This is a genomic window from Streptomyces achromogenes subsp. achromogenes (assembly GCF_000720835.1).
Classification (GTDB): Bacteria; Actinomycetota; Actinomycetes; order Streptomycetales; family Streptomycetaceae; genus Streptomyces; species Streptomyces achromogenes.
Genome location: NZ_JODT01000042.1, coordinates 1 through 57,671, shown reverse-complemented (window position 1 = coordinate 57,671; position 57,671 = coordinate 1). Strand labels below are relative to the sequence as shown.

Annotated in this window: 41 protein-coding genes and 5 pseudogenes (1 of these 46 running past the window's edge); 17 read left to right on the top strand and 29 right to left on the bottom strand. The window is 68.5% G+C overall.

Annotated features, from left to right (window positions below; translation table 11 throughout):
* From IH25_RS0132280 to IH25_RS0132270, 3 genes are all read right to left on the bottom strand, one after another.
* Nucleotides 1–342, bottom strand: partial view of a hypothetical protein gene (locus tag IH25_RS0132280; protein ID WP_030618863.1) — the 5' portion only. Its footprint begins 201 nt before the window's first position; 342 of the gene's 543 nt are visible here — the first part of the coding sequence; the start codon lies at nt 340–342; the stop codon falls past the left edge of the window.
* A 235-nt stretch (nt 343–577) separates the two neighbouring features.
* Nucleotides 578–1,111 carry a GNAT family N-acetyltransferase gene (locus IH25_RS0132275; RefSeq protein WP_342447391.1) on the bottom strand — a complete coding sequence of 178 codons (534 nt, stop codon included), beginning with the start codon at nt 1,109–1,111 and terminating at the stop codon, nt 578–580.
* Nucleotides 1,108–2,382, bottom strand: coding sequence for a hypothetical protein (locus IH25_RS0132270; RefSeq protein ID WP_245172949.1), 1,275 nt, complete (start codon nt 2,380–2,382; stop codon nt 1,108–1,110). Before IH25_RS0132270 ends, IH25_RS0132275 begins: the two co-directional genes overlap by 4 nt.
* A 237-nt stretch (nt 2,383–2,619) precedes the next feature.
* Here IH25_RS0132270 and IH25_RS0132265 point away from each other — a divergent pair, with 237 nt between their 5' ends.
* The 3 genes from IH25_RS0132265 (at nt 2,620) to IH25_RS42895 (ending at nt 3,228) form a co-directional block, all read left to right on the top strand.
* Entirely contained in the window at nt 2,620–2,850 is a 231-nt protein-coding gene (locus IH25_RS0132265) for a hypothetical protein (protein ID WP_157847058.1), read from the top strand.
* Nucleotides 2,847–3,023 (top strand): hypothetical protein, encoded by a 177-nt coding sequence (locus IH25_RS41420; protein WP_157847057.1) that lies wholly within the window; start codon nt 2,847–2,849, stop codon nt 3,021–3,023. The genes IH25_RS0132265 and IH25_RS41420 overlap by 4 nt, the downstream gene beginning before the upstream one ends.
* A gap of 73 nt (nt 3,024–3,096) precedes the next feature.
* Nucleotides 3,097–3,228, top strand: coding sequence for a hypothetical protein (locus IH25_RS42895; protein WP_280842553.1), 132 nt, complete (start codon nt 3,097–3,099; stop codon nt 3,226–3,228).
* Between the two features lie 134 nt (nt 3,229–3,362).
* Here the strand turns inward: IH25_RS42895 and IH25_RS0132250 are convergent, their stop codons facing one another.
* Nucleotides 3,363–3,755 carry a hypothetical protein gene (locus IH25_RS0132250; RefSeq protein WP_037656047.1) on the bottom strand — a complete coding sequence of 131 codons (393 nt, stop codon included), beginning with the start codon at nt 3,753–3,755 and terminating at the stop codon, nt 3,363–3,365.
* Between the two features lie 54 nt (nt 3,756–3,809).
* Between IH25_RS0132250 and IH25_RS0132245 the strand changes: the two genes are divergently transcribed.
* Nucleotides 3,810–4,097, top strand: a complete 288-nt coding sequence (locus tag IH25_RS0132245; protein WP_030618848.1) for a hypothetical protein — start codon at nt 3,810–3,812, stop codon at nt 4,095–4,097.
* A gap of 750 nt (nt 4,098–4,847) precedes the next feature.
* On the opposite strand, the gene IH25_RS41825 is transcribed toward IH25_RS0132245, so the two are convergent.
* Together IH25_RS41825 and IH25_RS0132235 are read right to left on the bottom strand one after the other, a co-directional pair.
* Entirely contained in the window at nt 4,848–5,243 is a 396-nt protein-coding gene (locus IH25_RS41825; RefSeq protein ID WP_167346061.1) for a hypothetical protein, read from the bottom strand.
* Nucleotides 5,244–5,296: 53 nt separating this feature from the next.
* A complete protein-coding gene (locus tag IH25_RS0132235) occupies nt 5,297–11,524 on the bottom strand; it encodes an RHS repeat domain-containing protein (RefSeq protein ID WP_157847056.1) in 6,228 nt (2,075 codons plus the stop codon).
* A 549-nt stretch (nt 11,525–12,073) separates the two neighbouring features.
* Between IH25_RS0132235 and IH25_RS0132230 the strand changes: the two genes are divergently transcribed.
* Nucleotides 12,074–13,360: a phospholipase D-like domain-containing protein gene (locus IH25_RS0132230; RefSeq protein WP_030618838.1), complete on the top strand. Its 1,287-nt coding sequence runs from the start codon at nt 12,074–12,076 to the stop codon at nt 13,358–13,360.
* A 185-nt stretch (nt 13,361–13,545) separates the two neighbouring features.
* Here IH25_RS0132230 and IH25_RS0132225 read toward each other — a convergent pair whose 3' ends face one another.
* From IH25_RS0132225 to IH25_RS0132215, 3 genes are all read right to left on the bottom strand, one after another.
* Nucleotides 13,546–14,919, bottom strand: a complete 1,374-nt coding sequence (locus IH25_RS0132225) for a hypothetical protein (RefSeq protein WP_030618834.1) — start codon at nt 14,917–14,919, stop codon at nt 13,546–13,548.
* Nucleotides 14,916–16,052 (bottom strand): tyrosine-type recombinase/integrase, encoded by a 1,137-nt coding sequence (locus IH25_RS0132220; protein WP_245172948.1) that lies wholly within the window; start codon nt 16,050–16,052, stop codon nt 14,916–14,918. The genes IH25_RS0132225 and IH25_RS0132220 overlap by 4 nt, the downstream gene beginning before the upstream one ends.
* A gap of 134 nt (nt 16,053–16,186) precedes the next feature.
* Entirely contained in the window at nt 16,187–16,714 is a 528-nt protein-coding gene (locus IH25_RS0132215) for a hypothetical protein (protein WP_209445402.1), read from the bottom strand.
* 323 nt (nt 16,715–17,037) lie between these two features.
* On the opposite strand from IH25_RS0132215, the gene IH25_RS0132210 reads away from it, so the two are divergent.
* Nucleotides 17,038–17,727 (top strand): hypothetical protein, encoded by a 690-nt coding sequence (locus IH25_RS0132210; RefSeq protein ID WP_030618824.1) that lies wholly within the window; start codon nt 17,038–17,040, stop codon nt 17,725–17,727.
* Between the two features lie 702 nt (nt 17,728–18,429).
* Here IH25_RS0132210 and IH25_RS0132205 read toward each other — a convergent pair.
* The 8 genes and pseudogenes from IH25_RS0132205 to IH25_RS0132165 form a co-directional block, all read right to left on the bottom strand.
* Nucleotides 18,430–19,647, bottom strand: a complete 1,218-nt coding sequence (locus IH25_RS0132205; RefSeq protein ID WP_030618820.1) for a hypothetical protein — start codon at nt 19,645–19,647, stop codon at nt 18,430–18,432.
* Entirely contained in the window at nt 19,644–20,186 is a 543-nt protein-coding gene (locus tag IH25_RS40955; protein WP_030618817.1) for a hypothetical protein, read from the bottom strand. The genes IH25_RS0132205 and IH25_RS40955 overlap by 4 nt, the downstream gene beginning before the upstream one ends.
* 107 nt (nt 20,187–20,293) lie before the next feature.
* Complete coding sequence (locus IH25_RS0132195; RefSeq protein WP_030618814.1) at nt 20,294–23,158, bottom strand: M48 family metalloprotease; 2,865 nt, start codon at nt 23,156–23,158, stop codon at nt 20,294–20,296.
* Entirely contained in the window at nt 23,158–23,769 is a 612-nt protein-coding gene (locus tag IH25_RS41995) for a hypothetical protein (protein ID WP_209445401.1), read from the bottom strand. Before IH25_RS41995 ends, IH25_RS0132195 begins: the two co-directional genes overlap by 1 nt.
* A gap of 1,166 nt (nt 23,770–24,935) precedes the next feature.
* Nucleotides 24,936–25,430 (bottom strand): annotated as a pseudogene (locus IH25_RS40145) (AMP-binding enzyme); the annotation flags it as partial.
* 18 nt (nt 25,431–25,448) lie between these two features.
* Nucleotides 25,449–25,538: pseudogene (locus IH25_RS43315) on the bottom strand (IS5 family transposase); the annotation flags it as partial.
* A 93-nt stretch (nt 25,539–25,631) separates the two neighbouring features.
* A complete protein-coding gene (gene ltrA, locus IH25_RS0132170; protein ID WP_037656045.1) occupies nt 25,632–27,395 on the bottom strand; it encodes a group II intron reverse transcriptase/maturase in 1,764 nt (587 codons plus the stop codon).
* Between the two features lie 595 nt (nt 27,396–27,990).
* Nucleotides 27,991–28,440 (bottom strand): annotated as a pseudogene (locus IH25_RS0132165) (transposase); the annotation flags it as partial.
* 297 nt (nt 28,441–28,737) lie between these two features.
* On the opposite strand from IH25_RS0132165, the gene IH25_RS0132160 reads away from it, so the two are divergent.
* Nucleotides 28,738–29,637 (top strand): esterase/lipase family protein, encoded by a 900-nt coding sequence (locus tag IH25_RS0132160; protein WP_078844530.1) that lies wholly within the window; start codon nt 28,738–28,740, stop codon nt 29,635–29,637.
* Between the two features lie 249 nt (nt 29,638–29,886).
* Here the strand turns inward: IH25_RS0132160 and IH25_RS0132155 are convergent, their stop codons facing one another.
* From IH25_RS0132155 to IH25_RS43040, 3 genes are all read right to left on the bottom strand, one after another.
* Nucleotides 29,887–30,141, bottom strand: coding sequence for a hypothetical protein (locus tag IH25_RS0132155; RefSeq protein ID WP_030618790.1), 255 nt, complete (start codon nt 30,139–30,141; stop codon nt 29,887–29,889).
* 171 nt (nt 30,142–30,312) lie between these two features.
* A complete protein-coding gene (locus IH25_RS43045; RefSeq protein ID WP_342447390.1) occupies nt 30,313–30,567 on the bottom strand; it encodes a hypothetical protein in 255 nt (84 codons plus the stop codon).
* Entirely contained in the window at nt 30,542–31,036 is a 495-nt protein-coding gene (locus IH25_RS43040; RefSeq protein ID WP_342447389.1) for a hypothetical protein, read from the bottom strand. The genes IH25_RS43045 and IH25_RS43040 overlap by 26 nt, the downstream gene beginning before the upstream one ends.
* A 128-nt stretch (nt 31,037–31,164) precedes the next feature.
* Between IH25_RS43040 and IH25_RS42645 the strand changes: the two genes are divergently transcribed.
* On the top strand, nt 31,165–31,623 hold the full coding sequence (locus tag IH25_RS42645) for a hypothetical protein (protein ID WP_245172947.1): 459 nt from the start codon (nt 31,165–31,167) through the stop codon (nt 31,621–31,623).
* Nucleotides 31,624–31,696: 73 nt separating this feature from the next.
* On the opposite strand, the gene IH25_RS0132145 is transcribed toward IH25_RS42645, so the two are convergent.
* Nucleotides 31,697–31,999, bottom strand: a complete 303-nt coding sequence (locus tag IH25_RS0132145) for a hypothetical protein (RefSeq protein ID WP_030618788.1) — start codon at nt 31,997–31,999, stop codon at nt 31,697–31,699.
* A 129-nt stretch (nt 32,000–32,128) separates the two neighbouring features.
* Nucleotides 32,129–32,593: a hypothetical protein gene (locus IH25_RS0132140; RefSeq protein WP_030618785.1), complete on the bottom strand. Its 465-nt coding sequence runs from the start codon at nt 32,591–32,593 to the stop codon at nt 32,129–32,131.
* A 497-nt stretch (nt 32,594–33,090) separates the two neighbouring features.
* Between IH25_RS0132140 and IH25_RS0132135 the strand changes: the two genes are divergently transcribed.
* The 4 genes and pseudogenes from IH25_RS0132135 to IH25_RS0132110 all read left to right on the top strand — a co-directional run bounded on the left by IH25_RS0132135 (nt 33,091) and on the right by IH25_RS0132110 (nt 36,441).
* Nucleotides 33,091–33,540: a hypothetical protein gene (locus tag IH25_RS0132135; protein WP_030618783.1), complete on the top strand. Its 450-nt coding sequence runs from the start codon at nt 33,091–33,093 to the stop codon at nt 33,538–33,540.
* A 982-nt stretch (nt 33,541–34,522) separates the two neighbouring features.
* A pseudogene (locus tag IH25_RS40130) lies at nt 34,523–35,068 on the top strand (DEAD/DEAH box helicase family protein); the annotation flags it as partial.
* Between the two features lie 166 nt (nt 35,069–35,234).
* A complete protein-coding gene (locus tag IH25_RS42640) occupies nt 35,235–35,675 on the top strand; it encodes a hypothetical protein (protein ID WP_245172946.1) in 441 nt (146 codons plus the stop codon).
* Nucleotides 35,676–35,964: 289 nt separating this feature from the next.
* The gene (locus tag IH25_RS0132110) at nt 35,965–36,441 is read left to right on the top strand and encodes a hypothetical protein (RefSeq protein WP_037656044.1); all 477 of its coding nucleotides are present in this window, start codon (nt 35,965–35,967) and stop codon (nt 36,439–36,441) included.
* Nucleotides 36,442–36,621: 180 nt separating this feature from the next.
* Here the strand turns inward: IH25_RS0132110 and IH25_RS40945 are convergent, their stop codons facing one another.
* From IH25_RS40945 to IH25_RS0132095, 3 genes are read right to left on the bottom strand one after another with little or no spacing between them, the layout of a single operon-like run.
* On the bottom strand, nt 36,622–37,452 hold the full coding sequence (locus IH25_RS40945; RefSeq protein ID WP_037656041.1) for a hypothetical protein: 831 nt from the start codon (nt 37,450–37,452) through the stop codon (nt 36,622–36,624).
* On the bottom strand, nt 37,449–38,339 hold the full coding sequence (locus IH25_RS0132100) for a sigma-70 family RNA polymerase sigma factor (protein ID WP_037656038.1): 891 nt from the start codon (nt 38,337–38,339) through the stop codon (nt 37,449–37,451). Before IH25_RS0132100 ends, IH25_RS40945 begins: the two co-directional genes overlap by 4 nt.
* Nucleotides 38,336–38,563, bottom strand: a complete 228-nt coding sequence (locus tag IH25_RS0132095) for a hypothetical protein (protein WP_030618882.1) — start codon at nt 38,561–38,563, stop codon at nt 38,336–38,338. The genes IH25_RS0132100 and IH25_RS0132095 overlap by 4 nt, the downstream gene beginning before the upstream one ends.
* Before the next feature lie 1,155 nt (nt 38,564–39,718).
* Here IH25_RS0132095 and IH25_RS0132090 point away from each other — a divergent pair.
* On the top strand, nt 39,719–40,714 hold the full coding sequence (locus tag IH25_RS0132090) for a NucA/NucB deoxyribonuclease domain-containing protein (RefSeq protein WP_245172945.1): 996 nt from the start codon (nt 39,719–39,721) through the stop codon (nt 40,712–40,714).
* Between the two features lie 70 nt (nt 40,715–40,784).
* Entirely contained in the window at nt 40,785–41,381 is a 597-nt protein-coding gene (locus tag IH25_RS0132085; RefSeq protein ID WP_245172944.1) for a hypothetical protein, read from the top strand.
* 32 nt (nt 41,382–41,413) lie between these two features.
* On the opposite strand, the gene IH25_RS0132080 is transcribed toward IH25_RS0132085, so the two are convergent.
* Complete coding sequence (locus IH25_RS0132080; RefSeq protein ID WP_030618761.1) at nt 41,414–42,094, bottom strand: HNH endonuclease family protein; 681 nt, start codon at nt 42,092–42,094, stop codon at nt 41,414–41,416.
* 622 nt (nt 42,095–42,716) lie between these two features.
* On the opposite strand from IH25_RS0132080, the gene IH25_RS41410 reads away from it, so the two are divergent.
* On the top strand, nt 42,717–43,358 hold the full coding sequence (locus tag IH25_RS41410) for a hypothetical protein (protein ID WP_157847054.1): 642 nt from the start codon (nt 42,717–42,719) through the stop codon (nt 43,356–43,358).
* 82 nt (nt 43,359–43,440) lie between these two features.
* Here the strand turns inward: IH25_RS41410 and IH25_RS0132070 are convergent, their stop codons facing one another.
* Entirely contained in the window at nt 43,441–49,863 is a 6,423-nt protein-coding gene (locus tag IH25_RS0132070; RefSeq protein ID WP_030618759.1) for an RHS repeat-associated core domain-containing protein, read from the bottom strand.
* A gap of 314 nt (nt 49,864–50,177) precedes the next feature.
* Nucleotides 50,178–52,907, bottom strand: a complete 2,730-nt coding sequence (locus IH25_RS0132065; protein WP_245172950.1) for a laminin G domain-containing protein — start codon at nt 52,905–52,907, stop codon at nt 50,178–50,180.
* Between the two features lie 1,889 nt (nt 52,908–54,796).
* Here IH25_RS0132065 and IH25_RS0132060 point away from each other — a divergent pair.
* Entirely contained in the window at nt 54,797–55,510 is a 714-nt protein-coding gene (locus IH25_RS0132060; RefSeq protein WP_157847053.1) for a glycerophosphodiester phosphodiesterase, read from the top strand.
* Between the two features lie 297 nt (nt 55,511–55,807).
* On the opposite strand, the pseudogene IH25_RS43240 reads toward IH25_RS0132060, so the two are convergent.
* Nucleotides 55,808–56,293: pseudogene (locus IH25_RS43240) on the bottom strand (HNH endonuclease family protein).
* 294 nt (nt 56,294–56,587) lie between these two features.
* On the opposite strand from IH25_RS43240, the gene IH25_RS42635 reads away from it, so the two are divergent.
* On the top strand, nt 56,588–57,613 hold the full coding sequence (locus IH25_RS42635) for a hypothetical protein (protein WP_245172941.1): 1,026 nt from the start codon (nt 56,588–56,590) through the stop codon (nt 57,611–57,613).
* Nucleotides 57,614–57,671 lie beyond the last annotated feature (58 nt).

Genomic DNA, 57,671 nt, shown 5'->3' with positions numbered 1-57,671 from the left:
GCAGCCGGCCACCGTTCCCGCGAAGTGCGGGACCAGCAGGACCAACCACCACGAGGAGCGGTCAAGGGTGAAGACGAGTGCGATGAGCACCGCGCCGAAGGCCGCCTGGCCGCGCCAGGACCATGTCACGATGCGCTCACTGCGTCTGCGCTCGGGTTCGGCCAGCCGCTCGGGGATCGTCTTCTCGAACTCCACCAGTTCACTGGTGACGTGCACCAGCTGGGCGTACTCCTCCGCGAACCGGTCGCCGTCGGAGTGCTTCAGCACCTCCGCATGGCGAGCGCCGACCTTCTGCTGAAGCTGCGCGAACTGCTCCTCGATCTCCTGCTCGGTGCTGCCCACCAAACCGCCCTTACCTGCGATGCGACGACACGCCGACCGGACGCTTCCCCGGCCGGCGGACACCGCCAGCCGTCAAACCGATCGACCGTATCCGCAGTTGTCCCGGGCCCGCCGGGCAATCAGATGCAGTGGCCGAAACCTTGCCGATCAAGGCCGTGCGTCGATGCCTGGCCAGGGGCTTCGGGCTGGCGACAGATCCGGAGAAGGCGTAGCAGCAGCTGGGCAGCGGCGGCCGTCAGGCCGCGCGCTTGCGGTGCAGCAGCATCACGGCATACAGCGGGGAGTCCGGGAACGGCTGGCTCTCGCCGATCTTCCGGTATCCCCAGCCCTCGTACATCGCCTGGAGCCGGGGCCGCTTGGTGTCCACCGTGAGCACGGCCAGGGCCTCCGGCCGGCCGGCGAGCAGCTCGTCGTGAAGCCGCCTCCCGAGGCTTTGCCCGCGCCACTGCGGCTTCAGCATCAGTTCCGAGACGGAGAACGTCGACGGGTTGGCCAGCTCTTCGCTCAGGTACTCACGCCACCATTCGCGGCCCGGCTCGCCCGGCGCCCCGTAGGTGAACCCGATCGGCTCGCCGTCGGCGTAGGCGACCACGCACGCGAATCCCTCACGTCCGCCCCAGTGCTCCACGAACCAGGGGAAGCGCTGGACGAACTCCTCGTGCCGCCGCTCGTAGTAGGCGCTGGCATGGACGTCGAGCAGGGTCTGCCGGATGCCGGGCAGGTCGGTGTGTCCGTAGCGGCGCAGGTCGATGACGGGTGCCGTGGTCACGCGGGGCTCCATTCGGATCGGTAGCGGTCAGCCCACTCGCGCGCCACTGTGGTGGAGGGCGCGAGTGTGAGGAGATCGCGGTAGAAGTCGCCGAGCAGGACGCGCAGCCGGCCCGGCAGCGGGCTGCCCGACATCAGGGCGAATGCTTCCTCGGTCGTGGCGCAGGCGTGTTCGGCGTCGCCCTGGTGGAGCTGGGCGATGGCGAGGTCCACGATGGTCATGGCGCGGTTGCGCCGGTAGGCGGCCGGCAGTGCGGACAGGGCCCGGTGGGAGGCGGCTTCCGCTTCCGCGGGCTGGCCCAGCCGGCTGCGGACCACCCCGCTCAGGGCGTGCAGTTCCGCGGGCCCGTAGAAGGCGATCCAGGACGGACGGGGGCGTGCCTCTGCTCGTACGAGGGCCTCTTCGGCGTATCCGATGGAACGGATGGCGGCCTGCCGGTCGCCCCGGTGGGCGTGCCCCACCGCGGCCCGGGCGTGCGCGAGGGATCCGAACAGCGGGTCGCGGCGCGTGATGGCGCAGGACTGGGCGGCCTGGGCTGCTGCCACGCCTTCGGCGTAGTGGCCGAGCTGGTGGGCGAGGATCGCGGTGGAGTTCCACACCCGCATCAGCGACACGGCATCCTGGGACAGCCCGGCCAGTCTCAGCGCCTCGTTCACGTGGCTGCGGGCCCGGTCGAGCTGGCGGGCGTCGATGCACGACCAGGCGGCGGTGGTGGTGTAGTCGGCGGCGACACCGAACAGCCGCTGCCGGATCCTCTGCGAGGCGGACCGGTCTTGCAGGCCCACGGCCTCGGCCGCGCCGGCGAGCGCGGCGCGTTCGAGAGCGGCGTGTCCGCCGTGTCTTTGGTCGAGCGCGGTGAGCCGGTCCAGTCCGTCCCGCAGGCGGAGCACGTCGGAGGTGCCCACGCTGGTGGGGCGGGTGCTGGGACGGGTGCCGGCGGCTGGCAGGGCGGTTGCTGCGACGGCGGACGTGGCGGCGGTGCAAAAGCGGCGGCGGAGCATGGCTGAGAGGTCCTCGTGGGGCGGGGCGGGCGTGCCCGGGGGGTAGAAACCGAGGCAGGCGGGGGTGCATCCGAATACTGCCGCCAGGGCGTCGCGCTGGCGCTGGTGCGGCCAACGGGTTTTTCCGGTCACCCAGTTGCGGACCGTGCGGTCACCGACGGTCCCCTTGTGACCGGCCGCCTTCAGCTCCTCGTTCACCCTGTCGGCCAGCACGCCCTGTGTGAAGGCGTGTTCGACCATGTGGGCCTGCAACCGGGAATTTCCTTCCACGCACTCACCGTAGCCGCGTGCTCATGCGGCGTGGAGAGGTTACGGGGATCCCGCCCCGCCAAAATTTCCGGTCACCGCGAGTAGCAACGGGCCGACTTTTCCTACCCATTGCGCACGCCCCGGCGTTGGACTGGACACGCGCCCCGGCGAACACCGCGGGCGCCGGCGGCCGTCCCTCGTTCCCCCGTCGTGGACGGCCGCCGCAGGCTTTTCGACCGCGAGCGCGAGGCACCCCACATGACGACGCGCAGCACGCCGCCCCAGCCCCTTGCCGGGGCCTACGTGGACGCCCCGGCGATCCACCGCGAGCGGCTGAGCACGCAGCAGATCCAAGGCCGCTCATGCTGCTGGTGCAGCGGAACCCCCAGCCCCCGCTTCCCGGTGCCGATACTGCGCGATGCCCCCCTGTACGCCTGCGCCCCGTGCGCGGCCATGTACGGCGTCCCGGCCGTGGAGGCCGACCAGTGATCAGCGCCGAAGACTTCCCGGCCGGGCTGGACCACTGGACCGCACGCGACCGGGCGGACTACCGGGCCCGCATCGAAGACGGCGAAGGCAGCGCGCACGCGATCGACGCCATCCAGCGGCGCATCCGCCGTCGCCGGGCGCAGAACGAGACACCGCAGGAGAGCGCCCGGTGACCGGCACACCGGTGCCCCCCCCACGGCCGGAGTAGGGGACCTGGTCCGCGACACGTCCCGCGGCTGCCAGGCCGTGCTCACCGACATACGCGACAGCGTCCCCTACCTCCGGCCCCGGTACGGCGGCACCTTCACCCAACCGTGGCCCACCACGTGGGCGGCCATCGAGATGATCGCCAAACGCGGCACCTGGGAGCTCACCTGACCGTCAGTCCATGCTCGGGGTGAAAACCCACCCACCCGCGCAGCAGCGCGCTGCCGGACGAAGTCGCCGCTTGCGCCAAGGCGGTGGTGCCGCACTTCGCCCAGGCCGCCCAGGCCCCGTCCAGCGCGGTAGCGCTACGTCCTCCCCGTCGCGCCCCAGCCCCGTACGAAGGCGGCCAGGGCGCGGCGCTGTTCTTCCTCGCGGGCGATCTGCCGGGCGAGCACGTGGCGGTCGATGTAGGGGGCGACGGCGGCGAGGACCAGGCGCTGCAGTTCGTCCGGCTCCAGCGCCTCCACCTCCCACTGCACCGGATGCTGAGGGTCGAAGCCGTAGCGGGCGGCGAAGGCCGGCCATCTCGGGTCGCCGTGCTTGCCCTGGGCCGACAGCAGCTCGTATTCGATGGTCTGCTCCCGGGTCAGCAAGATGCGGCGGACTTCGCTCCAGCAGTCCTCGGTGCGCCGGACCCAGTCCCGTTCGATCTCAGCCCCGCTCGCATCGAAATCGCCGACGTTTCTCCGGGGCGCCACGAGTGTGCGGAAGGAGTTTCCGCAGCTCAGGAGCGGTCCCGAGCACTGTAGCGGATGCAACACCTGTGGTGCACGGGCCTACTCGTCTTCGTCGTCTTCGGCGGCCGGGGCGGCCGGATCGCCTGTGGAGCGGTGAACGATCTTCTTCACCGTCCCTTGCAGGGAACGCAGGAACTCCCGCTCGGCTTCTTCCATCCGGGCCTCGATGTTCCGCTGCCGGACGTCGTCGACCAGACCCTCGATCGTCTCGTCGAGCCGCTCCCGCAGCAGCCCGGGGCGGAGGGCTTCGACCTGACGGCGGTGTGCGCATCGATGCCTTCGCGCATGCGCTCCTCGCGGTAGCGGGCGAAGTTGACGTCGCGGACGTTGACGTCATGGGTGGTGAACCGACCGGAGCGGACGTCATCGGCGGTGATGGCGCTCTGCCTGAACTCCAGGTCGAGTTCACCGTTGCCGTAGCGTTCCATCCGATCGACCACGGAACGAGGGATACTTCTGCCGGTAGGGTCCAGTCGCCGCAGAAGACCACTATCACTCCTTTGCCCTGGTGGGCGTACTGCTGCACCGCCTCCCAAACGAAGGTCTTGGAGGACTGGCCGCGACAGGAGTACAGCCCACGCCCCAGGCCGAGGTGACTGGCAGGCGCACGCCGCCGACCGAGTCGCTTATCCCGCCAGTGTGGTGCGCGCTTCTGACACGGCTGCTGAGGTTGTTCTTTCTGGTGAGAGAGCTGGAATGACGGCCAGCACCTGCAACAGTGGTGTTGCCGCGGGGCCGCTACGCGATGCAGCCGGGTCGAATCCAGGCGTCGAGCAGGGAAGTTGGTGCTCGGACTGATGTCGGACCTGCCGGCCAAGAACTGCTCATCAGAGACCCCCATGCATGTCACCGCCGAACGCGACCGGCGCGTGGGCTCCAGCCAGTGCGCGATGCTCAGCCCAGAGGTGTGGTGTTCGATCAGGATGACGAGGTTCTGGTCGTCGTTTGGGGCGAGGAACCGGCCGACGATCTTTGCGAGGATGTACTGTGTCGTCAGCCTGTGCCCGATCGCACTCGTTGCGCGTACTCGACTGACGGGCCACGGCCGACCGGCTATCCCTTCCGCGTGAACGAGCAGGTGCGATCCTCTTCCTCGAACCGCATCCCGGTGAGGGCGCCGTCGGATGATCGGGTGAAAAGGAGCGAGAAGAGGGTCCTGTCGTATTTCAGGTCGAGGGAAGGGGGCGGGGCGCCCTTTCCTCCGCGATACAGGTACCACTGGCCGCTCCCGCTGAGCCGCAGCTCGTCGTGTGGTCCCTCCCCTGACGGGAATTCAGCGAATGCGAAGTGACCGTTTCTCGCCACATCGAGAGTGGCGCCGCAGTCACCCTTCCAGTGGCCGATCACGGCCGAGGACGAGACAGGTGCCAGACGTTTCTCCTGGCCGGCGCACCCGGTGACCGACCCGAGCAGGGTCGTGCACGCCACCGCCGCGACGATCCATCTCATGGACACCTGTCTCATCCTCCTTCACTCACTCGTTACCGTTGGTGCTGTCCGGGCTAGAAGAAGAAGCTGAACAGCCAGAGGGTAAGCGTGACTGCCCAGGACAGGGAGCCACCTCCGCCTCCGTGGCCGCCACTCCCGCCAGAGTTGGAGGGTCCGTAGTGGATGGTCTCCGTCCAGGTGATCGTCTGGGTCCTCTTGGACATCACTCCCTTTTTGAACACCTCGTTGTCGAGCGGATGACCGATATTCTTGTCCCACCATGTGCCGTAACCGACACCGCCGGGGTGGGTGGCGGAGTTGATCGTACTTGCGTTCTCCGCGGTGAAGCGGACACGGGCCGTACCCTCCGCCTTGTCGACGGAGGTCACCTTGTACTTGAGCTCGTACGAGCCGAGGAAGGCTGCCGAGAGGTTGCTGGTGAAGTCACTGTAGAGCTTGCCGAAGCTGTCCGAGATTGAACCGCCCAGGCTGTAGTTGTTGAACCCGGGGTCCCCGGCCTGCAGTTTGCCGGAGCGCAGGTCCTGAGCGATCTTGGTTCGCGTCGCCTTCACATGCTTGTGCGACTTGAGCGTCTTGGTGAAGCGGCTGTTGCCCGTCAGATCACGGTGACGCGGACCAGTGTCGGTGGCCCATTCCCAGGCGATGCGCAGGGCGTTGGGGTCGTCCGGGGGCCCGAAAACGAAGTTGGCGATAGGGTCGGGCACGTCGACGAGGGTGTCCACGAGCTTCAGCCCGTAGCCCACGTTGTGCCCCACGTAATCGACCGCTACCACCCACGTGGTGGCGAAGACCACCTTGCCGGTGCTCTTGACGTCGTCCGTGAAGTCGTCCCAGGAGTACAGGCCGGTCGAGTCGGTGAGGTTGACGGGGTTGTTGCGGGCGTAGCTGTACAGGTTGAGGGTCTGGGGCTGCTCCGGTGCGGTCACCGGGTCGGTGCTGAGGAACCGGCCGAGGCTCGGGTCGTAGACGCGTGCCCCCATCAGGGACAGCCCGGTGCTGTCGTCCTCCGCCTTGCCGACGAAGCCGCGGTCCGTCTCGGCCGGCAGGTTCGCCGTGGTCCCGCGCTGCTTGCCGAAGGGAGTGGTGCGCCGTCGGACCAGGACGCCGCCGACTGCTGTGATCATCAGCTGCGTGGAGGCCTGCCCGTCGGAGAGCAGCCAGGTAAGCTTGCCGTTCGGGTCGGATTCAGTGGCGGTGCGCATGGCGACGCTGCTGCCGTCCACGGCGTAGTACCGCGTCGCGCGGGTCTTGTCGGTGCGGTGGAGTTCGGTTGCCTCCAGGTAGAGGACCTTCTCCTTCGGTGTGTTGCGGACGACGGGGTTGCCGTCGGCATCGTAGACGTAGGTGGAGACCTCGTCCCCGGCCGTCTTCTGCTGCGTCACCTTGGCGAGGTGTCCCATCGCGTCCCAGTCCAGGACGGAGGGGACGGAGCCGACGGTGCGACCGGTCATCTGCCCGGCGTCGTTGTAGCTGTAGATGTCGGTGCCGCCGTTGCTGCGCGTCACGCCGGTGACGGCGTGCGGGCGGGGCTGGTCGGGGGTGTAGGTGGATTCGTCGGTGCTGTAGCCAGGGTATTTGTAGTCGCTCGTGATGGCGGCTGCCGAGGCGGACGCCTTGTCGGTGACCGACTGGATGTTGCCCATCCGGTCGTAGGTGTAGCTGCTCTGGTAGGGGTCGGGACCGGCGAAGTCCGACGTCGGTGTGCCGGTGCAGGTGGTTGAGGCAGTGGTCCAGGCCCCGGTGATCCTGCGCAGCTCGTCGTAGGTGAAGCATTGCTGCTGGTTGTCGGTCCCTTCCCGCAAGGCGGTGACCTGTCCGCCGTTGTTGCGGGTGTAGCTGTCGTTTTGGACCGTCTTCGTGGTGCCGCCGGCGGTGGTCTCGGTGGTGATGTTCTTCAGCCAGCCGGAGCCGTTCGCGTCCTCGTAGCCGAAGCGGCGCACGACGCTGGTGTTCGTCCCCACGGTGCCCAGACTGCGTGAGGTCAGACGGCCGATGTTGTCGTAGCCGACATCGGCGACGTACGTAGCGAGCGGGCTGGAGACCTTGGTGGCCCGTCCGTCTTTGTAGGTGGTGGTGACGGTCTCGGCGGGCAGGCCGCCGAGCGCCGGGTAGTCCACCGCGGTGACGTGGTCGGCCAGGTCGTAGTGGTACTTGGTCTGGTAGGCACCCGCGAGTCCGGACCCGTCGTCGGGCATCACGAAGGTCTTGGCGGTCGCCCGCCCGCGCACGTCGTATCCGTCGATCCTGGACGTGTACGGTTTGCCCGCGCTGTAGCTCGTTGCGGTGGCGAGCAGGCCCTTGCCCTGAGCGGCGGTGTCGTAGCTCTTCTCCGTCAGCACGCTCGCGCCCTGCTTGACGGTGGTGGGGCGGTTCAGAGTGTCGTAGTCGTAGGTGAGGGTGATGTTGCGCTGGTCAGTGACGGTCTGGATCTGCCCGTTGGCGTCGAAACCGGTGGTGGTCCTGCCGGTGTCCGGTTCTTCGCTGAGGACCCGCTCACCGGCCCAGTCGTAGGCGTAGTGGCTGGTGTTGCCCGCCGCGTCGTGGACGTACTTCAGCTGGCCCTTGCGGGTGTACTCGTAGGTGGTGGTGAACTGCTGGGCACTGAGGTTCTCCACCACCTTGGCAGTGAGGCCGAAGGTGTCCCGGACCGTCTTGGTCGGACTGCCGGCCGGCGGGAACACGGTCACCTCGTCGGCACCCTGGTACTGCGTGACCGTCTTGCCGGAAGCCTGGACCACGCCCTTGGCCTGCACCTGGGAGAGGATGGTGCGCCCCGCCCAGTCGCTCTTGAGGTCGGTGTAGGAGGGGATGGCGGCGACGGCGGGGTTGACCAGACCGGAGCCGGCGGCTTCGCTGTTGTAGAACACGGCGGTGGTGCCGGCCACGTTGCCCGAGGAGTCGTAGCGGGTGACCTGGACGTCCCGTCCGGTTCCGTCGGGGGCGACGGTTTGCTTCTCGCGCTCGCGGCCGAGTCCGTCACTGTAGGTGTAGGACGCCAGGTAGGTCGTGCCCGATTGCAGCACGCGGGTCGTGGTGCGCACGGGGTCGCCGGTGGCCACCCGCGGTACACCGGTTTCCGACGATGCCACCGGGACCTGGTAGTCGAAGGTCATCGAGGCGGTTCCGTCGGGATAGTTCGCCGCTTCGGTGGGCTTGAAGACCTTCGACAGCCGTCCCACGGCGTCGTAGACGAGCTGGGTGGTGCTGCCGTTGGCGTCCACCGTCTTCCACGCCTGGCCCCAGAACCGCGACAGGTAGCGGGTCGTGGTCAGGGGTGCGCCGGGGCCGGAGCCGTCGGGGTCGGGGGTCGTGGTGGTGATCCCGTCCACCGGCCAGGAGGTCTGCGGCTTGTAGACGATCGTGGTGCTCTGGTTCTTGCCGTCCCACGTCTTGGTCTGCCGGCCCGCCGCGTCGTACTGGGCCCTCACGGTGTGCCAGGCGGTCTCCGAGGTGTACGTGCGCACCTCGGTCGCGTTGCCGTCGACCAGCGCCTTGTCGTTCTCGGCGAAGGACAGGGCCCCGTCATAAAAGGTGGTCACCCGCTTGTCCATGTGGGCTGCGGGGGTGCCTGCGGTCTCGTCGCCCGCCACGGTGCTGCAGGAGACGCTGTAGTGGCGCTCGTCGTCCTGGTAGACCATCCAGCGCTTGGCGCCGTCGTCGGCGTCGGTCAGGTCGTCGGTGTTGTAGGCGCGTCCGTACTCGGTGCAACTGTTGTCCGAGACGTTGGTCTCGCCCCAGTCGTCGACGCGCATCGGCAGGCCGAAGACGGTGGATGCCTTCTCGGCGTCGTCGTACTCGGTCTCGACGATGTGCTCGCGCCAGCCGGAACCGTCGGCGGAGTTGGTGACCTTCTCCAGGGTGCGGATCTTGTCCTCGCGCACCATCCGGGCGTCGGGCATCCCCGTGTACTGGGCGGTGTTGTGGGCCCAGTACTCGTGCCACTCTCGTTCCTGGGAGTCACCGTTGTGGTCGCGGCTGGAGGTCTCCAGGGTCTGTCCGGCCAGCCATGCGCTGTCGGTCCACTCCTTCGCGTCGGAGTCGGCGACCTTGACGCTCGCGGTCTTTGAGGCGTCACTCTTGGAGGTTCGGCCGCCGTCCAGGCCGCGGTAGAGCCAGTGGTAGGTGGAGTGCTTGTTTTCGTTGGCGCCCGTCGTGACAAGCACCTTGCCGTATCCTCGCCAGTCCGACCACGTCTCGTCGTCGTCATCGACCAGCGGGTCGTCGGTGTAGCGCCAGCCGGGGGCTCCGTCGTACTCGTAGTCGGTGATCATGGGCGGGGCGCCGTCGTTGGCCTTGCCCGGGTCCACCTGGACGCGCTTGGTGACAAACTTTTTGAACCAGCCGGTGCGTTCTGCGTCCGCGCCTTCCGGGACCCACTTCTGCCAGAAGCACTCGTAGTGGTTGTCCGGCTCGGAGGGTGCACCCCCTTCGGGGCAGGTGCGGTCGACGGTGCCGCCTTCGTCGGTGGCGTGGCCGTACGTTGCGGTCACGGTGGAACCGGCGTCGGTGAAGATTTTGTTGACACGCCGGAAGTTCAGCTCCCCGCTGCCGACCTTGTTGTCCTGCCACTCACCGTTGAAGTTGATGGTCGGCATGTCGATGTCGTCACCGGCGTAGCCGCGGCGCTGGATGTAGTCCAGCCAGAGCTGGTCACCGACCGAGCCCGAGGGGTTCATCAGGGCGTACTTGAATTGGTACTGCTTGACCAGGTCCCAACCGGAGGTGTTGGTGTCGCGGACGTGGATGGTGATGTCCCACAGCATGTCGCGCTGGAAGAACGTGGGGTAGTACGTCTTGCCGGCGCAGGTCTCGCCGTCCTCCGGGCCGTCGCAGATCAGGTCGACGGGCACGTCGGGGTAGGACTCGGGCTTGGCGTCGATGGTGGGACAGTCGGGTGTGGCGTTGTTGAGCGGGTCCTTCTCCGTCATGCGTTCGACGCAGCGGTTCACATGCTGGAAGTCGATCATGGCGGGCAGCTGCGCGCCGGGGATCTGGGAGGACCAGCCGTAGTCGATCCGGGAGAGGTAGGACCCGGCGTCGTAACCGCGCGCCTTGTCCGCCGCGGCGACCGAACGGTAGTAGTTCGTCTCCTTGTTGTAGAAGTAGGAGTTCTCCACCTCGTTGGAGGTGACGACACGGTCGAGGCTCCAGCGCCAGGCCTGCTTGCAGGGCTTCGGGTAGGAAGCATGGCAGGGCTCGCCCGTGTCATCGCCGATGACCGGGACAGTGAGGACGGAATTCGTTTTCTCCCGTACGTTGTCCAGGTTCAGTCGCTCGGTACGGCCCCAGCCGAAGTAGTAGCGGGTGCCGTCCTGCTTGGTGACGACCCAGTATTCGTCGGTGTTGTCCGAGCCGTAGCCGCCATTGAGCTTTTGAACCCGCCAGCCGGGATCGTCCTTGATACGGAAGGACCCGGTGCCGGTGCCGTCCTGGATGAGGTCCGAGGTGACACCGTCCAACTGGATCGTGTAGACGGCTCCGTTGGGATCCGAGTTGGAGTTGGGAGAGTCCCAGCACAAGTCACCAAAGGTTTTGTGGCCGTCGTCGGCGCAGTTGATGTACCGGCGTTCGATGGCGCCCACGTTGAGGTCCCAGCCCATACCGACCCATGAGGCCTGGTTGTTGGAGGCCGAGGTGCGGCCGTCCACACTCTGGGAGTTGTACGACAGGGACAGGTCCGGCGCCATGCCCATGGGAGGCTGCGGCACCTCGATGGGCACGGAGTAGGTGAACGCGCCGGAGGACAGGGCGACGTCCCACTTGCCCGACGGGTTGACCGCGGTCGCGCGATAGTCACCCGCGTCCGACGACGAACCCGAGACGAGCGCGTAGATGGCGGGAGCCACCGCGGAAAAGCGGCCGGTGACCGTGTCCGGGAGCCTTGGGGAGCGGGGCGTCGCGACGTCCGGGGCCGCCTGCACCGGTGCGGTCAATCTCCCGGACCGCACGTCGTTGCGCTGCCCCGGGACGGTCCGGGCCATGCCGCATGCCTTCTTGTGCGGGGTGGTCACGGCACAGGCCGGATACTCGACCAGCCGCAGACGCGAGGCGAAGTCGCCACCGTAGGCGTGTGCGAAGCCCGAGTAGTCCAGGATCGCGTTGACGGTACCGGCGGACGGAACACCGTCCTTCCGCGTCACCCTAAGCCCCATGCCGACGCCGCCCACCGGCGCCACGGCCTTACGATCCAGGACCTCCACCCGGACCGTGGCCGGGGAGGTGTCGATAGGCTCGGTGATCTTCTTCGGCTCCGCCGTGGCCGCGGCGCCGATGGACACCACGGATGGATTGTCGGCCGGTTCCGCCCCTGACGCCTCACCGGTGGTCATCGCCCGAGGCGCCGAGCCGACAGCGGGGACATCGAGCGTCGCCGACTGCGATCGCGGCCATGTCACCTTCGGAGCCCTGGCCATGCCCTGCTCGACGGGCTGCGACAGCGTCGGCCCCGTCGAACGGCCTGGAACGCTGGGCTGGCGCTCCGCGGCACCGGCCATGACGGGTGCCAGTAAGACGGATGAGAGCATTCCCGCCAGCAGTACCTTGACAGTCGTTAGAGCGACGGCTTTATGTCTCACACTCATAAGCCCCCCACACGTGTCGACGTAGGCATGCCAAAGTACTGCTGCTCTCTTCGGCATGGCATGAACTTGGCACATGGAGGCTTGAAGTGCCCCCTGCGAATGGATGCGGGCGAGGTCAAATCCGCAGATCAGGCGCGATTTCAGGGCAGTGAGGACTGTCGCAAAGCTGTGGCGTCTGTCATAGTCCACCCGTCACACAGCCGACCGGAGAGGTGAGGGCGGCGCACTCATCAACATGGAAGGGGAGCCATGCGTCTTGGTACATGCGGGATCGCGGCCGCTGCCGTCGCCACGGCGGCGTCGCTACTGGCGGTCGGTCTTCCACCGGCAACGGCTGCGGAAACTGGGGCCAGCGCGGCGCCGGCCGCCACCGCCGAGCAGTCCGGCCCCATCTTCAACAATCCGCTCGGAACAACGGCGGATCAGAACGTCATCCGCACCAAGATCCTGGCGTACGTCGGAACGGCACCAGCGGATTCGTCGATCAAGGTCGCGTTATACCACCTGTGGGACCAAGAGGTCGCGCAGGCTCTCGCCGACGCGCGCCAGCGAGGCGTCCACGTACAAATGGTGCTGGACGAGTCCACCGTCAGTTCCCGACCCAGTGAGGCCAGTTACGGCATCCTGCGGGACGCTCTCGGCACCGACATCACACAGGGATCTTTCGTCACCCTATGCCCCGCGGGTAAGTCCTGCCTCGGCCGTCCAGAGTTCGGAGCCTCCATCAACCACAACAAATTCTGGCTGTTCTCTCAGGTCGACGGGGCATCGGACGTCGTACTGCAGACCTCCTCCAACATGTCGCCCGCAGCGTATAACGCGTTCTGGAACGACGCCTACGTCGTCACCTACAACACCGGGATCTATAACGCGTACAGCGGATACTTCACTGCCCTGGCCGGCAAGGACTGGGAGAACTGGCGCTACACCTCCAGCGCCTGGAGCCCGTACAAGGCCTACTTCTTCCCGTACTATCCGGGCAGCGGCAACACCACGGACACCATCTGGAACATCCTCGACAACGTCACGTGCACGTACACCCAGGACGGTGCGACCAAGCACACCAAGGTCAGGGTCGCCATGTTCAAGTTCACCCGGCAGGGTGTGGCCGACAAGCTGGTCGAGTTGAAGGAGGCCGGATGCTCGGTGGAACTCGTGTACACGTCCACGGACAGTAAGGACAGCAGCGGATCCGCCGGCACCTGGGAGACGCTCCACTCGGTCTCCGGTCTCTCGCCGATCTGCTACTACGACGACCACGACAACGATCCCGCCACCGCCGCCCGCATCGTGCATAGCAAATACCTGCTGATCGATGGCAAGTACGACGGCGCGGTGAACAAGGTCCTCTGGACGGGCAGCCACAACTACAGCGGTCCGGCGCTGCGGGAGAACGATGAGGCACTGCTCAAGGTCGACGACTCGGCCGCGCACGACGCCTACGTGGCCAACTTCAACACCGTCAAGGCGGCGGCCAAGCCGGGCGTCAACGACAACACCCCGGCCTGCAAGGGCGTCGTCAGCCAGCCGGAATAGGCCGACTGCGGGTCAGGACGGCAAGGCCGCGCGGGCCCGCCATCGCCTCGGCCTGCTCCACGAAGGGGGTCACCCGCGGGTCGCGGGTTTCATTGACGCTGAGCCATGGGCGGGCAAGATCTATCGCGCGATGGCCGAGCACCCCGCCAGCATGAGCGAGGAGAAGCTGGTTGACGCGACCGGGCTCACTCCGGCCCAGATCGAGCTCGGCGAGCTGTGGCAGAACCTGGGCGCCCTGCGCTGGTGGGAACGTCCTCGCGGGTGATGACGAAGTCGTCCGGCAGGCCCGCCAGCGGCTCCCCGGGACGGGTCAGTCCCATGGCTCTGCCCTGCCTGAGCACGTTGCGGGCCTTGCTGATGTAGGCGATGCGCGTGAGCGTGCTCATCTCGTCGTTCGCTTCGAGGAACGACATCCTGTTCAGGAAGTTCTCGACATCGGCGCGGGCCAGCGCGGCTTTGTCCAGGCCGCGGTCGGGCCGCGCGCGCAGGCTGTCCGAGAGCTTGGCCAGGCCGTGAAGGTGCTGCTGCGCGTGCGAGGCCACGCTCTTGGAGCGGACCTTGGAGAGGTAGTCGCGCGCCCAGCGCTTCGCGCTCTCCCGCAGCCAGGGCTGGTGGATGTCGGTGAAGACGAGGTAGCCGCGGTGCCCGAAGGCCACCAGGTCCCACTCGTCCTTGGCGTACTCGCCCTCGGGCGTCTTCACCGCTCGGATCGCGTAGATGCGGGTCCGGTTCAGCAGGCGCAGGGCGCCACTGTTCGCGGCCGGGTCGGGGACGTCTTCCAGGCGCTGGGCGAGCGAGGGGCGGATCGCCTTGTCGATCAGGGCACGGAAGTTGCCGGCCTCGGTGCGGGCGCCGCGGTCACAGCGGTGCTGGAGCCCGAACAGCAGCTGGGCAACGACGAGCTCGGGCAGACCGCGAAAACTGATCTCGATGCCGTAGCCGCCCGACGGCGCGGTCCGCAGCCACATCTCCTCATCGAATCCGGGCTCCCGGCGCAGGGCGGGCAGCGATTTCCCGTGCGGATGGCACAGTCTCGTGCCGAACTCGCTGACGGCCTGGCGGTTGCAGGCGCGCACCGAGCAGTCCCCGAGGCCGGGCAGACCCTTGATGCTCGGGTCGGCGAGGAACTCCTCGAGCGTGCCGCCGTGCTTGATCCTCTGCCAGCGGTGGGCGCGGCATACCGGCTCCTTCCCCGAGTTGTTCCACGGGCGCTCGCAGCCGGAGACGCGGCAGGTCCCGGTGCCCAGGTGCAGGTGACGCGAGACGCGGGGGATCTTGATGAACTCCTCGGCCGGTATCCCGGACTTGCGCTGGCGTGAGTAGCACGTGCTGCACAGCTTCTTCCCGCGCACCGGGGACTGGCAGTTGGGCACGGGACACTGCCTGCCGCCCATGGTGGGGTGTCCCACGGGCGTCATGACGCGGCGCTCGGCGTCCCAGCCGGCCTCGGCCAGGAAGTCCTCTCTGATCATCGACCACAGGAAGGTCGTCAGCTCGGCGTCGGAGGCGTCGGGGCCTGGAGCCGGTCCGTCGACGACCGGCGCAAGGAACGTCGTCACCGGGCACCGCCCGCGAACTCGCGCGGCGAGGGAACAGCGTTCACCGCGTCCCGCAGCCGGTCGGGGGCCGGCGTCAGGTACGGCTCCGCACTGGACAGCCGGGAGTGGTCCAGCAGCGCGGCGATCTCGTCCTGGCCGCCGCCGGCGTCCGCGACGTTGCTGCCCGCCGCGCGCCGCAGCATGCGCGGTGTGACGTTCCTGCTCAACCCGGCCCGCTTGGACAGGCGCCCGAACAGCTCGGTGATGCTGTCCGCGGTCATCGGCGCGCCGAGCGGCTCGGCGAACAGGTTCACCAGCACGAAGTCGCTGTCCGGGCCGTGCGGCAGCGCCATTCGCTCCATCACGTACTGGTCGTAGGCGAGCACCACCAGGTGGTCAACGGGCTTCCACCGGCCCGGCGCGGCCGTCGGCTGCCGTTTCGCCCAGGCCCCGTTGGAGTTGTCCCGCCGCAGCGTATGCAGGTGAGAGCCCTTTTTCGGGCAGCCGAGCGCCGAAGAGTCCAGCATGAAATGCATGTCCTCGCGCCGCAGCCCGGCCGCGCCTCCCGGACGCAGTCCGGCCCGGCCCAACAGCAGCACGATGAACCTGTCCCGCGCGTTGCGGCAGGCCAGGAACAACTCCACGATCTCGCGATCGGTCGCCCGCTCGCCCTTCTTGCGCGGGACCTGCACCCGGTGCCGGGGCCGCATCCGGTAGCCGGTCACATCCTCCCCACGGGCCTGTTCCGGCAGATCCCAGTTCTCCGCCACCTCGTACATCTGAGCCATCACGTGCGAGGGCACCGTCTTCGCGGTGATGCCGTGCAACAGGAACTGGCGCACTCCCGTGAGGATGTTCTGGATCCGCGCCGGCTCGCGTATGACCTCGGCCCCCGGCCCGGGGTGCACCAGTCCGCTGCCCGAGGGACGGTCGATACCCGTGACCTGCTTCGTGCCGAACTTCAGCCAGACGATGAACATCCCCAGCTCCGCGGCCGCCACCCGCCAGTCGGGGCCCGTCCGTATGCACCAGCGCAGGTACAGCGCGATATGCCCGGCGTACGTACGGGTCGTCAGCTCGGCCTGGTCCTTACCGAACCGGACGTGCCGCAGGAACGCATCCGCCTCCGGGACCACGGCCAGGTCGTCGTTCACAACGGTCCAGTACCGGACGCCGGACGGGAGTTGAGCAGGAAAGGCCCGCAAGGGTCTCCTCCGATCTCATGTGCAACGTGTCGCAACACTCGCGACAGCCCCAGAGATGCTAGAGAAAACCCCAGGTCACACGGCTAGCGCGACGTCACACCACACTCGGAGAAGCCCGGGAGAACGCACCAGAGCAGGGTGGCGCGGCCGTGCCGGGCGGTGCGGCGGCGCACGACGTCGGCGTAGGACTGGGAGGCGAAGCCGCGGACCACCAGGACCGGGATGCCGTATTCGGCGAGCCAGGTGGTGAACATCTGCCGGAGGGTGTCCTTCTCCGCCGCGACGTACACCGGGCGCTGGCCCTCGGTGCGGTCCAGGGCGAACCAGTCCACGGCCTCGCGCAGGAACGCGGCGGCGTCCGGCCAGGACGGCGGGACGTGGACCTCGCGCAGGGTGTCGATCAGGTCCGGGAAGCGGCCCTCGCGGCGTGCCTGGGCGAGGTGGGAGGACAGGTGCCGGTACATCGACGGGGTGTGCCCCAGCACGCCCTCGGAAACCAGCCGGTACATCACCTGGCGCAGCGTGACCCCGCCCTCGTAGCTCTCCACGATCTCCCGCGCCCGGTCCACCACGGCCGGCCACCGCACCCGCTCACCCACCATGCGGTACATGTACCCCTCGCAGGGCCGGCCTGCGTGTGCACCAGCTCGCCGCGTCCTCGGTGATGTCACATCGGACACGCCCCGACCAGGGCTGTGGCCGGCGTCGTGCCGGGTGTGGCCGGCCTCGTGGTGGGGCCTTTGGCCGGCCCGCCACGGTGGTCCGGTCCGGGACGTCGGCGGCCCCGGGCGGGTGAATTCTCCTTCGCGTACGCGGGCGCAGTGCTAGCTGTGCGCGTCCAACTTGCTTACTTCCGAGAGCTATTGACAGCTTTTCGGATGCTCTGTCATGTTCTGTCCGCCGCTTCCGGCGAACGCGAGCGAGAGGTGATCTCATGCGACGAACCGAGTACGACGCGGGCCAGGCCGCCAAGCGCCTGAAGGTGCCCGTAGCCGCCTTCCGGTGGGCCCGGCACACCGGCCTCGTCCCCGCTCCCGACGTGCCGCCGTCCCGGTGGTCGCGTGCCGCCGTGGAGGCGATGGACGCCGACACCATCCAGGCCGCCATGTCCACCCCGCCGATCTCCGGCGGCGCGGCGGCGGACCGGATCGCCGACGCGCTCGGCACCCCGAACCCGGCCACCTACGGCGAGAAGACGAAGGTGACGGCGTTCGTAGTGCGCCGGTTCGTCGACCGCGGCCTCCTGGTCGACCTGAGCGCGAACCCGGACGGGACGCTGCACCACCCCGGCCAGGTCGACCAGGTCTGCCGCCGCGAGGACCTGGCGGAGCTGGTCGCCGCCGACACCCCGCTCGGGCCCGAGCAGGCGGCCGCCCGGCTCGGGGTGCGCAGGGTTGAGTTCGATCACATGGTCCGGCTCGGTTGGGTCCGCTCCCCTCAGTCGGTCGAGGTCCGCTTCGGCACCAGCCGGGCCGGGGCCGTCGACGTCGCCCTCTACACCACCGCCTCCGTCGACGCGATCCCCACCGCCCACCCAGAAGTCGACTGGGAGCAGCTGCGCACGGTGGAGAAAGGCCGGCGCTCCCCGCTCGCCGCGCTGGCGAAGCAGGCCGCCCCGGCCTGACCTGTACCACTGTCCGGCGACGCCGCCCCTCCCCGCTGTGGCGGGTAGGGCGGTGTCGCCCTGCCGGGGCCAGCCGCGCGGCGAATCGAACCGATCAACCGGCTCAAGCGCCACCGGGCCGTCGCCACCCGGTACACAAACTCGCCGTCCGCTACGAAGCGACCGTGCTGGTCGCAGCCATCAACGAGTGGCTGTGACCAGCACTTTCACAACAGACCCTAGAGGCGTATGCCGCCCCCGTCGCCTCGACCGAGACGGAGCCGGGCGCGCCGGGCGCTGTCGCTGCGCTGGCTCGGGTGATCGCGGCGCCGCCGTCCGTCGCACGGGCGTCGCCGCTGTCCCGCATCTCGGCGCCTGACCGCGCGTCGCCGCACCCGTTCTCATCCCCCATCGATTCGCTCCCGGAGACTGGCTGTGGTCGACCCAGGTGCCGGCACTGCTGCCGGCACCGTCAGTCTTGGTGTCACCACTCCGCCCCACCCGCCCCATTCCCGTGCCCGCCCCACCGGGCCTGCGTTCCGGTGTGCGCGGACCCGGCACCAGACGCCTTCGCCTGCCCTGTATCCGTGGCCGAATCCCCGCGGTCGGGCTGCGACCAGGTCCACACCAGCGCTGTAACCCCGGTACCGGCCTGCAGTGGTGTCACGGACGCTACGGCTCCTGAAATTCGCATCAGGGATCTCCTGGCCTTCGAGGAGCCCTTCAGCGGGACGTCGGCGGATCGGGGAGCGCGGCGATCTTCTCGCTGTTGTCCGCAGCCAGGCGTACGAGGCGCTGGTACGCCTCCTCGGTGAGGGCGCGATCGGAGGTGTGGATCTCGCCGCGGTACTGCCCCCGGGTCGCCTCTCCGACGGACGGCCCGGTCGCGGTGCACGACAGGTCCTTCGACTTGCCCGGCTGGATCACGAGGGTGCCCGAGCACTCCGGGTCCAGCTCCACCAGCGTCCCGTCCCGGTCGACAGTCCACGAGTAGGTCACCGGGACAGCCTTGGAGGCGTCCGGTTCCGAGGTGGACCCCAGGTAGGTGACGGTCACCCGGGCGGTGAAGACACAGGCCGTGGGGGCGCACTCACCCTTGTAGTCGCGCAGGATCTGGGTGGTCACGTCGATCCGGGGATCCACCGCGTCGCGGATCTCGGGCAGTGCCGCGCGGAAGTCGGCGGAGAACCGCTCCACCTCGGACCTGGACGGCACCTTGACGTCGAGCACGGCCGTGTCCCCGAAACTGATCCGGTCGACGAACCGGGCGCCGTCCGCCTGCCGGTCGCTCAGGCAGATGGTGGTGTCGCCGACGTGGAACGGGGTGCAGGTGTGGTCCCCCACAGTGACGGGGGCGCCGACGGTGATCTTCTCGTCCGGGTCCTTTGCCCGCACGGTCTTCGCCAGCGCCGGGGGAGCCAGCGTGGTGGCGAGGTCCTGGGAGAAGAACATTCCTGGCTGCACCATCGAGGGGTGCTCGGCGAGTACCTTCGACTTCTCGGCCATGCCGAGCGCCCGCCAGGCCTCGGTCTCCCCACGCAGGAACGACCTGCCGCCGATGCCCGTGTAGTCCAGTGCCGGACTACTGGGCATCGCCAACGTTCCAAGCGCGTCGGCGGGGTTGCTGACGATCAGGTCCACCCGTGCGTCCTCGCCGCCCGCAGCTCCCTGGGCTCCTGTGATCTTCATGGTGCCCGTGTAGTGCAGCGCCGGGAGTTCACGCAGGAGGCCGGCGGCGCGCGTCAACTCGGCGCGTGGTGACGAGCCGCGGGCGTCGTCCGCCCCGTCGTCGCCGTCCGGCCCGATGAAGATCCACAGGAGCAGTCCGGTGATGGCGAGGAGAAGAAGCAGCGCGAGCAGCAAGGTCCGCCGCCGTGAGCGGCGGCGCGCGTCCGGATCCGGCGCCGGACCGGGGGCGAGGGAGGAGACGGACTCGGTCACCGCTCGTCACCGTCCTTGCCCTTGAGCGGCGTGAGACAGGTGACCGGGATGATGGTGGGCCAGGTGTACGACTGCTCCACGACGACCTTGCCGTCGACGGTGATGCGGCAGGTGGTCGTGCCTGTTCCCGCCAAGTCCTTGCGGTCCGGGATGGCCCCGGTCTCGCAGGAGTCACCGCCGGTCGCGCGGCCGAGACATCCGGTGCCGTTGGCCATCAGGCTGACCCACAGGTCCTTGCCCTCCACCGTGAGCGTGGTCTTCCACGGCGACTGCGCCGACAGTTCCCCGTCCTTCTGCCCGAGCACCTTCATGCCGTCAGGGCCGGTGATGTGCCCGAAGTAATTGATCGCGACCGGCCGCCCGTAGTCGGAGATGACCTCGAGGACGGCGGTGTGGCGTTCGCCCGGTTTCCTGTCCGGGGCCGTGGCGCCCTTGTCCGCGCCGTCGCCGCCTCCGCCGCACGCGGTCAGTGCGAGTGCACCGCTCAGCAGCAGGACCGCGACGCGCCGCCGACGCGATGTGGTGGGGGTGATCGTCATGTGTGCGCCCTCCGGTGGGGTCGAGTGCGGGTCGGTGATGTCGGGTGAGCCTGCGGACTTGGGGTGCCCGGTCGGCGGGCTCGGCTCCGGCCTTCGCGGGGTCGGCATCACTTCGGTCGGATCGCCCCCTTTTCGGCGAGCCAGTAGGACATCGCGTCGACCGAGTCGATCGCGTTCCTGCGGGCGGTGTCCGCCGCCTCGGCCGTCGTGGCGTCCGGCCGCGTGGCCAGGGCCCGACAGGTGTCGGTCATCTCCCGGTGCCGGGTCAGCACACGCGTCCACATTCGCTGTCCCGCCGTGGAGGGCACGCTGAGGTAGGCGCCCGCCCGCCGCGTGGCCCGGTCCATCGCTCCACAGGCGCTCGTGACCCGGTGCATCGCCTGGAGAAATCCGGCGTCGTCGGTGGCCTCGCTCACGGCTGCGAAAGCGGCGCTGTACCGGAACTCCGCGGTCCGCAGCGCCTCGATGCGTTCCAGGCCGCCCGCCTTCGCCCACGCCTGGTGTTGGAGCCGGGACACCGTGGCGGAGGGTTCGGGCGCTGCCCGGTCCGGCACCAGGGCTGACAGGGAGGCCGGTCCTGGCGACGCGGACACGTCCACGGCGAGTGCTGTCGCTCCGACCCAGGTCACGACGGCTCCGACCGCGGCCAGGCGGACAGCACGCCGCCACTTCGGACGGAGCGGCCGCTGCGCGGCCGGCGAGGGCTGCGCGGCCGGGCGCGGCCCGGCCCCGCGCCCGGTGGTCACCTGACGCACGAGCAGGGCGGCGCCCCGGCCTGCGAGCCCGGCGCCGCGACCCACGAAGGCGGCCAGGCCCGCCACCGGCGTGCCCAGGGCCACGGCGTAAGGGAGGTGAACCTCCCGCGAGAGCGACCAGGCCACCGCCGACGGCCCGCTGCCCGCGTCCGCCCGGACCAGGGCGTGCGCGGCCGCCACGTCCACCAACGCGGTGATACCAGCCGCCGCCAATCCGGCTGTCAGCCACCTGGAGTCGGTCAGCGCTGCGACGACGGCGGCGGTCAGGGCCATCGCGGCGCAGATCACCAGGACGGGCACCATCATCTGTGCGAGGCGGAGCGGCCCGACCGCCCCTGGGGTTCCGAGCTGAGCGTCTCGCAGCCGGGCCAGCGCCACGGCCAGCCCGGCCGAGCAGACAATTCCGCCCGTCAGTACGCCCGCCGGCCCGGCGAAGGGCGACCGTCTCCCTCCGCCCGCCCCTTCGCCGCCCGGGCGGGAGGCGACGACCAGCGCGAGCACGGGCAGTGCCCAGAGCAGTACCTGTGCCCACCACAGACTCCCGACGCCCGTGAGCGTTCCGGGCAGCAGGCCCAGCACAGCGATGATGTGCCAGAGCGGCCCGGCGTCCGAGGGCGGCAGTCCGGGCAGTCCGTACGAGGCCAGCACCCCGGCCGTCGTGAACGGCCAGCCGTCCGTGAGGACCTCGCCCACGGACCGCCACCAGTACAGGACCGAGGCGTACGCGAGCGCGGGCACCGCCAGGCCCGCGAGCATGGCCGGCCCCGGCGGACGTTCCCGCCGGGCCCGCAGCCACCACTCGGCGTTCTGCGCGGTCCACGTCATCAGCAGGACCAGCGCGGCCACCAGGATCAGCAGTGCCTCGGGGTGGGCGGGCAGCCACTGGTTCATCGCGGCGCGCGGCCCGGTCAGTTCCCCCACCACCACGCCGAGACCGAGCCACAGGCCCGCGGACCACCCCGAGGGAATCGTCCGCCCCGCCCGGAGCGCGTACAGCACGGCACGCCACAGCGCGACACCGCCGATGCCGACGACCAGGCCCGCGACGAGCACGGTACCGAGCCACAGGAACTCGTACGGCAGTGCGTCCAGGTGCCAGACCAGGATGTCGGCCGCCAGCCCCGTGAGGAAAAGGGGCAGCGCCCTCAGTGTGAACAGCGCCATCGGGTCGGCCAGGGAGGCGCGACGCAGGGCCGGCGACGGATGGGTGTGCCAAAGCGCGGCGATCCGGACGAACGGTCTCCGCCACCCTTCTCCGGCGTGCCGTCGGACGGCGCTGTCCTGCCACGGCTGCGCACTCGCACCCCAGCGGACGGCCATGAGGTCGGCGTAGATCTCGCGATGGCGCAGGATCTCCAGCCGGGAGAGGTAGACCGCCAGGACCAGCAGGCCGCCGAGTACTTGGGCGTGCGTGTTGAACGGGGCGTACACGCCCCGGACCTCCGCCGAGCCGCGCAGGAGGAGGATGTCCAGGCCGACGCCCGTCCACGGCAGCAGCACCAGCACGAGGAACACCCGCCACAGGGCTACGGCGGCATAGGTGATGTCGATGTCCTTGTGGTGCAGGTGCGCCAGTTCGTGCAGCACCACGGCACGGAACCGCTCCTGTTCACTGTCGGCGGTGACCACCAGACCGCCGTCCAGGCGGATCACGGGCCGGCGCGAGCGGCCGAACGCGACGGCGCCGGTCGCCCGCGAAGCCGGATCGACAACGAAGCGGGGCGTGCGGCCGAGCCCGGCAACGGTTACCAGCTCGTCCAGCAGCGGCCGGAGGCGGCCGTGCACGTCTACGACGTCCAGGGGGACGACCCTGGTGCGCCGGGTCCGCCACAGAGGCAGCAGCCGGTGGACGGTGAATGCTGCGGCGAGCGCCACGAGCCCGACGCCGACCGACACGGTGGTGAAGTCCTGCGCGAAGCGGGCCGTGCACTCCTCCAGCGCGGCGGGCTGACGCTGGGACTGGACGAAGCTCGCGTTCGCCGACACGCTCGGGTCGATCCCCGCCGCCAGGAAACAGGCCGCCTCCCGATCGGCCTTCTCCGATGAGGCGAGGAGGTGCCAGACGGTCCGGGGGATCATGCTCACGCTGGCCGCGACCAGCAGGGCCAAGAGCAGGGCGAAACGTAAGGTGGTGCCCGCCGCGAGGACCCGCTCGTCGAGCGGGGCGGCGTCGGCGGGCTGCTCGGCGGCCCTCGCGCCGGAGGATAAGGCGACCATCAGGCCCCGACCGGCCGTGTGGGTTCACCCGGCTGTTCCGGCTCCTCCGGGCCGCCGTCCCGCCCGGCGGATTCGTCCGGTTGTGCCGGTGCGTCCGGCAGCTCGGGCCCGTTCGGACGGACCGGGGTGCGCGGGGCGAGCAGTCCGGGTGGGCCGTCGGGCCCGGCCTCCGCCACGGCCGCCGCCTCGGGCTCGGGCTCGTCCAGCACCAGCCGGGTCACCACCGCGTCGGCGATGACCGCCGCGCGCTCCGGCTCCAGCCCGCGCTGCACGGCCATCGCCAGCACCGACCGTCGTACGACCGCGAGCTGTTCACGCGTCAGCGCCGGAATCACGACCGGCGGAGGGGACGACCTGCGGAAGACTCTGCGCAGGGCGATCCCGGTCCTGGTGACCCCCTTCTGCACCCAGGTTCCCACGATCTGCTGCGTGGCCTGGTCCACCGCAAGCCACACCACCGGGGTCACCAGCGCGGCGGCCTCACCGAGCCCGAAGCCCAGAGGCTCCCGCCGCCGGACCTCGCCGCCCAGCCGACGCACGGCCGTGGCGTCGTCGAACCCGGCGAGACCTGCCAGCAGCGGCAGCTCCTCCGGTGCAACCTCGGTCACCACGTCCCGGACCACATCTCGTACCCGAACCGCTTTGACGTCCACGGCACCTCCACCCAGCCGCCGGCCGACGACATGAAGTTAAAAACTAGCGCTCCGGGCACGGTACGGAGTCCGGAATGGCACCTTCCGGAACGGGCCCCGAGCGCGGTGGCGCTCAGCGCGGCAGGTACCGAAGATCCCGACGGTGCAAGTCCAGGAAGCCGTGCTCCGCCGCGATCGCGCCCGCAGCGTCCTCGACTGAGCGGCACGTACCCCGCACAGCCGGCCACAGTATCCCCGATGTCCATCACACCGAACCCGGCGTCTCCCGGCACCACATGGGCCTCCACCACTCCCACCCGGCCGGCTCCCCGTCCTGGGCGATCACGGTGCGTTCTGACCACCGATCAGATGACGGTCCTCCGAAGCGCTCCTCGCGACCGGTTCAAGGATGGCAACGCACTCCACATGATGCGTCATCGGAAAGGTGCCGGCTTGGACGCAGACGTGAAGACAGCAGGTCAGAGCGCTTCTCCCATCTTGGATGAGGGCCGTCGGGTACACGGAGCGTCAAATGAGCGTCACGGCGCAGACCCAGGGACGGCTGCGCGGCGGATGCCCGCTGGGGAGCTTCGTCTGCCGTCGGCCGGGCGAGGGCAGACGGACGGCTCCACATCTGTCGGGCTGCCTCCGCAGCTGGTCGAGGACACCTGCGGTCGCCTCCCACCACTGGCCATCCGCTCCCCCGTCTCGAGGATGTGGCCGGTGTCCGTCAACGTCAACAGGGCGGGCAGCAGCCGTGGTAGAGGGAAGCCGGCGAGGCCATCGTGGAGCCGACGCAGGGCGCCGAGAACCTTTACGGGCGGACCGGCCGCAGTGAGTGCGAAGGCTGGAGATGGCGCTGATGTTGGTGTCCAGGGACGGCGCCAGGTAGTCGATCACCATGGTGGTGACCGCTCCATCGTGCGCAGCGCTCCGGAGTGAGGCGGTGCTCGAGGTGGGAACGGCGGCGGGAGTGGTCTTCGCCGTCACTGCACAGTGAAGTGCCCTGACCCATTGGGCTGCCCATGGAGTTGAGTGCGACACCGCCCGTGGAGATGAAGGTCTCGTCGTCCAGGAGCATCCGCTTTACTCGGCGTAGCGGAAGACCAAGCACAGCGCGGTGGCGAGGATGGTCCGTGCGGTCGTCACGCCGGCTGCCCCCGGCGTTCGGCGCCCAGTCGGGCATAGTGGTCGATCAGGCCGGGGGCGTCCACGGTTGCGCGGTTGACGACCTGCTCGACCGGGGCACCCTGGAGGAGGCGTTTGACGGGCACTTCGAGTTTCTTGCCGGTGCGGGTGTGCGGGATGACCGGGACTTAGATGATCTCGTCGGGGACGTGGCGGGGTGAGGCCCCGGTCCTGATCGCTTCCTTGATCTTCTCACGGAGGGTGTCGTCCAGGGTCACCCCGGCGGCGAGGACGACGAACAGGGGCATCCAGTAACCGCCGTCGGGCTCCTCCGCACCGATGACGAGGGCCTCGGTGATCTCGGGAAGGCGTTCGACCGCGTCATGGATGTCGGCGCTGCCCAGCCGTACGCCATTGCGATTCAGCGTGGAGTCGGAGCGGCCGTGGACGATCACCGAGCCGTGGGAGGTGAGGGTGATCCAGTCGCCGTGGCGCCACACGCCCGGGTAGGTCTGTTGTGAAAGCGCTGGTCACAGCCACTCGTTGATGGCTGCGACCAGCACGGTCGCTTCGTAGCGGACGGCGAGTTTGTCGTACCGGGTGGCGACGGCCCGGTGGCGGTCGGGTAGCCGGGTCACGTTGCCGTGGCCCGGCCCCCTCAGAACCGGACGTGCCTGTTTCCAGGCATCACGGCTCAAGCAAGCCCGGAGGCTTCACAGGTTCTGCTGTTTCCGGTCGCTGTCGCCTGAATGGTGCTGGCGATGGCATTCCGAGTGGACGAGCCGAAGGTTCTTGCTCTCATCGGAGCCGCCATGCCGCCGGTAGGTGAAGTGGTGTTTGTGCAACCGCTTCTTCATTGCGTCGAACCATTCGATCCACTCGCGTGGGCTGTCGGGCTCGTATTCCGCGCCGGCGATGAGCGCTTGACCGCACAGCGGACAGATTCCCTTCTGGCGGGCTGCCAGAGTAAGGCTGATCTTGTCCATCGGTGGCGGTGTGCGCGTTTGACGGCGTTGGCTCCAGTAGTTACGGAGTGCAGGGTCGTCAGGTGACGACGTACCCCTGACCAACTGGTGCCGTCTGATGTTGGTCCAGGCGAACTTGGGGAGGTGTGCGCCCGTGGCGCGGTCCCCGAAAACCCAGTTGTTCATCTTGGACCGGTTGAGCCTGCCGAAGTACTTGTTCACGATCCAATGCTTCGACTTCTTCGGGTGGGTGCGCTTGGCCCACTTGTAGGTGAGCGTCCACACGTAGCTGTCCAGTGCAGAGAACGTGCGACTGGACACCACCGTCCGGTAATACGCTGACCAGCCCCTGACGATAGGGGAAAGACGGCGTAGTACGACTGTGACGCTCTGACCCAACAGGGCCTGCATCTCGGATCTCAGTCGATTCCGGACTCTCTTGACCGCGTCCTTGCTGGGCGTGATGATCAGGCTGTCGCCATGGCGGCGAATATTGAACCCCAGGAAATCGAACCCCTCCGAAAGATGGAGGATCCGTGTCTTCTCTTCATTGAAGCGAAGTCCTCGGGGTTGCAACCATTCGACCAGGCGTGACCTGACGGTCTCCGCTTCCTCCTTGCTCGTGCAGAACACGGCGAAGTCATCGGCGTAACGCACCAGGATCGGAGTTCCTTTCGCAGCCCACATGACTTTTCCCTTGCGGGTGGCGAATCGGACTCCTGCGGCCTCCTCCATTCCGTGCAGAGCGATGTTGAGCAACAAAGGGCTGATCACTCCGCCCTGAGGGGTTCCCTCATCGGTCCGGGTGAAGCGTCCGTCGTCGACCACGCCCACCTTCAGCCACTGCCGGATCAATTCCCTGGCTGGGAATTGTCCGACGGCGTCGAGCAGGTGAGGGTGGTCGATGCGGTCGAACGCGGCAGCCAGGTCGGCGTCCAGTACCCACTGGCGCTTGGCAGCCTTGCCCTTCGCGGTGCTGAAGATCGCCTGGATGGCGTCGTGGCAGCCGCGGCCCGGCCGGAATCCGTAGGAACGTGATTCGAACCGGGCTTCCCACTCTGGCTCCAGCGCGTTTTTCACACGTGCCTGGATCACCCTGTCACGCATGACGGGGATGCCGAGTGGTCGTTGCTTTCCGTTGCTCTTCGGGATGTAGACCCGCTTGACGGGCTTGGCCCGCCAGGGTTGTGTCTGGCCGTCGATTTCAACTGCCATCCGTGCCTTCGCCTGGGGAGTGAGAGCACGTTCCCTGTCGATCCCTGCCGTCTTGCGGCCCCTGCTCTGCTGCGTCACCCGCTTCACGCTCACGAGCGTGTTGCTGCGGCTTCTTAGCATGAGCTTTTGCAGATTGCGGACCTTCTTGAGGTCCCCTTCCTGTGTTGCTTTGAAGATCCTCTGTCTCAGGCGCCGTACGTTCTCCTCGGCTCCGGCCCAGTTGATCCTGTGCCAGTCGAGATGTCCGCCCTGGGGTCCGTTCGCTATGGAAGGCCGAACAGGCTTGGATAACTCCAACTGTAAGTTCCTCCTTCGCGTCTAACTTGTCCGCCAGGTTCTGGCTGCTTTACTCGGGATACTGCAAAGGCTCACCTGGTCCACGTGGGCACCCTTTCAGGTCGGGTCACTTGGACCCGTATCCAGCGAGTTATGGCCGGAGGCGTGAAGGTCGCCTCCAGATTTCCTCTGATCTTTCGATCTACCGGCATTCGCTTCTTGGACCATCCTGTTCCCGCTGGAGAGTTGGGCCTTCCTTGCGGTTGGCTTACCGGGCCCTGGCCCGGACTCCATCGGGGTTTCCACGTTCCACACACGTCAGTTGCGACTGGGGTGGGTGCCCCCTCTATCCCGGAACCGGCGGTGTCCTCTTTCCGGTCTCAAATCTCCGGAAGTCGCCTGACGCCTCTCAGCGTCGGGTTCTGTAGCTGCTGATTGCAAACCACCAGACAGCTTCAACCTTACGAGACATCAACGGGGGTTCACGCTGTTCACCCGTCCAGCCTTTCCCTCGCCTGTTGTTCCCCGGTGGTCGGGAAACTCTTGGGCTTGAACACTCAGCTTCACACCCCGCCGTTACCGGCGACGCATGTGAGTGCGGGAACGGATACGGACACTAATCCGGGGTCAGCACATCTCTCCTTCCTTCGCGGCTTTCCCACTTAACGTGTGCGACTTCGTGTCGCACCTTGAGCCGGTTGATCCCGCACTCGACCGCGTGCCACTGCTTGTAGTCGTCCTTGTCGAACTTCGGTGGCCGCCCGCCACGCGATCCGCGCCTGAGGCGGTTGCGGGCCCGGTCCGCCGGAACCGGGATGGTGGCCTTGATCCCGCGCCTGCGCAGGTAGGAGCGGTTGTCACGGGAGTCGTACGCCTTGTCGGCCCGGACCCGGTCCGGCCGCTTGCGTGGCCTGCCGAGCCCCAGCCGGGGGACCCGGATGGCTTCCAGGACCGGCTCGAACTGCGGGGAGTCGCCTCGTTGCCCGGCCGTGATCACGACGGACAAGGGCTTTTGCCCTTGTTCGACCGCGAGGTGGATCTTGCTGGTCAGTCCGCCGCGTGAGCGGACGTGAACAGAGCCACACCGCACTCGCCGCCCACCACCTCGCCCGAAACGAACGCGAACCGCCGCCCGACACGCTTCCCACGCCTTGCACATCCACCAGGAGACCGCTCACCACCCCGGTGACCGCCACACTCGTCAGCTTCTCGCCCGCGCCGCCCGCCATGTAGCCGCCCCGGTAAACAGAGGCCGTCAGACGACGACGGCGGACCCGCGTGCAAGGTCTCCTCAAGATTTGTCCAAGACCCGTAGAGCAAGGTGGCTCCACCGTTGCAAAGCGAGCAACAGAGGGGATACACCATGCTGCCCACACTCGGAAAATGGGCCAGAACCACCGTGGCAGTGACGATCGCCGCGGTGCTGTGCGGGGCGGGAGCGTCGACGGTGAGCGCTTCGTCTTCGTCACCCACCGCCGCTCCTGCCCGCAGCGACAGCGCGGACAAGCCCGTGTACCTCATCCACGGCTATGACCCGACGATCAAGTCGAAGGGGTGCAAGAAGTGGAGCACGGCGGCCAAGGCAATGAAGTCCTGGGGGTGGAAGGGCAAGTTCGTCGGGGTCGGCTTCTACGCCATCGACCAGGGAACTGGTTGCACCGTCAACATCGCCCCGAACGGAGACGCCGACACACCAATCAGGGAGCTGGGCAAGCAGCTCGCCTGGGACATCTACAACCGCTACACGGTCAGAGGCAAGACGGTCGACCTCGTCGGCCACTCCATGGGCGGGCTCATCGCCCGTGCGGCGCTGACCGGAACCGCGCGCCATGAGGCAGGCTTCCCCTCCAAACTGTACGTGGAGGATGCCGTGACGCTGGGCACGCCCCACCGGGGAGCGATGAGCGCCTACCTCTGCCAGGAAGGCCAGCAGTGCGCGGACATGCGCGCCACCTCGTCGTTCATGGAGTGGCTCGGGCCGACTCTCCCGCAGGCGGACCAAGGGACCGACTGGACTCTCATCGCTTCCCACGCCGACCATGTGGCCACGGTCAACACGGCCTCACCCGAACTGAGCGGTGCGCAACACCTCGTGCGGTACGCGGCAACGACTGGCCTCACCCACGGCGAGCTCCGCACAACCACTGACGGGACCTACCGGATGAACTACAGCAATGACGGTAGCCCGTGGCGTCACATCAGGTACGGCGCCGCACCGATCCGCGCAGCGATGCACGGTCTGTACTGGGCCACCAAGTGGTAAGCCAGGCAAGCAGGATCTGACCGCTCGTTGTTTGTTGCAGGAAGCGTGGCCGGCAGGCAGAAGCGCTTTCCCGCCGGCCACACGTCGCTCCGGAGAAGCCAGGCCGTCGTGAACACGGGGGGCAATGAGCGACGGCTATGGGCGATGCTCATCGACCTGGCGTTCATGAGCTGTCACTCCGGCGGGTCGTTCGAATTCCTCGAGCCATCCGGCCCTGCGAGAATTCTCGCGGTGCGGACAGTGGGCCCATCACCGGTACGCCTGCGTTGTGCACGAGAGGACAGCGCGGATGGGCACATCGGGCAGCCGCTGGGCAGGCGGGCTGCCGGGGGCACCGAGGTCCTCGCGGGCGGCGTCGAGCAGGATGGTCAGGTGCTGGCCGCGGATCCGTCCGGTAACCGTCCGTCCCGCCTGGGTGAGTGCGGCGTGGTCGGTGGCGTGCGGGCCGACGCGGAGATTCCCGGCGGCGGACAGCGGGCGGGCGGGGATACGTCCGGCACTCATGGGTCTCCTCCGGTTCGGTTACCGCAACGACGCGGAAGGACCGCGGACCGTTCACCACCCGCCCCGCGCCCGGTCCGTGCACGGCCCGCCGCACCCGGGGACGGCGGGCAGGCAGCGGCTCGCAAGCACCTGCCGGCCCGACGCGGGGGCGCCCCTCGGAAGGGGTACCGGTCAGTGCTGCCAGTAGTCCCGCTCGGGGAGTTCCACCCACAGGTCGGGGGGCCCGGTGAAGGGCCGCGGGTCGGCGGGGAAGAGGCCCGCATAGGCGCAGCACTCGGCGATCGCGTGGGAGCCGTAGATGTACGCGGTGAGGACCTCCTCGGGAGGCGTACCGGTGTCCCGGCCGCCGGGGTGCAGGTCCCAGCCCTCGACGGCACCGTCGCGCACGAAGCTGCCCTGGTTACCGCTCTTGGGGTTGGCGTACATGCGAGCAGACGGTGCCGGCGGAGAGCAGGGCCTGTACGCCCGGCATCTGCGCCCCGTACCCCGAGGGCTGGGTGACGACGCAACCGCCCGGTACGGTCGTCGCCCCGACGATGCGCAGCCCGTCGTCCGTGCCGGCGCCGTACGGGTCGTCCAGCAGCCCGGCATCCGGCAACACCGCTGCCTGACGCCGTACGGCCTCCTGTGCGTCGATGCCGGCCACGCAGGCCAGTCCCGTGCCGTCGTAGTACCCGACGTCGGCCAGGGCCGCGATGCGGCGCCGGCCTTCCCGCGCCGCCGCGGACTCTGCCTGGCTGAGCCCCGGTTCACCCTCGGGCAGCGGGAACAGGTCCGGTGTGGGCCCGGCCAGGCTCAGCCGCCCCGGGGACCAGCCGGCCAGCACCGGCCGCCACGGGTCGGCTCCCGCGGCGACGAGGCCGCGTGCGATCTGAGGCCGGTGCCCGACCACCACCTCCCACAGCGCGGTCGTACCGTCCTGCAGGGCGTCGACGTCGCGCCCGGCGAGCTGGCGGTCGCGGCCCGCCTCGCCGCGCTCCTCACCCGCGCCACCGAGCCGGCCGACCCAACGGGGAGCCCGAGGTGACCCACGACCAGGAGCCGGAGGTCGTCGCGGTCTGCCACACCGCCAGCGCCATCGGCCGGCACTTCGAGGAGCTGCTCACCGACGGCACCGTCTACGCGTGGACCGAGCCGCCGTTCGGCGAGACGTACTACCCCGGCGAGGACAGCCCCGACTACAACCCGATCTGCAACTGCCCCGCTCGGGCCCGAGCAGGCCGCCGCCCGGTTGGGGGTGCGCAGGGTCGAGTTCGATCACATGGTGCGGCTCGGCTGGGTCCGCTCTCCGCAGTCGGTCGAGGTCCGCTTCGGCACCAGCCGGGCCGGGACCGTCGACGTCGCGCTCTACACCACCGCCTCCGTCGACGGGATCGTCCCGCGCACCCGGAAGTCGACTGGGAGCAGTTGCGCGCGGTGGAGAAGGGCCAGCACTCTCCGTTGGCGTCGCTGCGCCCGGAACCGGTGGCGGCATCCGCGTGATGCCTGCCTGAACGGAGGCGGCCCTCGCACCCTGGACGTCGGGTGCGAGGGCCGCCTCCTTTTGCCGCCGTGGTCAGGGTGTGTCGCCGGAGTGGTAGAAGCGGCAGCTCACCCCGGGGCCGGAAGAGCGCGGCTCGCCGGGGCGCGGGTCGTACAGGGCCCGGCCGCCGGGGCCGAACTGCCCCAGCTCGGTGGCCAGGGCGACGCCGGTATCGACCTCGTCGGCCCGCCAGCCGGTGATGTCCAGCAGCAGGCCGTCCAGCGGGCCGCCGACCAGTTCGGCGTAGGTCCGGTGCGGGAGCGGGCCGGGATCGGGATCGTCATGGTCGGCGCCGTAGACCCGGCGGCGCAGCAGCCGTTCGTCTTCACGGTCCATCCGTCAAGCCTGGCAGCCGCCGCTGACAGCCGGGGTGCGGATACGTCGCCGTCCCGCGGTCGCTGAGTCGGCCAGCCGTCCCGGAAGGCCGCCGGTTCCCGCGAGCGGGCGAGGTCTGCGGCGGCTGGCTCAGGCTTGCCCGGTCGCCGGCTCCCACAGGGGTCGGGCGTGTCCGATCCCGTCGCAGTGGAAGCACCGGCCGCCTCCCGGCGTGCTGCGGGCACCGATGGTGCCGGCCGCGTGGCGGAAGAGCCGGGTGAGGCCGGCGGCGTGGGCCTGGTGGATCGGGAGTTCCTGCCGTCTGCCGAGTGTGACCTCCAGCGCGACGCCGGGGCCGGTGAAGTGGGCGTGCATGCCGCCGGTGATCGCACGGAGCGTCTCGTTGAGTTCGTGCATCGTCTCCGCGCCGGACAGCTGCACGCGGGCCGCGAGGACGGTGTCGGTGGCTGCGGCGAAGGACAGCAGTGCGACCGGGCGGGCGAGTGACCCGACGCGGCCCACGGGGTCGGGGTGGGTGTGCTGGAGCTGGGACAGGGCGTGCCACAGGTCTCCCGGCAGGTCCTGAGGTGCGGTTTCTTCTCGGCTGCGTCTCATACGGCCCTGTGTAGGGCCCCCGGTGGGCTGTCGACGTCGGATGGGCCCGTCCGTCCCACGCGTTGGCACGAGGTCTTCGGTGCCTGTTCCGCCCGCCGGGCCGGGCCGGTGGACCGCCTGTCAGACCGTACTTTTGCGGATATCCAGGTATCCAGGGGTGTCTGAGAGAAGTAGTCGGCGTGATTTCCACCCCCTTGACTAGCGCCCTGACGTGCAGGTTTCCCCGTATCCGGGACACGCTGGGGGCAAGTTGTAGAGCAACTTGAAAGGCAAGTTGAAGGGCAAGTTGTAGAGCAACTTGTAAGGCAGGTTGTAAGGCAACCTCCGTTGCCACCCCCGATTGCCATTAGCCCTTGCAGCCCCGATTCGTCCCGTTTCGATCAAGGGGGAGAGTTCTCCCCCGTCGGCAGCCCGGACTCTGTCCACAGGGCCGCAGTTCGAGCATCGGGTTCGAGGCCGCCGCGATCAGCAGGGCGGCCCGACGATGAGGAGCCACCATGACCGAGAACACCGTCACCACGCCGCTCGCCCCGATGGAACTGGACGACGTCGCCGACGCCTTCGCCTACATCCGGGCGCTGCAGGCCGGGGACATCGACACCGCCTGCGCGGTCGCCAACGACACGGGCCCCGAGCTGCGCCGGCTCCTCCTGGACGTCGCCGCGCGCATCGTCATCCCGGTCACCGCCGTGGACGACTGCGACGGGGAGCCGTGCGCGCACTCCTTCCTGGCAGCGGCGCTCGGCCGACTGCTGCTGGAGGTCCTGTGCCACGCCGACGGCGCCTGCCTGGCCTTCGCGCCGGGCATCGCCCGGACCATCATCCGCTTCACCGAGAACATCCTCACCGAGGACCACGACGACGTCGCCGACGTCCTGCGCCAGCTGGAGGCCGCGGGGATGAAGCAGGCGATGGAGGCGGACCCGGCGCACCCCACCACCAGGTAGCCGCACCTCCAGGACGGCGGTGGTGCGGTGCGCACCGGGACCGCACCGTTGCCATCCGCACCGCTGCCGGGCACCGCACCGAGGCGCGGCGCGCTTCAGCCGGGGCGCCTTTATCACACGCCCCCTTGACCGGGGCCTGCTCGCCAGCGGAAACCGGCAATGGCAAGGGGAAACGTCGCGGTAGCGGAGCCGGTCAAGGGGGTCGCGCGCGTCCGGCCGCACCCGACGGGGGCACACCGGTGCGGCGCACCGGGGCGCGCGAGAGTGCCGGGCATCGTCGGAGTGGTGCGGTGCCCACTCGATGTTGTGCATCCGGTGGGATGCGCGGCGTCGGGTGGACTCCACTCAGTGGACGGTGCCGGCCATCGTCACCACAGCCAGGCGGTGGAGTGCCGCAACCGGGACAGAGCCCGCGCATCCCGGCGCGCGGCCGCGTTGCCGATCCGGTTCTGCCGGGGCCAGGCCGGGGCGACTGCCCGGCGGCGAGGCGGCGCCGTCCGGCGGCCTGGATCCGCCCCGGCGGTCTCCGGCTGGGGGCCGCTTCCCAACCGGCTGCCACCCCAGGGACTCATCGTGACTCGGGCTCCTTTCGTGGAGTCCCGCGTGAAGTGGCTCTGACTCTCCGTGATGCCGACTCAGAACCATGGCGCTCTCTCGGGCCCCAAGCTCCTTATCAAGTAGCTGAGGATTTGAAGGAGTTCCTTCCACATGCTCGCGCGCGCTCGATACGACCACTGCGTGATCTCGAAGAGAAGCTACGACGAGCACGGTACCTAGCCTGGGTCGCAGAGCGTGATTCCGCAGAGGACCGAACCGATGTCGTGGACGCTCACAGTCTCGTCAAGGCAGCGGCTGAGGAGCTGGCTTCGCATGGCGGTATTCCTGACATGGTATGGCCCAACCGCACCCACGATGAAAACGGGAACCTCCTCTAACCCTCAGGAATATCTCTAACCATTCACTCTGAAGAACGAGGGATCTCGTGGCGGTGCAGGAACTTCGTCCTCATCAACGTGAAGCAGTAGATTCAGTACTGCGTGCCCTCGAATTTCCCGCAAAATCCACTGTACCTACTCGAGGGCTCCGGGCTCAGGTGATCATGGCGACCGGGTCGGGCAAGAGCCTCGTGGCCGCCCGGAGCGCCGAGGAGCTGCGTGCGGGCCGTGTGCTGGTGCTCGTCCCCTCGCTGGATCTGCTCACCCAGACCGAGGCCGCGTGGCGCGAGGCCGGCCGTGCGGGTCCGATGGTCGGGGTCTCGTCCCTGCGGGGCGAGGACGTGGTCTTCCCCAACACCACGGACGTGGAGGAACTGGTCGACTGGGTGCGACCGTTCGACAAGGTCACCGTGTTCGCCACGTACGCCTCCCTCGGGCTGGGCACGCTGGAGCGCGCGCACCAGGCCGGCCTTCCGGGCTGGGACCTGATCGTGGTCGACGAGGCGCACCGGACGTCGGGCCGGATCGGGAAGCCGTGGGCGGTCGTGCACGACAACACCCGCATCCCGTCCCTGCGTCGGCTCTATATGACCGCCACGCCCCGCCTGTGGCAGCTGGACGAGGACGCTGAGGGCGCGCCGGGTGAGCTGGTCGCGTCGATGGAGGACGACCCGGACGGGCCGTTCGGCGCACGCTGCTTCACGTTGACGCTGTCCGAGGCGATCGACCGGGGGATCTGTGCGCCGTACCAGGTGGGTCGTGAGTGCCTTCGCGGTGCGCCGGCTCATCGCCTGCGGGCTGCTGACCGACCTGACGGCGAACCCGGAAGCCGTGCTGATCAACCCCGACCAGGTGGCGGCGGTCTGCGGCATCGAGGGCCTCGCGCAGCGGCTCGCCGACGAAGCGCCGCTCGGGCCGGATCAGGCCGCCGCCCGGCTGGGCGTGAGAAGGGTCGACTTCGACTACATGCGCGACCTGTTGTGGGTACGGCCGGCGGAACGGCGTGAGGTGCGTTTCGGCACGTCGCGAGCCGGGGCGGTGATGGTCCCGCTGTTCACCACGGCGTCCGTCGACGCGCTGCCCGGTGCGCACCCCGAGGTCGACTGGGAGCAGTTGCGCAACGTCGGAAAAGGCCGGCGCTCCCCGCTCGCCGCTCTGGTGAAGGCCAGGCAGCAGGAGAAGGAGGCCGCCGTGGTGTGAGCGGGCGCCACCCGTGTGGGTGATGGCAGGCGGGCGGTTCGGCGAGACGCTCAGCAGACAACGAGGGCTTGCCCAGGTGGTCCTGGGCAAGCCCTCGCACTGCCGGGAGGCTTGCCCGGGTCAGCTGCGCCAGCGTCCGAGCCAGCTGCCGGCCTTCGAGGCCTGCGCCGCCTCCGCCTCCTGGCGCTCGCGCTCGTCCTGCTCTGCCTGGCGTTGGGTCTCGATCGCCACCCGCAGCTCACGCCACCTACGACAACCGATGCACCTCCCACCAGACAAAATGAGCGACATGGTCAACGACGGGAACACCAGCTTCGTGCTGCCGCGGGGGGCGACAGGCTTCTTCTGGCCGAAGGAGGGCCCGCTCCCGAAGACCGACCTGCGGGCGTTCCGCACCGCTCTGTATGCCGCTGCCCGCAGCGCCGGAGGCAAAGTGGGCGAGGTGGAGGAACAGGCATACCCTCGGACCTTCCACACCGCATCGGTCGTCGGAGGCGCAGGCGAGAGCATCGTCCTATGTCACGCTCATCACCCCTGGATCGCCTTCGCCCACACACGTCGGAACTGGTACGGGGAGGAGTTCCTCGCACCGCCTCCGTGGGCTCATGCCTTTACCGACGCGGACTTCGTCGTCCTGAGCAGCGAGTTGCTTGCCACACCGCTTTCCGACGTGGACACCTCAGTGCTCGGGCCGGGCGAGTGGCGTGAGGTCCGCTTCTACAGCATCACGACGTTGGGCGGAGTCCTCTTCAACGCATGGGACTGACAAGCAAGCAGCTCCGTTAAACGACAAGCTCAGGGCGCCGCCCGCTCCATCACCGACCGGCTGGTGGACAAGTTCCTCACCAACCCGCCCGATTGACTCAAAGCCCTGTGGCACGCGCTACCGAAGCCCTGGGAGTAGCCGACACGCCCCCGGGAGAGTGCTCCCGGGGGCGTGTCGGCTTCAGCGGGTTGCGGCCTCGTCGACCTGGCGGTGGGTTCGCCGCTCGGCCGGGTCGGCCTCTCGCCGTCGGGCGCGGTGGGTCTGGCGGCGGGCGGGGAGGTCGCTGGGGCGGTCGGGTTGTTCGGCGGCCGCGGCCAGCCGGGTGCGGACCTGGCGGGCGAAGTCGGGCCCGGGCAGGGGAAGTTCGCTGTCGGGTTCGCGTAGGTAGCCGACGGCCACGGCGATGGGCATGTAGGTCATCAGTTCCGCGACCACGGCCGACCGGGGCCGGGACACATGGCTGGCCAGGCGTCGCAGGACACGCAGCAGTGTCGTGGTGGAGGCGCCGTCGCCGTCGCGGAGGACCGCGGGCACCCCGTCGTCGTCCCACAGGGCGGGGGTGCGCCTGCGGGGGGTGCGGGTGGTGGGTTTGGGCTGGACCTCGTTGGTCTGGGTGTGCCACCAGCGGGCGGCGTGGGTCTCGCCGAGGGCGAGGTGGTGGAGGTAGAGGCAGTAGGCGGCGGCGGGCTGTCCGGCGCCGGCGGCGTACTGCCACCAGAATCGGGCGCCGTCGTCGGTGTCGGTCAGCTGGAGCACGCAGGCCAGGACCAGTGCGCTGCGGGGCTCGGGGACCTGGTCGGTGAGGAAGGCGGCTACCGCGGTGGTCGGGGTGTGCCGGACCACCGTCTCGCACAGGGCCTTCAGGTCCGCGGCCGCTGTGTTCGCCGTTTCCTGTCCTGTGATCACCGGCCGGTTGGCGGAGCCGGCGTCCTGGGGCGGGGCTGTGTCGCGGGGCACGGTGCGGTCGGGAGCGAGCAGTGCCCTGGAGAGGATGTCCTGGAGTGTGGTCACGGGGTGGGTCCTTCGGTCGCGGGCGGCTCGATGGTCTCGGCCAGGAAGCGTTGGGCGTGGCGTTCGGTGGACCGTACGGTGGCCAGCGAGAGGCCGAGGAGGTCGGAGACGTCCTCGGGCGGGTAGCCGCACAGGTGCCGCAGCACCATGACGTCGAGCTGGGTGTCGGGCAGCCGGCTGATCGCCGCGTACAGCTCCAGGCTCTCGGCCAGCTGGGCGGCCTGGCCCTCCACGGAGGTCTCCTGGCGCAGGGCGACGGTGTCGAAGGCGGCCTCGCCCAGCACGGGCCGCTCGTCCCGGTAGTCGGCCCGGGCCTTGACCGTGGCGCGCAGCAGGTCCCAGGCGTAGCGGCGGATGTCGGGGCTGGCCAGGGCCTCGTCGAAGCTGAGCCAGAGGATGGCGAAGGCGTCCTCCACCGCCGCGTCGCGGGCGTCGCCGGCAAGGAAGGCGCCGGCGTAGGCGCGGTAGCCGTCCTGGACGGTCAGGCGCAGGGCGCCGTGCTCCAGGGGCGGGCCGGAGTGGGCGGTGGCCACGGCGGTGGCGCCCTCTGTGGACCGGTTGATCCAGTCACGGCTCTTGCCGGCGTCCAGGGCGGCCTGCTTCCACAGCCGGTACAGCGGCCAGCCGGGGATGTCGAGGACGGCGGCCAGGCGGTGGATGACCTCCCAGCGCGGGTAGTGCCCGACGCCGCGCAGCAGCTCGGACAGCTTGGACTTGGCCAGCAGGACATGGAAGCTGAGGTCGCTGAGGGTCCGGCCGCTGGCGAGGTAGCGCTCGCGGGTCGGCTCCAGCCAGGCGCGGTGCAGGGTGCCGACCGTGGGCGCGATGGGTCCCAGCTTGCGGCCGGGACGGCCTGGGGACGGCTCCCGTGCGGGGAACGAGGTCACGGGGCGCCGTCCTCCTTGTCGGGCACCGGCGCCACCTGGTGCCCGGAGGCCGGCGTGGTGCGCGGCCGGGTGCCGCGCAGGACCTGGTCGATGGTCATTCCCAGGATCGGGGCCAGCCCGGCGATGAGGGCGGCATGTCCCAGCGCGGCCATCGCCAGGCTCCAGGCGAGCACCGCCAGCACCAGCGCCAGCACCGTCGCTGCCGCTATGCGTTTCCTGCTCATGAGCGTCCTTGTGTCTTGATGTCGGTACGGCGCAGGCATCCGGAAGAGACCACGCCGGGGGAAGCCCTCCAACGGGCGGGTGCCGAACCGCCGTTGAGGGATCTTCAGAATGGACCGAGGCGCACAGATCACGCGACGTGATCACAAAATCACGGAACATTAGGGGTCGCGGACGGTCAGCCGCGACCCGGCAGATGACCAATCAGGTGCACGCAGGGCACACCGCGGGCACCCGTCGGGTGAAGTTCCCGGTTTTCCTTGCAATCCCCGACCGCACACCGTCATATGGAGACAGGACACCTTGGTGTCGGTCCTTCCCATCCGGAAGAACGGCGCGCCCCCGTGCCGAAGAAAAAAGGGGGAACGCGCCACGCGCCCCGCCCGGCCTGACCTAGAGACCGGGCGGGACAGCGCGCCCCTCAACGGGGGAAACGACCGTAACGCAGACCACTGACAACGCCCCCTCGGCAGCGCCGCACAGCCCCAGGCACTCGCACCTGCTCAACGAGCCCCCGCAGGACCGCCAGCCCTGTCGGGCGTGGTCGTCTTCGCCCGCCGGATGGTGGTGCAGCGGATGGCCGCAGTCCTCACTGGGCTCGACGGCTGGATCGCAGCCGACGAATCGGCGCCAGGCGGGCGGCGCCGGGTGAGGAAGGCACGGGCCTGTTCCGCCTGAGTGGCTGGTCCAGTAGGGGCTGAACCGCGCCAACGTGGACACCGTGCACGCCGGCGGCGGCTGGGCGGCGGCCTGGAGGACGGTGACTCGGGCGTGGGTCGGTACCCCGGTGACGGGAGCGATGCGGTCGATGCTCAGACGGGGGTTGTGTGGAGGCGCGGGTTCCTCGGCTGGAGAGAGGTTGCGGCCGCAACGGCGGGCGAGGGTCCGGTGTGGTCTTCCCAGGCCCAGACGAGGGACGGGCGTGCAGCAGTGGTCGCGTCGGCGAGGGGCGGCTCGCACGGCTCAGACTGTCTGAAAGCGTTCGTAGAGCGCCCGGATCGCCGTAATCCGGATGCATGCTCTCAAGGCGTCGTGCTTGGATGCGGTCAACGCGACCAGGAGGGGGCCCAGTTGCTGGGGTTTCCTGGCGCGTCCGTAGTCAACTCTGGGGGAATAGAGTGAAGTTAGGACGGACCATCACTGCCGGTGCGGTCGCGGTGAGCGCGCTGGCCGTCGGAGTCGGTGCACCCGCGGCGGCTGAGCAGCAGGACGCCGGCACGCTGCGCGTCACGGTCAGTCACTCGGCCAAGCAGGCCGGCACGCCGGCGGTGGCGGCACCGACCGCGAACGCCACGTGCACCATCAACCGCATCACGGTGAACCGGTACAGCGAGTGCGAGTGGATCACCATCCACGTCGACGTCGTCAAGATCGTGCGCGGGCGGCCGGTCCTCGAAGGGACCGCTGACTTCGACGTCAAGCACCAGATGACCCTGAAGGCGAAGTCCGTCAACTGGTCGGAGAAGTTCTCCATCTCCAAGGCGAAGACCACGCGGGCGGGCAAGGGTCTGCACGTCAACATCGCCGCCTCGTCCAAGAGCGGGACGAAGGCCAAGGTCCACTTCGACCAGGGCCGCACCCTGGACAGCAAGTCGAGCGGCAGCGTCGACTACACGACCAGCCCCATCCAGAAGAAGAAGATCAACGCCAAGGCGAAGACCACCTACACGTACAGGTTCACCAAGGCCGGCTACAGCCCCGGCACCGTCTCGTACGACTCTGCCGTCTACCGGTGCGACAACTACTACGGCACCAGCGGATGCGCGATCCCCGACTCTCCGACCGGCGTCTCCCTGATCAACCAGCCGATCATCGCCGACGGCATCCGCGGGCTCCGGCACCGCGGCGGCCACTACGGTGACCCCTACGGCGGCAAGCCGCTGCACTGGATGATCAACGACAAGCAGAAGAACAAGAACCGGGCCGCCGTGTGCCCGAAGAACCCGCCGGCCGGCATGAAGCGCGCGGGCCGCACCTCCTGCGACGAGTACCCCTTCGCCTCCACCTACGAGGGCGGCACCCACCTGCCGGCCAAGGAGCGCACCATCACGTGGGTGAGGAAGGCGGAGAACGACAGCCAGGGCGGGACCATCACCACCTGGCGCCGCGCGTACCACGTCATGGACCACGATCCCTTCTTCGTGATCGTCTGAACCGCCGCACCACCTTGTGCTAGACCAAAGGTGCTCCTCCCTGGCCGCCTCGGGGAGGAGCACTTCGGCTGTGAAACGGGAGCTGTTCATGCTGGTCCACGAAGCGGAGTTCACCGTCAACCTCGGCGAGAGCGGATACCTCATCGGCTTCACCGAACACGACGACTACCCCGACGAGATGCCCTACGGCTGGCGCTGCGGGCCCGCCGGCGCCTCCAGCGCCATCGTCCTGCCGACCACCGACACCGGCCCCTTGCAGCTCACCGTCCAGATCCATGACAGCCGGCCCGCCCCCGAGACGGACAGCGCCTGGGAACCCGCGGAAGAGATCAGCCTGCTGGCCGAGACCGACCGTGTGCACCTCGCCACGGTCGACCCAGGCGACATCATGGACGCATGGCCGGAAGAAGAACCGCCCCTGCGTGTACACCCCGCTCCCGGCCCCGACCGCTGGATACGGATGCGTCTGTACTGCCACGCTGACGACCCCGAACCCGGCATCGGCGACCACGGCGAACGGCACCTCATCCAGCTCTGGCCCGCACCGGCCACACCACCCGTCCACCCCACGATCGGTGAGGAAGACCTCCAGGAGCGCGCCGAGTACACCGCGAACCGGTCCGGCCTCCTCACGGACTACACCACCGACCTGCCGGTGCAGGACTGACCACCCGGTGCCTGGGGCCGCAACGGCCGGCCCTACCGGGCGAGGGTGACGCTGATCGGCACGTTCGGGCAGTGGCTGAGGACCTGGGACAGGGCGGCTTCCTCGCCGGAGTCGATGCTCAAGCCCCAGCGCGTCTTGTCAGCGACCCAGTCGGTGACGTACTGGCAGCGGTAGCCGGTGGCCGGCGGCAGCCACGTCGCCGGGTCCTGGTCCGCCTTCGACCGGTTCGACGCGGCCGACACCGCGATCAGTGCCCGCTCGTCGCCCAAATCGTTGGCGTAGGACTGCCGCTCCGCCGACGACCAGGCGGAGGCGCCGGAGTCCCAGGCCTCGGCGAGCGGGACCAAGTGGTCGATGTCCAGGCCGCTGGGTCCGGTGATGTAACGGTCGTCATACGGCGAATACCACCGGCCGCCACTCAACCGGCAGCTCGCGCCTTGCTCGGGCGCGGTGACTGCCTCGGCCTTCAGCACCTCGGCACGCGTGTTGCAGCCGTCCTTGTCCGCGTCAACCCAGTGCTTGAACTTGGTGCGCTCATACCCGCTGCGGTCCTCATCGCGGATAGGCAACTCGGCCAGGGCGTCACGCACCGGCAAGGTGACGGACCGACTGGCAGCGCGCCCGGCGGTGTCGGTGGTCGGGGCGGCATGGGCGGCGGGGGCGAGCAGGGCCGCAAGGGTCGCGGCGAGGGCGGCGGTCCGGGCGAAGCGCACGACGAAGTCCTTTCGGAGATCACTGGTCGTGCTCTTCGTAGCGAGGACTCCGTACGACACGCCCGGAAAACGGTGGGGTCTACCCGATCAGGGGATGCGAGCGATGGCCTGTGCGTGCATCGAGCGGGGCCTTGGCCCGGGCAGATCGTGGAGGTGGCGGCGTTCGGAAGGTGGGGCCGGTTGGTCAATGCGGTCGTGCCGAGGGGCCCCTTCGGCCCGTTCAGTCGCCAGCGTGCCGATCGCGGTGCCCAGGCCTATCGGCTCGCGTCCGTCCCGGCGCACCACCGTGGTAGGACACCTGCTCCATCGGGACCCGAAACGCGATCCGGCAGGTCGAGACCGGACTTCTCCCCGCCGTTCATGCCGGCCTCCACGCGGTGCGGCCGAGACCGAGGCTATGCAGTATCCCGTACAAGAGGACGCGGCCAGCGAATAGCCCCGCGAACGGTGCCGGAACTGCTGCTGGTCAGGCCAGTAGGCCAGCACGGCATCGGTTTCCTCACTGAGGAAGACGGCGCAGGCTCCCAGCCTGCCGCCGCGTTCGCCGATCCAGCCCGCTCCAGGGCATATTCGGTCACATAGGTTCACGCAACCTCCGAGCCAACCATGCGATAATCACTCCATGATCGATCCATCCAGCATCGAGCTGAGCAACTTCCTCACAACTTGGTACGGACCGCCGAACCGCCAGGTAGTGACTATGCCAGAGCAGTACAAAAATTTGCCATCACCGCTGCACAATTGGCATGCACTAGCAGCGAGATGGACCGTACCTCTGGTAAGGAACAAGAAGCTTCTACCACCCGAGGAGATGATCACCAAGAATGGTAAAATCATTTTCATGGCCGACCCCGGTGACGCAATTTGGGGATTTGACCCGGAAAATCCGTCGACCGTATACGAGGGGCGGCTTTACGGAGACTGGGTACGACTTCGGGAGACCCTCACAGACTTCCTGATCCACAACGCTGTGAACGAAGCAGCATATAACGCACCTTATGCGAAATCATGCGAATGCGTGAATGATGACCATCTCACCCAGATTCTCGCACCGATGACAGAGGTGGCTTTCGAGGGTTGGCACTGGCCACGAACAGGGCACCGCATATTTGCAAGTGAATCACTAATCGCAGACGTTGGCCCGGCGATGGAGGATGTGGAGCCCTGGGGAAATAAGCCAGGCTTCAGTGAGGTCCAGATAGGCGCCATCACCGCCTCGTCCCTGGAGTACCTTACCAACATCCCCGGGATTGAGTGGTACTAAGCGCAGCAGAAGCAAAGAATCGTGCCCCGGCGCCCTCTCCACCAATCCCTAAGCGGGAGGAAAAGCGCCGGGGCCCTCTCAGCTACTTGCCAGTGAAAGGCTTTGTCTGAACCTCACCGAACGTATCGCGCCAGGTAACACGCAGCGTCGCCCCCTTCGGCAGCATTCGATCTAGGTGATCGAAGCATCTCCCACATATATACGTTTGATCGATGTAGAGATGTGCATTACTCCACCCCTTGGAACGCATTAGGGCGGCGGCCTGAGATTCTGCGTGATGATAATTTGATGTGTTGCTCCCTGGAGGCCTTACGTACCCCTTCGGAAGGTTGTTAGATCCCGAGGATATATTAGCAACGATATCGTCGTGGCCTTCCACATAGAGCGCGCCGTTCGTGCCACCAGGTTCCTTGAATTTACCTGCGGCCGCCCTAGCTGCAGCAAGACCCTCCTCGTCACTGAGCGTGACTCCCTCGCCTGTTCCGCTGGCGGCACCGTCAGCCTCACGGAAGGCTTGGCCCAGTTTGTCGGCACCCGAGTCGATCATCTTCTTGCCGAAGACCACAGCTCCGGCGCCGCCGGCGATTGAGGGGACTCCTACTTCGCACAGCACTGCGGTGCCGCACTCGACTACGCCCGAGGCGCCAAGGACGACTCCGCCGCCTGTGCTGAACCCTCCGAGGATGGTTTGCCCGAGCCCCGACCAGAAGTCACTGTCCGTCGCCAGACTGGATATATAGTTACCCAAGTTCGAGCTCGAGTCATCGGGTCCTGGGTCTGACGGTCCGCCGCAATATGTCAGAAGGCCAGTCCCAACGCAATGGTAACCGCCGTCGTCCGTTTCTCCGGAAGGCTTGACAGAAACAGTTCCCGATTCCCCAGAATCTCCGTTATCAGAATACTTCTGCGGGAACCGCTTTTTGTACCTTTTCTCGGCTTCTTGGATCGAGCCCTTGCCTCCACACATGCCGCCGGGGAGGTAGAGGCATTGGCCGGTGGGGTCGCTGAAGGTGATCGGTGAGTTGTTGGCGTAGGCGTAGCCGTTGAGTGACTGGTGCTGGTCCAGGGCCAGCATGGGGTCAACGCTGATGAACTGGCCGGTGGTGGAGTCGTATTCGCGGGCGCCGATGTGGGTGAGGGCGGTGGCGTCGTCGGCGGGTTTGCCGAGAAAGGCCTTGTCGTCGGGCCAGGTGGTGGGTTTGGTGCCGCGGGGGGCGCCGAAGGGGGTGCTGTAGCGCTTGGTGAGCGCGTAGGTGCCGGCTTCCAGGGCGATGCTGGAGGTGCCGTGGTGGTCGGCGGCCAGGAAGCTGAGCTTGGTGCCGGTGACGCCGGTGGTGGCGGTACGGACGGCGATGGTCTGGCCGTTGGCCGAGTAGTAACGGGTCGCCGAAGTGGTCTTCGTGGTGCCCTTGGTAGTGACGTGGAGTTCCGTGCCGGCGCCCAGGTAGAGGATGGTCTCGCCGTCGCCCTTGGCGCGGCGGATCAGCAACTCGCCGTTCGCGTCGTAGAGGTAGCCGGTCTCCTTGGTGCCCTCGGTGAGCTTGGTGAGGTCGCCTTCGGTGTTCCAGGTCAGCGTCTGCTGGGCCGTGGGGCCGGGACGGGAGGTGGTGTTGCCGGCGGCGTCGTAGGCGTAGGTGGCGGTGCGGGTGCCGGTGGTCTTGTCGAGGGTGTGGGGCTTGGTGTCGGCGGGGTCGTTGTAGGTGTAGGTGGTGGTCTTGTCGCCGGTGGCGGTGTGCTGGGTCTCGGTCTTGCGCTGGCCGGCCTCGGTGTAGGTGTACGACGTCCAGTAAGGGGCGGCGCCGTCGAAGTTGGCGAGGGTGCGGCCGGAGGCGGTGCAGTCCGCGGTCTTAGGGGTCCAGGCTTCGGTCAGGCGGCGGTTGCCGTCGTAGGTGAAGCACTGGTTGTCGGCCTTGGCCGTGCCGCCCAGGGTGGTGGCGTCGGTGATGGAGGTGACGTTGCCGGCGTCGTCCTGGGTGAACTTCAGCTCCTGCGGCATGTAGCCGTGCACGTCGTCGGTGACGTAGGAGCGGGTGAGGCGGCGGGTGCCTTCCTCGTAATCCCAGTTGAGGTAGGCCTTCTTCGCCGAGGATGTCCCGTCCATGCCCAGGGTGAGCTGGCGCAGGTCGCCCTGCGGGGAGAAGGCGGCGCCATGCAGGTAGCCGGTGGTGCCCTTGGCGGTGACCTGCTGTCCGAGGGCGTTGAAGGTGTAGGAGACGCCTTCGGAGGGCAGGCCGCCGACGGCCGGCGCGGAGTACTGGCTGATCGAGCCGTCGAGGTTGTAGCCCGTGGTGAACGACAGCGTGTTCTTGACGTAGCCGCCGGAGACCAGGGGCTCGCTGTCGGGCAGGAGCAACTGGCTGGCGGTGACGTGGTACATCGCGTCGTAGGCGGTGACCTTGCTGGTGTAGGCCTTGCCGGTCACGCCGCCGTCGTAGCGGGTGGCGGTGTCCTGCTGGCCCTTGGCGAGCTGGTCGAAGCTCCAGGCGGCGAGTTTGTTGGCGTCGGTCTTGTCCTTCTGCCACATGCCGGTCTTGCGGCCGAGCTGGTCGTACTCGTAGAGGAGTTTCTTCGAGGCGTCGTCGTTGGGGGTGGTGCTGACGACCTGGTCGAGGTCGTTGTACTCCGTCGCGGTCTTGCCCTTGTCGGGGTCGGTGGCCGTGGCCTGGCGGCCGAAGAGGTCGTAGGTGTAGGACCACTTGGTCTGGTCGGGGCCGGTGACCGTCTTCTGCTGTCCGGCGGGGGTGTAGGTGTAGTCGGTCGTGGTGAAGTTGGTGCCGGTCGGTGTGGGGCCGGCGTACTCGCGGCGCTGGGTGGTCTGGCCGAGGGCGTTGGTGGTCACGGCGGTGGCCTGGCCGCCCGTCGGGGCGGTGGTGGCGACGGTGTCGCCGGTGTAGGTGGTGTCGGTGGTCCAGCGGGTGACGCCGTGGATCTTCGTCTCCGCCTTCACGGGCCGGGCTGCCCCGTCATAGGTGGTGTCCGTCTGCAGAGGTGCCTGGCCGCCGGAGACCTCCACCGCGGTGGAGCCGGGCAGTGCGGTGCTGTCCCAGATGTCGGACTGCTGACTGACCGCGAGACCCCGCGCGTCGTACTCGGTCAGGGAGACGAGCCGGCCGCCCTGCGGAGTGGGAGCCTGGACCTGACGGGAGCGCAGCAGGGAGTCGTAGAACTCGTAGACGGTGTTGTATCCGGAGCCGTCGTGCTTGATGGTGCCGGTGGACACCCACGACATGTCCGTGCTGGTGACGTGGTAGGTGTAGACGTAGTTGGGGGTCTTGTCCAGGACCGTGAGCCGGTTGGGGAGCCAGAGCTTGGTGATGCGGCCGAGGCTGTCGTATTCGCTCTCGGTGACCTTGCCGTTCGGGTCGGTGACCTTCAAGGCTGCGCCGGTCGCGAAGTCCAGGTTCTGGGTTGTCTTGTAGGTTTTGGCGTCCTCAACGGTTGTCGAGGTCAGCGGGCCGGAGTCGGCCGGGTCGTAGGTGGTCGAGGCGACCGGCAGGTCGTTGGTGTCGGTGACGGTCTTGACGCGGCCGAGGTCGTCGTACGTCGTCTTGGACACCTTCTGCCAGGCGGGGGTGTCGTCAATGGCGTAGCCCTTGGCGCGTCCGGTCCAGGTGACCTCGCCCTTGAGCGGCTTCTGGGACGGCGTCCAGGTGGTGGCGGTGGGGTCGTCGTAGACGGTGGCGGTGTCGGCGATGACGTCGCCGGGCCGGGTGGAGTCGGCGGGCAGGTCGAGGGCGGAGTCGGCGGTGGCGCAGGTGGCGGCGACGGTGCGGTTGCGGGAGACGAGGGAGTTGATGCCCTTGTCGTCGTTGCGGGCGTACCAGGTGCGGGTGCACTTCTCGTCGCCGGTGACCGCGTCGTCGCCCTGGTCCTCGACGGTGGTGGCCATGCCGTAGTCGTCGTAGGCGGTTTTGACGGTGGTGACGCGGTCGTAGGGGGTGAGTTTGCTGGTGATGCGGGTGCGGGTGTGGGTGGCGGCGGTGCGTACGTAGTACGCCTCGGTGTCGGCGTAGGACTTGTGCTGGGTCGCCGTCCGCTTGGACCACGGGTCGTTGACGGTGCCGCCGACTTCCTCGGTGCCGTTGTAGGTGACCGATTCGCGGGTGAAGCCCGCGTACTGCTCGGCGTCGGTGATCTGGCCGGCCTTGATGCCGGTGACGGTGATGGTCTTGCGCTGGTCGGGGTCCGGGGTCTTGCCGTCGGAGCTGAGGACGCGGTCGCCGTTCATGCCGCGCAGGTGGATGCTGGTCTGTTTGCTCTGGGTGCGCCCGGGGATGCCGGTGAGGTGGGTGACCTGCTGGTAGCCGCGCCAGATGGACCAGGTGCGCTCCTTGGCGGGCGTCATCGGGTCCTCGTCGTAGTGCCAGGCGCCGCCGCCGGTGTACTGGTAGCTGTGTTGTACGGCTTCGGAGCCGCCGTGGGGATCGGTGGTGGACACGGCGCTGACCGGGTACTTCTGGAACCAGTCGAGCCGGGGGTCCTTCTCGCCGTTGGGCGACCAGTACACCGGGTAGCAGCGCCGGGTGTTCTCGTCCAGCTTGGGCTTGGTACCGGCCGCGGTGCAGTCGGCGTCCAGGTAGGTGACGATGGTCTGGGCGCCGGTCTCGGAGGTGACGGCCTTCAGGCGGGGCTTGTTCAGCGGCAGGATGTCGTCCGCCGTGCCGTCGACACGGTTGGGCAGCATCACGTGGTCGAACGTGACCGGGTCGAGGGAGAGGTCGGTGCCGCGCTTGCCGGTGTGCCGGATCTCGTCGAGCCAGAGCGACTGGTCGGTGGAGTCGCCGGTGTCACCGGGGTCGAGGTAGAGGTGCTTGAGCGCCCAGACGTCCACCGGATCGTAGGCGGGGGTGGCCGCCTTGGCGTTCCAGGCGTAGGTGGTGATCGTCGTCAGCCGCTTGCGGGTGAAGAAGGACGGGCCGACGTTGCCGGTGCACTTGTCGCCGTCCTTGCACAGGGCGTCGAAGGGGACGTCCGGCCAGTTGTCGCGGGTGTCCTTGGTCAGTGAGTCGCAGCCGGTGCCCGTGGCCAGGCATCGCTCGGCGTAGTCGAAGACGACCTTGTCGGAGGCGGCCGGGGAGGCGGAGAACAGCTTGCCGGCGCGCTGGCCGTAGCGGATCTCCTTGAGGTAGCCGCCGCGGATGTAGTCGGTGCCGGTGGTGTCGTCGCCGAGTTTGTCGTAGTTGTTGTGCTCGGCGGTGTACCAGTAGGACGAGGCGTTGCCGTGGGTGTCCTCGATGTAGTCGAGGTTCCAGCGCCAGGCCTGGTTCTTGGCGCGCCCGGCGAAGGAGTCTCCGGCGCTGTAGCCGGGCTCGCCCTGGTCGTCGCCGAAGACGGGGACCGTCCATACGGAGTTGGTGCGGTCGTCGGTTGAGGCGCCGTCGAGCTTGTTCAGGCCGAAGACGTACTTGGTTCCGTTGCCGGTGACGACCGTCCAGTACTCGCCTGCTCCGTCGACGCCCGTTGTGCCCTCGTCGCCGTTGTCGGCGCCGGTGGAGTGGGTGACGGTGGAGGCGTCGTCGTCCTTGAGCCGCCAGGTACCCGTCTGGTCGTCCTTGACCAGTTCGGTGGCCTTGCCGTTGAGGACGAGGGAGGCGTTGTCGTACTTCCAGCACAGGTCGTACTTGCCGTCCTGGCCGTCGTCATCGCAGGAGTGGTACTTGCGCTCGATGTAGGAGGAGGTCAGGTCGAAGCCGGTGCCGATCTGGCTGCCCTGGTTGTTGGAGTTGGCCGTCTGGCCGTCGACGGCTCCGGAGTCGTAGGAGATGGTCAGGTCCGGCTGGGGGCCGGCCGCGGCCGGGGGCACCCGCAGGGGGTAGGACCAGGTGAAGGAGCCCGAGGAGCCGCCGGCCTCCCACGTGGAGGAAGCCGACAGCGGTGTCGCCTTGTAGCTGCCGGCCCCCGATGTCGCGCCCGCGGTGACGGCCAGCAGCATCGGCTGCCCGCCCCCGGGGAGGGTCACCGGTGCGGAGATGCTGTTCGCCTCGCGGTTGTTGACCGCGTCCAGGACGTCGCGCTGGTGGCACTTGGCCGCGGCGGGGTCCTTCAGGGCGCAGTCGGCCAGGCGGGCGAGCTGGAGGCGGCCGGCCCAGTCGCCGCCGTAGGCGGAGGCGAAGGCGGAGTAGTCGATGCCGAGCCGTGTGGTGCCGCCGGTACCGGCCCCGGTGAGTTTGAGGACCACGCCCTTGACGCCGAGGGTGGAGGCCGTCTTCTGGTCGAGAACCTCGACGGTGACCAAACCGGCCCGCTTGCCCTTGACGGGGCTGGTTGCGGTGACCGGAAGCGAGCCGGGAGCGGCCTTGGCGGTGCCCTTGTCCGGGACGGTCAGCGAGGCCTTGCCGGCCTTCGGCCAGGTGACCGTGCGCTGCTGGTCGTGGCGGGCGCGAGCCGCGGCCGCCTGGTCGGCTGCGGCGGCCTTCTTCACCTCGGCTGCGGCCTTCTTGTTCACCTGGGCGGTGAACGGGCTGACCTTGGTGGCGTGTTCGGGCTTCAGGTGTGGGCGGCCCAGGGGGGTGGTGTCCGCGGCGAAGGCCACGGGGGTCAGCAAGCCGGGCAGCAGGGCCAGACCGGTGGTCGCGGCGATACGCCGCGACCAGCGTCTTCTGGTTGCGGACCCGCGGCGGTCCCCGTCAGGGCGGGGTATGCCAAAGGGGTTCATGCTGGGTTCTTCCTACGCGGCGCCCGGCCGCGTCGGGCCGGACGGGGTGCCGTTGAAAACAGGAGGCAGAACAGAGAAAGAGAAGGTGCCCGCAGGCACCACGTACGCCGGTGGCGAGTGCTGCCCCGCGTGTGGCGGGGCAGCACTGCCGGCGTCGGTGTTCCTCAGACGGTGTCGTGGCTGTGCAGGACTTGGGAGCGGATCTGGTCGAGGTTCATCGCCCCGGTCCACATCCGCAGGGATTCCAGCGAGCCGGGAAGGTAGTAGCCCGTGGAGCCGCCGGCCGTTCCCCTGCCCGCGGACAGTGTGCCGCTGCCCTGCTGGACGGCGGAAAACCCGGGGTCGTCCTCGCCGAGCTGCTCCTGCCCGCCGACGTACAGGTGCAGCCGGCCCATGCGGTCCTCGGTCCTGGTGGGATCAGCGGGATCAATCCACTGCCAGTTCTCCTGCGCGTCATAGACGCCGGTGACGTCCACCCAGGTGTCCAGCTCGGCGAGGTCACCGGCTGCCACCTGCGCGCTCTGGCTGGCCTTTCCGTCCGCTCCCACAGCGGTCCGGGTGAACTTCCACTGGTAGGTGTCGGCCTTGGACTTGACCACCCACAGCGCCCACGAGGACTCGCCGCCTGCGGCCTGCCCCGCCACCTGGGCCTCGTAGCCGACCGGCTTGTCCGCCAGCTTGTCACCGTCCAGCCGAACGCGGGCGGAGACGGTGAACGAGCTCGTCTCATCGGTCACCGGACCGGTGGCCGAGGCATAGCCGGACGTCCCGTCGAGGACAAGATCGTTGTTGTCCGCGTCCAACACCGCGCCGGTGGACGACAGCGACAGCTCCGGTACCGGGTAGGGGCTCAGCTCCTTGATCTGGGTGCCGGTCGAGGATGCGGCATCCCAGTCGGCGACGAGTTCACTGGCCGGCACACCGTCCTGCGTCAGCTGGGCCTCCTCCGCGATCTGCTCGGGGCTGAGCGCGTACTGCCACACCGAGACCTCGTCGATACGGCCGCGGAAGTACTCACCCCAGACGCCACCGACCCGGGAGCGGCCGATCTGAAGGCCCTCGGTGGAGGTCCAGGGCTGGTACGCGGAAGATGCCGCGTTCAGCACGACCGGCTTGCCCTGCGGGCGGCCGTTGACGAACAGCTGGATGGTGTCGTTGGTCTTGTCCGTGTCGCCCTTGGTGTCGAAGACGGCTGCCAGGTGCGTCCACACCTTCAGCGGCGGCGGCCCCGCATCGGCGACCGACCGCAGATAGACCGGGTCTTGCTTGACGTCGGTGGCGACGCGGTTGAACACCCACTTCTTGAGGCTCGTCGAGTAGTAGAGGGTGAAGGCCGAGGCGTTGCTGCCGGGTGCCGACAACACCACCCGGTTCTGTGAGACGTCGGTCAGATAGACCCAGGACGAGACGGTGAAGGAATCCTTGGTGTTCACCGCCGGCGTGGACGTGGCGGCATAGCCGGAGCGCAGGGTGTCGTCCGAGCCGTCGTTGAGCCACAACGAGTAGTCCGTCTCGCCGCGGCGCCCCAAGGTGGACCAGCCTGCGCCCGCCGTCTGCAGCGTGGCGTCGTGCCGGGTGCCCTCCGTCGCGGTGTCCTTGGCCAGCGTCGCCCCCGAACCGGGGAGTGCGTCGTCGAAGTGCCAGCGTCCCACCGCGCCGGGGGCCGGAGCCACCTTGAAGGTGAACTCGGCAGGCGCGCCCCACCGGTTGTAGACGTCCTTGGCCCGCACCGACAGCACCTGGGTACCGGACAGCGGTGGCGTTACGTCCCTGGCCTCGGCCTTGAGCCCGCCGGTGACCTGCCGGGCAGACGTGGACAGCAGCTTCCACTCGTAGGCGGTGTTGTCGGTGTGCCCGGTGGTGTCGATGTCCGCGGTGTTCGGCTGGAAGGTGAACGATCCGGGAACGCCTGGGCCGCCCTTGCCCTCGCACAGGTTCGCCGTGCACTCGGTGTAGGGGGAACCGGCGGTGATGCGGGGCGCCTTGGGTGCGGTCGAGTCGACCTTGAAGTAGCACCAGGAGCTGTAGGGCGACCACAGGTCACCGCTCTTGCCGGCGTAGGACCAGTGCGACTGCGTCCGTGCCTTGTAGCGGTACAAGCCCTTGTCTGCTCGGTCGTTGGTGCGCAGCTTCTCCAGGGTCTCGTCCGGGTGCCAGCCGGGATTGGGCATGTACCCGGTCCACGCCTCATGCCAGGGGGAGTCGTCTCCGCGCTCGATCACGAATTCGGCCTGCAGCGAGCCTTCCTCGTCCCCCATGTGGGCCTCGACCAGTGTCTGCACGCGGGCCTGGACCATCGGGTCCCTGCGTGTCACCACCAGCGGGTCGGAGGAGGACTTGTTGCAGTACGCCGTGGACCCGTCGCCTGGGATCACCCCGACGCTGGTCGGCACGCCCGGCTTGTAGGCGAAGACCACCTGCAGCTCGGCGCTGTCGTCGAACCGCTTCCACGCCCGGGGATCCCCCTCGTCCTTGGCGCGCAGCATCAGCGTGAGCCTGCTGAGTTTGCCGTCCGCGAAGGAGCGGACGGTGCTCGTGAGGTTCTCGTCCGTCTCCGCGGGGTTGTCGTGGAATTCGATCCACGCATCCGGCTGGTCGGGGCTGCACAGGTCCCCGCGGCCCGCCGCGACGTAGCGATCGCCCATCCAGTCCAGCTGCTTGGGGCCGGGCCAGACGGTGCCCTCGGAGATGTTGTCGGTGCGCACCAGGTCCACCCAGTGCGGGTCGCAGTTGAACGACCATGTCTCACGGGCCCGGAAGGTGGCGTCCAGTACGTACTTGCCGGCCAGCTTGGTGGGGGCCAGCTCGAAGTACATGCGGTCGACGTAGCCGCCACCGCAGTAGTAGCCGTCCGCGGTACCGCACTTGCCGACGCCCTTGTCACCGTCGAACATCCAGAACTTGTCGCCGTCGGAGGACAGCTTCGTACGCTCCGAGACGCCCAGGCCGACCGAGGGGTCGATGTAGACGGGGTAGACGGTGTCCTCGCCGCGCAGCAGGTCCAGGTCCGGGTGGACCGTGACCGCGCCGTCATCGACCTTCACCGGCAGCACCGCGGTGGCATCGCCGTCCCCCGGCTGCGACGGATCGTCGTCCCCCGGCGCGCCGACGGTGGCAGGGGCATCGGTGCGCATCAACTGGGTTTGCGGGCCGCTCTCGTCGTCGCCGGCGGAGTCCCACATCTGTCCTGCCGGGCCGCGGAAGACGGCGTTGCCGTCCTCGTCGACGGCGCGCAGGCCACCGCCCGCGCCGGGCACGACGGACAGGCCGTCCCCGGATGCGGCGAGCGTGACACGTTCCAGGGCCGGGTTCTGCGCCGCCTCGGGCGTTTTGACGACCAGGATCTCCCGGTAGCCCTCGGCGGTCGCCGTCAGCTGCAGGTCGACCCCGTCGAAGACGTTCGCATATGTGGCCGTCGGACCGTCCAGTACCGGCTGCGGCAGTGTCCCGGCCCAGTCCAGCGTGACCGACCGCCCGCCCTTGCCCAGACGGATCATCCCCGAACCGGGGCCGCCGCCGGAGAACGACAGATCCACCACCGCGCCCCGGGGAGCCACCCGCCCGTCCGCGCGCCGCTCCAGCACCGGATCGACCCCGCCCCAGCCGCCGTCTGCCTCTTTCACCCGCTGAGGAGTAGTGGACTGCGTGAGCGTGAACGATCCGTCCGGGTTCGCATGCGTGGTGGAGTACTCCGTACGGTCCGCCGTCACCTCCACCTGCTCCCCCGAGGCCTGGGCCTGAGCCGACGCCGTGGCCTCATCGATCTCCCCTGCCCCGGCGTCAGCGGTGACCGCCGACGCCGGTGACACGGAGACCGGCAGCACAGGCAGCGCCGACACCACCAACGCCGCCGCAACACCCCCCAGAACCGCTCCACGCGGTCTTCGACTTCTCCACGACTGCCCTAAAGATCCCCACCAGTTGTCCACGTAATCCCACCCCTGACACAGAACACACAAAGATCCCGCAAAGTAAATGCACCGTTACCCAGAGGCGTCAATCGAGTGTGTTTCAGGTCACAGCAACATGGCTGAAAGCAGCTGACCTGCGCAAATCGCGACGCCGTTCATCCGTGAACCCTGAACCGGGACCCACCCCTACAGTCTGGTTCAGACCAAACATCGCACTGCGTACAGACGCGAATACACACAAACGAACAGCGCCGGGGTGCGCCGGGGGCAGGCCGTGAGCAAGGTCATGCCGTCCGCAGTAACGTGCGGCCCCGTCCCGCACCTCAACCCTTCACCAGGCCGCCAAGCAGGTGGGGTGACACCGCTGCGACGGCGGCATCCCGTCTCACCACCCGGCATCCGCACGACGGTCGACCCGCCGCAGCTCGCTGTCCGGGCAGGCCCCTGCCTCGCCATGAGCCCCGCGCCGCGGCCTGCTCAACGGTCGGGCCGACCGCGGCGTAATGGGTCCTGGCCAAGGTGGAGCGGCAGCACAACCGCACGCCAGGCTTCCCTGGGCGTCTTGACCGTCCAGTCATGTCGCCGTCGCGGGCCAAGCGGAAGGCAGGAACACGACGGCGCTCGCACCCGCTCGTCAGCAATCCAGGTATCGGTCCCCTAACGCAGGCTGCCCGCCGGTGATTCGAACCACTTTCCTGCCAACGCACCTGGGTGCGGGCTACCGTTGGCCGGTGATAAAGCGAAGATCGGTTCGATTAGCGACCCTTGTGGCATCCGCTGTCACTGTGACGACCGCCTGTTCGCCGCCCTGGGCGGAGGACACCGCAGCCACCGCGGACACGACCGCTGCCGCTGCCGCGTTACGGTGCACAGTGCCCCAGGTGATCGGCCATCGGGGCACTCCCGAGGACGAAAACACGTTACGAGGGCTGCGGGACGCCGCCAATGCGGGGGTGAGCGGCGTGGAGTTCGATGTGTGGTGGACCCGGGACGGCGTACCGGTCCTCTCTCACGATCCGACTGTCGACCGCACCACCACCGGGCACGGGCTCATCGCCGCGATGACGGCCTCTCAGGTACGTGCCCTGCGCACCAAGAGGGGTGAGCCGGTGCCGACCCTCAAGGAAGCGCTGAGCTTCACGGCCTCGCGTCGCCTCACGGCGATGGTCGAGCTGAAGCCGACGCCGACGCCCGCACAATTGCACTCACTGCTGACCACCATCCGCGCAACCGGCGCAGCCCCCTACGTCGTCGTGCACAGCTTCAACGCGGACCCGGTCCAGGCGGTACAGCGGGCCGCGCCCGAACTGCACACCGCGCTCACCCACGAGAAGACCGAGATCACCGGCAAGGAAGCGGCGCGGTACGGCACCTCGCTGAACGTCTCCCGATTCCTCGCCACCCCGAATGCGGTCCGCGACTGGCACACCGCCGGGCTGAAGGTCTACACCTGGACCGCGAACTGGCCGCCGGCATGGGAAAAGGCGAAGGCCGCCGACGTGGACGCGGTACTCACCGACCGCGTGGAACCCTACAAAGAGTGGACCCGCACCGCGTGCGACCCGACCACGACAGCAGCACCGTAACGCCGAACAGGTCCGAAGACCCGCTGTCATCAGTGCTTCGGGACTGGTGGGCCGCCAAGAGGTCGAGACCTCTGCGTCCGCCGCACCGTCACACTCGCCCGGGCAACCAGCGTTCTGGAGCCGGTCGTGCGCATGGCCGAGGGTGACACGTCCGTACGAAGCCCGCCGCTGGCGCCGGGCAGAAACCCTTTTCCCCAGTCGACCGGGGGTGGCCGTACATGACGCTGCGCCGCTGTCGGTCGCTCAGCACGGCTCACGGACGGCGGTACCGGCGCCGTCGCCCGAAGGGGCCGGGCCCTACCGGGCGAGGGTGACGGTGACCGGCGCGTTGGGGCAGTTGCTGAGGGTCTTCGTCAGGGCGACTTTCTCACCGGTGTCGATGGTCAGGCCCCAGCGCGTCTTGTCGGCGATCCAGTCGGTGACGTACTGACAGCGGTAGCCGGCGGCCGACGGCAACCACGTCGCCGGGTCCTGGTCCGCCTTCGACCGGTTCGACGCCGCCGACACCGCGATCAACGCCCGCTCATCGCCCAGGTCATTGGCGTAGGCCTCCCGCTCCACCGACGACCATGCCAAGGCACCAGAATCCCAGGCCTCGGCAAGCGGGACCATACGGCGAATACCAGCGGCCGCCACTCAGCAGTTCGCACCTTGCTCGGGTGCGGTGACGGCCTCGACTTTCAGCACCTCGGCGCGGGTGTTACAGCCGTCCTTATCTGCGTCGACCCGATGCTTGAACTTTGTGCGCTCATACCCGGTGCGGTCCTCATCGCGGACGGGCAGGGCGGCTAGGTGTGCTGTCCGGACAGGATGGTGACGCGGCTGGCAGGTGTCTGACCGCCGATTCCGGTGTGGGGTCGGTGGTAGTTGTACCAGTGGCTTCGTTCACGTGAAGTAGCAGCGTTTGATCAGCAGTTTGGGCAGCAGTTGGCGATCGTGAGTGCTGCAGATGCTCACGAGAAATGACGTCGCCTTGGTGCGTTGCCACCGTAGTGCGGCAGAAGCGGTCCGTCCCTTGATCACCGGTCGTTAGACTCCCGGCGTTCGGATGCTGTCGATGGACCGGAAGGCCAAGCCATGGACGATGACCGTTGGGACGACTGGCCAGAACGGTGGGTCGGCACGGACTGTGACGTGCGGGCGGCCGTCAGCGCGATCCCGCGGGAGGTCAAGGACGGCTTCAGGTACGACGAGGTCCCCTGGCAGCGGTTCCGGCACTTCTACGGCCCGGGCGAGGAGATCCCCGGCCTGCTCGCCACGCTCGTGTCCGAGGACGCCGAACCTGCCGACAGGGCCTTGCGGCAGCTCTGGACGAGTCTTCACCACCAGGGCAACACGATCGCGGTAGGAGCACTGGCGGTGCCGTTCCTACTCCGGATCGCGGCGATCGCGCGCCCCGAACTCCGTGCGCAGACCCTTCGCCTGGTCGCCGAGATCGGCCGGTGCCAGCACATGGGGGACGGATCGCGGGAAGGTCTGCTCCAGGTCGCCGAGGAGCCAGAGATGATCGAGGGCAGCACGATGTGCCCGGTGGACTGGACGATCCAGGCCGCCCGACAGGCCGTCACGGACGACCTGCACCTTTTGCTCCCGCTTCTCTCCGCCCCTGACCCCGAGGTGCGTTCCGTGACCGCGTACGTTCTGGCGGCGGCGACCGACGGGCTTTCACACGTCTCCTCTGCTCTGCAGTCCAGGCTGGCGAAGGAAGACGACGCGGTAGTCCAGGTGAGCCTGATCCTGGCGATCGCCCAACTCGCCCGCGAACACCAGGATGAACACGCTCCCAAGTGGGCCCGGGGCCTGTGGTCGGATCCCGAACGACCGCCCGTGGTCCGCATCGGCGCCGGCCTGGCCTGGCTGTGCCTGGTCACCGACCCCGCCCCCGACGAGCTCCGCGCCCTCCTCACCGACCCCGGCACCCGTCAATACGACGGCCTGCTCCAGCCGGTGCCATGGCTCACCTGGATCGACTCAACCGGCGTCGGGCTGCGCAGCTGCATCGACGAAATGCTCACGGCGAACACCCCCGAAGCGGTGCTTGACGATCCTTGGGGTGGAGGACTGTCGGCGTACAAGCGAACGTGCACCACCTCGTACGGATGAAAGTGCACCATTCCTGATGCGGTGACGGGGTACCGACCGTGAGTCTGCTGCTGTCGTT

Coding starts and splice junctions, on each gene's coding strand:
- IH25_RS42635 (WP_245172941.1), top strand. CDS start 56,588: ATGGACGATGACCGTTGGGACGACTGGCCAGAACGGTGGGTCGGCACG.
- IH25_RS0132065 (WP_245172950.1), bottom strand. CDS start 52,907: ATGTTCGACGGTGACAAGGGCGTCGGCAAGTGCGGTACCGCGGACGGC.
- IH25_RS41410 (WP_157847054.1), top strand. CDS start 42,717: ATGATCGATCCATCCAGCATCGAGCTGAGCAACTTCCTCACAACTTGG.
- IH25_RS0132265 (WP_157847058.1), top strand. CDS start 2,620: ATGACGACGCGCAGCACGCCGCCCCAGCCCCTTGCCGGGGCCTACGTG.
- IH25_RS0132230 (WP_030618838.1), top strand. CDS start 12,074: ATGCGTCTTGGTACATGCGGGATCGCGGCCGCTGCCGTCGCCACGGCG.
- IH25_RS41825 (WP_167346061.1), bottom strand. CDS start 5,243: ATGAGATGGATCGTCGCGGCGGTGGCGTGCACGACCCTGCTCGGGTCG.
- IH25_RS0132135 (WP_030618783.1), top strand. CDS start 33,091: ATGACCGAGAACACCGTCACCACGCCGCTCGCCCCGATGGAACTGGAC.
- IH25_RS43045 (WP_342447390.1), bottom strand. CDS start 30,567: ATGTACGCCAACCCCAAGAGCGGTAACCAGGGCAGCTTCGTGCGCGAC.
- IH25_RS0132215 (WP_209445402.1), bottom strand. CDS start 16,714: ATGTACCGCATGGTGGGTGAGCGGGTGCGGTGGCCGGCCGTGGTGGAC.
- IH25_RS0132245 (WP_030618848.1), top strand. CDS start 3,810: ATGCAACACCTGTGGTGCACGGGCCTACTCGTCTTCGTCGTCTTCGGC.
- IH25_RS0132155 (WP_030618790.1), bottom strand. CDS start 30,141: ATGAGTGCCGGACGTATCCCCGCCCGCCCGCTGTCCGCCGCCGGGAAT.
- IH25_RS0132145 (WP_030618788.1), bottom strand. CDS start 31,999: ATGGACCGTGAAGACGAACGGCTGCTGCGCCGCCGGGTCTACGGCGCC.
- IH25_RS40955 (WP_030618817.1), bottom strand. CDS start 20,186: ATGACGATCACCCCCACCACATCGCGTCGGCGGCGCGTCGCGGTCCTG.
- IH25_RS0132095 (WP_030618882.1), bottom strand. CDS start 38,563: ATGAGCAGGAAACGCATAGCGGCAGCGACGGTGCTGGCGCTGGTGCTG.
- IH25_RS0132210 (WP_030618824.1), top strand. CDS start 17,038: ATGCGACGAACCGAGTACGACGCGGGCCAGGCCGCCAAGCGCCTGAAG.
- IH25_RS0132140 (WP_030618785.1), bottom strand. CDS start 32,593: ATGAGACGCAGCCGAGAAGAAACCGCACCTCAGGACCTGCCGGGAGAC.
- IH25_RS0132160 (WP_078844530.1), top strand. CDS start 28,738: ATGCTGCCCACACTCGGAAAATGGGCCAGAACCACCGTGGCAGTGACG.
- IH25_RS0132195 (WP_030618814.1), bottom strand. CDS start 23,158: ATGGTCGCCTTATCCTCCGGCGCGAGGGCCGCCGAGCAGCCCGCCGAC.
- IH25_RS0132110 (WP_037656044.1), top strand. CDS start 35,965: ATGGTCAACGACGGGAACACCAGCTTCGTGCTGCCGCGGGGGGCGACA.